This window comes from Pseudonocardia nigra (genome assembly GCF_019396355.1).
Taxonomy (GTDB): Bacteria; Actinomycetota; Actinomycetes; order Mycobacteriales; family Pseudonocardiaceae; genus Pseudonocardia; species Pseudonocardia nigra.
Window position 1 is genome coordinate 1 of the sequence record NZ_JAHKRK010000021.1, and the last position, 55,375, is coordinate 55,375.

Sequence of the window (55,375 nt, forward strand, 5' to 3'; positions counted from 1 at the left end):
CACTGTCCACCGCAGCCCTTGTGTTGATCTTCTTCCTTGGACAGAAGCATGATCAACCAAGGGCTGCACTCATGATCAACCGGGGTCTCCGAGCTGGTGTCGCACCCCGGAGGTTAAAGATCAAGCTAGTGTCGGGTATCGGAACAGCCGTCGACGGACGTGGTGGTGGCGGCGGCGATCAGCCCGGGCGGCCACCCGATGCGTCGGACGCCTACCGTTCCCGCCCGTCCGTTCCGAGCGCGACGAGGACTGCGCTGGTGATGCGGTCGAGGTCGCCGCGCTCGGCGGGTGGCAGGGGCGCGCCCACGGCGTCCCGGGTGGCTGCGGCCTCGGCGAGCAACCGGGCGGCGTGCTCGCCCTCCCCGGCGATCGCGTGCGCGCCGGCCAGGCCTTCGAGCGCGAGGGCGACCGCGCGGAGGTCACCGGTGTTCCGCGCGGCCGTCAGCCCTTCGGTGTGGATCGCCTGTGCCGATTCGGCGTGGCCGCGCAGCTCCGCGATGAAGCCGAGCTCGGCCAGGATGAGCGCAGCGCCGGTGTCGGAGTCCATCGCTCGGTCCCATTCCAGCCATTTGCGGAGCAGTGACTCGGCGCGATCGAGGTCGCCTCGCCTGCGGGCGCCGAGGGCGATGCCGATCTCGGCGAACTCCTCGCCGACGGTGTAGCCCTGCTCGGCGGCGAGCTGCCGTGCCCGGTCGTGGAGCTGCTCGGCGCGGGCGTGGTCGCCGGTCAGCAGCGCGAGGCGGCCGAGCTGGCACAGGTGGTCCGAGGCGTCGGTCCACATCCCGAGCTCCTCGGCCGTGCGGACACCGCTCCGGTGCAGGCGGGCGGCTCGCGTGTAGTCACCCGTGATCTGCGCGAGCACGCCGAGCACGAAGCCGGCTTGCATCTCTCCCCAGGCATCGCCGAGCTCCCGGAAGAGGGTTCGGCTGTGTTCGCCGTCGGCGCGCAGTGCAACGAGGTCGCCGCGGCCGAGCGCCTGCCGGGCGCGCGCACAGAGCGCCGCGGCGATCCCCCAGCGGTCGCCGAGCTCACGGAACACCGCCAGCGCCCGGTCAACCGGCTCCGCGCCGTCCGCAGCAGTGCCGAAACCGGTGTGGGCGTGTCCGAGAAACCACAGCGCAGTGGCCAGCGCGGATCGCTCCTCCGAGCTGCTCCCGGCCTGCGGGGCGGGGACGTCGGCACGCCCCTTCTCGTCGCCGAGCCGCAATGCGACCGCGGCCCGCCAGGTCGCCGCGGTCCCTCGAGCGATGGCGGGGGCGGGACCCGTGGTGCCGAGGGCGGCGGTGAGGGAACGGCGGGCCTCGCCGAGCCTGCCCCTCAGCACCCAATACCAGGCCAGCGCGTTCACCAGCCGCAGTGCCTCCTCGGCCGCGTCGCCGCGCACCGTGCGGTCGAGGGCCGTCCGCAGGTTCGCGGTGTCGGCGTCGAGCAGCCGCAGCCCCTGCCGCTGGTCGGAGCCGCGTAGCTGCGGCGCGACACGTTCGGCGAGCGCGATGTAGTGGCGGCGGTGCCGCTCGTGCACCTGCCCGGTCTCTGCGGCTCGTGCAGCCGCTCCAGGCAGTAGGCGGTGACTGATTCCAGCAGGCGGTAGCGCGGCCCGTCCGGGCCGTCGACGACCGAGACCAGCGATCGGTCGACGAGGCGGACCAGCAGGCCCGCCACCAGATCGGCGGGCACGTCCTCGTCGGCGCTGACCGCCTCGGCGGCCTCCAGCGTGCAGCCGTCGACGTTGACCGCGAGCCGGCGCAGTACGACGCGCTCGTCGTGGGTCAGCAGCTCCCAACTCCAGTCGATCACGGCGCGGAGGGACTGCTGGCGGGTCGGGCCGCCGCGGCGGCCGTCGGCGAGCAGCTGGAACCGCTGGTCCAGGCGCCGGGCGAGCTCGTGTACGCCGAACGCGCGGACCCGGGTGGCGGCCAGTTCCAGTGCCAGTGGGAGGCCGTCGAGGCGACGGCAGATCACGGTGACGGCCGGAGCGTTGTGCTGGTCGAGCACGAAACCGGGGTCGGCGGCCGCGGTCCTGGTCACGAACAGCCGGACCGCGCTGAACGCGAGCAGCGACTCCGGACGCCGGCCGTGCTCGGAATCCGGCAGTTCGAGCGCCGGCACCGGGAACAGCTGCTCGCCTGCCAGCCTGAGCGGTTCCCGGCTGGTCGCGAGGACGCGCAGCCCGGGTGCGCCGCGCAGGAGCTCGTCGAGCAGCTGGGCCAGCGGCTCGACGACATGCTCACAGTTGTCGAGCACCAGGAGCGTCCGCCGGTTGCGCATCGCCTCGACGAGCCGCGCGAGCGGCTCCGTGCCCGGAGGAGCCGCGGCGTCGTGCACACCCAGCCCGGCCGCGACCGTCTCCACCAGCGAGCACGTCGGGTCCTCGCCGGCAGGCCGTCCCGCCAGCTCGACGATCCGGACATCGGGCGGGCCCACGGCTTGCCCGATGGCGATCTCGAGCGCGAGGCGCGTCTTCCCGATCCCGCCCGGCCCGACGAGTGTCACGAGGCGCCCGCCGTCGACCATGGCGTGCACTCGGGCGACCGCGTCCTCCCGCCCGATCAGCTCGGTGAGCGGGACGGGCAGGGCGGGATCGGGAACCGCAGCGGGGGTCAACGCCGGATCCTGCCGCAGGAGTGCCTGGTGCAGCGCGGCCAGCTCGGGCCCGGGGCTCGCGCCCAGCTCGTCGGCGAGGCGCCTGCGCAGCTCCTCGTAACCGGCCAGGGCATCGCCCTGCCGGCCCGCCCGGTAGAGCGCCCGCAGGTGCACGGCCCGCAGCCGTTCCCGCAGCGGGTGACGGGCCACGACGTCGGACAGCTCGGCGGCGAGCGCGTGGTGCTCGCCGAGTGCGAGCCGCGCCTCGGCCTGGTCCTCCACGGCCGCGAGGCGCTGCTCCTCCATCCGGACCACGGCGGCGCGGGCGAACGGCTCGTCCGCGACGTCGGCGAAGGCCGGTCCACGCCAGAGCGCGAGCGCCTCGGTGAACAGGTCGGTGCGGGCCCGCGCGTCGTCGAGCTCGCGGGCCCGCCGGACCAGTGCCTCGAACCGGGTGACGTCGACCGCGTCGGGGTCGACCCGGAGCAGGTACCCGGCCGCGCCGTGCACCACGACCTCCCGGCCGACCGCCCGGCGCAGCTGGGAGACCCGGGTGCGCAGGGCAGCGAGCGGGTCCGCGGGAGGGGCGGCGCCCCACAGGTGCTCGATCAACGCGTCGGTCGACACCGGTCGCCCGGCGTCGACCAGCAGGTGCGCGAGCAGCGCCCGCACCTTCGTCTCGGGGATGCGCACCGGCATCCCGCCCGCCGTCCACACCGCGAGCGGGCCGAGCACACCGAAACGCACGCTCACAAACGTATCGGCCGGATCCGTACCCGATCTGGACCGGATCCGAACCCGGCGGGCGCACGGTCAGGACCATGAACGAATCGAACGGCAAGTACGCCGGGATGAAGGCCGTCGTCACGGGCGGGACGCACGGCATGGGACTGGGGATCGTCACCGCGCTCCTCGACGGTGGCGCGGAGGTCGTGCTCACCGGACGCAGCGAGAAGGCCCTCGAGGAGGCCCGGGTCGCGCTCGCCGGCCGGGCGGCGCACGTCGTCCGCGCCGACGCGGCGGACCCGGCCGACGTCGACGCACTCGGTGTGCTCGTCGGCGAGACGCTGGGCCAGGTCGACGCGGTGTTCGTCAACCACGGGATCGCGGAGGTCGACCAGCCGCTGGAGGACGTGACCGCAGCAGCCTTCGACCGGCAGTTCGGGGTGAACACCAGGGGCGTGTTCTTCACGGTGCAGCGCCTGGCGCCGCTGGTGCGCGACGGCGGGGCGTTCGTCTTCACGACGGTCGCGAACGGGAGGGTCTTCCCGGGGATGAGCGTCTACTCCGGGTCGAAGGACGCGGTGCGCGCGTTCGCCAAGGTGTTCGCCGCCGAGTTCCTGCCGCGCCGGATCCGGGTGAACTCGGTGGCGCCCGGCTTCATCAAGACCCCGACCATGGGCGTCGCCGGGATGACCGACGCGGAGCGAGCGGCGTTCGAGGAACAGGGGAGCGTGCTGACGCCGCTGCAGCGGATGGGGACCGTCGAGGAGGTCGCGCGGGCCGCCCTGTTCCTGGCGTTCGACGCGACGTTCACGACCGCGGCCGAGCTCCCCTTCGACGGCGGCGGGTGGGGCCAGGGCATCACCCCGCCCGAGCAGGGCTGACGACATGACGACGGATCCGTGGGACGACCCGGCCAGAGTGACCGACAGCCCCGACCGCTCGGTCGCCGAGCACGTCGAGCGGTATCTCGCGTCCGAAGGACGCGACGGCTACCTCGAAGGCGGCGTCCCCAACCTCGTCCTCACCACCCTGGGCCGCCGCACCGGCGCACCGCGGCGGACCGCGTTGTTCTTCGGCATGGACGGCGACCGCTACGTCCTGGTGGCGTCGGGCTCTGCCGTGACCGCCCACCACCCGCAGTGGTACCTCAACGTGGAGGCCCACCCCGAGGTGCAGGTGCAGGTGCAGGCCGAGAGGTTCCTCGCCCGAGCCGACACCGCCACCGGCCCGGAACGCGAGCGGCTCTGGAGCATGATGACCGCGCTCGCACCGATCTACCACCGCTACGAGGCGCTGACGCCTCGCGAGATCCCCGTGGTGGTGCTGACCCGGCTGCCACAGCAGCCGGGATGACCGAGCCCGAACCGGCCGAGTCCGAGGCCCCCGGCTACGCGCCGGGGGCCTCGCGGGCGGAGGGCTACGCCACGAGCACGTGGTCGCCCGGACGGACCTTCCTGGTCCGGCGCCGGAAGGCGAACGTGTAGTCCGGCCACAGCGTGCGGTTCTTGCCGTGTTCGTCGAGGTACCAGCTGGCGCAGCCGCCGTGGGTCCACACCGAGCCCTCGAGCTTGCCCTGCACCTGCGCGTTGAAGTCGTCCTGACGGTCCCGGCGCGTGTCGATCGCCCTGGCACCGGTCCTGTCGAGCACGCGCAGCGCGTCGAGGAGGTAGTTCAGCTGCGACTCGATCATGTAGACCATCGAGCTGTGCCCCAGTCCGGTGTTCGGGCCGGTGAGCACGAACAGGTTGGGGAAACCGGCGATCGTGGTGCCGAGGAACGCCTCGGTGCCGTCGCGCCAGACGTCGGCCAGCTGCTCGCCGTCGCGGCCGACGATGGGCACCGAGAGCCCCAGCCCTTCCCCGACCTTGAACCCGGTGCCGAAGATGATCGTGTCGACCTCGTGCTCCACACCGTCGGCGGTCAGCACGCCGGTGGGCGTGACCCGGATGATCTTCTCCGTGACGACGTCGACGTTCGGCTGCTTCAGTGATCGGTAGTAGTCGTTGGACATCAGGATGCGCTTGCAGCCGATGCGGAAGTCGGGAGTGACCTTCGCTTTGAGGTCGGGCCGGTCGGCGAACGTCCGGTCCAGGTAGGCGCGGGCGTAGCGCTCCACGATCGCCATCCGGCTCGCCTTGCGGAAACCGAGGACGCGCGCCTCGTTGAACCCGTAGATCAGCGCGCGGTGCAGCTTCTGCAGGGGCGGCGCGGCGCGGTAGAGCGCGCGCATCCACCCGGGCACCGCGCGGTCGGGTTTGGGCAGCACCCACGGCGCGGTGCGCTGGAACAGGGTGAGCCCGGCGACGTCGGGCTGGATCGCCGGGACGAACTGGATCGCGCTCGCCCCGGTGCCGATCACGGCGACGCGCTCGCCCCGCAGGTCGTGGTCGTGGTCCCACTGCGCGGAGTGGAACGCGGTGCCGGTGAACTCGGTGAGGCCGTCGATGTCGGGGATCGACGGTTCGTGCAGTGCCCCGGTGCCCCACACGGCCACCCGGGCACTGACCGTCGTCCCGTCCGCCGTCCGCACGTTCCACCGCGCCCCGTCCCACTTCGCGGCGACGACGGCGGCGCCGAACCGGATGCGGTCGCGCAGCCGGTAGCGGTCGGCGATGCCCTCCAGGTAGGCGCGGATCTCCGGCTGCCGCGCGAAGAGGCGCGTCCAGTTCGGGTTGGGGGCGAAGGAGAACGAGTACAGGTGTGACTGCACGTCGCAGGCACAGCCCGGATAGGTGTTGTCGCGCCAGGTGCCGCCGAGGCTGTCGCCCTTCTCGAGGATCAGGAAGTCGGGCCGCCCCGCCTGCGTGAGCCGGACGGCGGCGCCGAGGCCGGCGAAGCCACTTCCCACGATCACGACGTCGACGGTGTGGTCGGTCATCTGCGCTCCTCCCGGTGTTACCGCCAGTAAGTTACCACGAGTAACTTCGCTGCGATAGGGTCGGGACGTGGACACCAGGACGCCCCGCCGCCGTGTCGGCCGGGCCGAGCGCGAGCGGCAGATCCTGGACGCCGCCCTCGCGGTGTTCGGCGAGCGCGGCTACCAGGCGGCGTCGATGGACGCGGTGGCCGAGCGGATCGGAGTGACCAAGCCCGTGCTCTACACGCACTTCGGCTCCAAGGACGGGCTGCTGCTCGCGTGCATCGCGCGGGCGCGCGCCGAGCTGCTGGAAGTCACGGCCACGGCGGCGTCCTCCGCCGAGGGACCGGAGGAGATGCTGCGGCGCGGCACGCTCGCGTTCTTCCGGTACCTGGAACGCAACGAGCCGGCCTGGACGATCCTCTACTCGGAGTCCCGGGTGGCCGGCGAGGCGCTTGAGGGCATCCGCGCCCAGCAGACCGACTTCATCGCCGCCCTGCTCGCCGCGCAGCAGCCCGACGCCGACCCCCAGCGGCTCACGGCGTGGGCGCACGTGATCGTCGGGGCGTGCGAGCGGCTGGCCCTGTGGCGCGGCGGCGCGCGGACGGTGACCAGCGAGCAGGCCACCGAGTACCTGATGGACCTGGTCTGGACCGGTCTCGCGACCGGCCACCCCCCGGACGCCAGAATGGGGTCGTGAGTACCACCGCACCCCGCCTGCTGCAGGTGCGCCGCAGCGAGCGCGTCACCCCCCGGATGATCCGGGTGACACTCGGCGGCAAGGAGCTTGCCGGTTTCGGCGGCGACGGCCCCGACCGCCGGATCAAGATGTTCTTCCCGGTGCCCGGCCAGGAGCGGCCCGCGGTGCCCCGCGCGGCGTCGGGGGGCCCGGTGTGGCCGACCGGCGAGCCGCGCCCGGCGATCCGGACCTACACGGTGCGCCGGTTCGACGCCGACGCGGGCGAGCTCGACGTCGACTTCGTGCTGCACGAGGGGCACGGGCCGGCCGCGGCGTGGGCCCGGGACGCCCGACCCGGGGCGTGGGTCGGGGTGTCGGAGCCGGGCGGCCGGTACGAGCCGGACCCGGGCGCCGACTTCCACGTGGTGATCGGCGACGAGACCGCGCTCCCCGCCGTCGCGACCGTGCTGGAGGCCCTGCCCGCCGGCGTGCCCGCCGTCGCGTTCCTCGAGGTGGCCGACGCGGGCGAGGAGCAGAAGCTGCCCGGCTCGGCCCGGATCCACTGGGTGCACCGTGGCGCGAGGGAGGCGGGCGGGCCGCTGGCCGAGGCCGTGCGCACCGCGGAGTTCCCGGCGGGCGCCGGGCAGGCGTGGCTCTCGGGCGAGTCGGGGTGCGTACGCGACCTGCGCAAGCACCTCCTGGACGACCGCGGCCTGGACCGTCGCAAGGTCTACGCCACGGGGTACTGGCGCGCCCGCTGACGGATGGTCGCCCTGCCCCGACGACCCGCCCGTCCCGACCGGACCCGCGAGTCGCCCGAAAGCCGCCCGTGAGTCGCCCACAATCGACAGGCGAGTCGGCCGAAATCGACAGGCGAGTCGCCCCGAATCCGCAGGCGAGTTGCCGAAAATCCGCCCACGAGTCGACGCTGATCGGCGGGGCGACTTATGTGTCGAGAACGGGCGCCTCACCTGCCAGGAACGGGCGACTCACCTGCCAGGAACGGGCGACTCGCGCATCAGAAGCGGGCGACTCACCTGTCAGGAACGGGCGACTCACGTGTCGAGAACGGGCGACTCGCGTGTCGGGAACGGGCGACTCACGCGTCCGGAACGGGCGACTCGCGCGTCAGGGATGGGGTTGGGCCGTCACCGCGGACGCCGCCGGAACGGTGACCGGTCGCGGCCGCGGCGGTTCCGGCTCGGCCGGGCCGACGTGCGCGTCCAGCCACGCCACGAGCGGTGCGGCCGCCCGCCAGGCCGCCCGCACCCGCTCCAGCGGCTCCCGGGTGCCGAGCCACGGCCCCACCGGCCACGACCGCTCGACCTGCAGCCCGCGGAGACGCAAGAGCCCGATCCGCGGATGGTCGGCCCGGTGGCCCCGCGGGCGACCGGTCAGGGCGCGCCCGGGATGGACCGTCCAGTCGACGAGTCCGTTCAACAGCGGGCCCAGGTCCTCCCCGGCCGGCCCGTCGACCGCCGCCCGGTACCGCCGCAGCTGCCCGCCGTCGAACGACCAGTGCCCCGCCGAGGCCGACAGTGCGGTGGCCGACAGGACGACCGCCAGCACCGAGCCACCCGCGGTGAGCGCCACGCCGCCGGTGTCGGTGCGGTACGGCGGCGCGTCCGGGCGGAACCGCCGGTTTCGGTACGGCCGGAACACTCGCAGCGTCCCGAACTCCGCCTCCAGATCGGCGGCGAGCGCCCGCATCGGCGCGTGCACGGCTGCGGTGTGCCGGTGCCGGTGCGCCGCCCAGAACTCGGCGGAGTTGTCGGCGGCGATCTCGGCCAGGAACGCCGTGGCGTCGGTCGGCCAGCCCTGGAATCCGTCCATGTCGGTGTCCTCCTCCATCGGGATGCGGACTTGGACGACGGCGGGTCCGAACCGGTTCCACAGGAAGCGCACAGGTTTCGCCCATCGAGGACACATGCACGCCCGCGACGCTGGCTAGCATGGCGACGATGAGGCAGGAGGCCCCGGAGTTGCGGCGAGCCGACGGCGGCGCGCTCCGAGTCCTGGTCGTCGACGACGAGGCGACGCTGGCCGAGTTGCTCACCATGGCCCTGCGCTACGAGGGCTGGGAGGTCAGGGCCGCCGCCGACGGCCACTCCGCCGTGCGCACGGCACGCGAGTTCCGCCCGGACGCCGTGGTGCTCGACGTCATGCTGCCCGACCTCGACGGGCTCGAGGTACTGCGCAGGCTGCGCGCCGACACCCCGGACGTGCCGGTGCTGTTCCTCACCGCCAAGGACGCGGTGGAGGACCGCGTCGCCGGGCTCACCGCGGGCGGCGACGACTACGTCACGAAGCCGTTCAGCCTCGAGGAGCTGGTCGCACGGCTGCGCGGGCTGCTGCGCCGGTCGGCGATCACGGCAGCGCGGCAGGCCTCGGAGCTGGTCGTCGGCGATCTCGTGCTCGACGAGGACAGCCGCGAGGTCCGCCGCGGCGATGTTCTCGTCGAGCTGACGGCGACCGAGTTCGAGCTGCTGCGCTACCTCATGCGCAACCCGAAGCGGGTGCTGTCGAAGGCCCAGATCCTCGACCGGGTGTGGAGCTACGACTTCGGTGGTCAGTCGAACGTGGTGGAGCTCTACATCTCGTACCTGCGCAAGAAGATCGACGCCGGGCGACCGCCGACGATCCACACTGTGCGGGGGGCCGGCTACGTGCTCAAGCCGGCGGCCACCGGGTGAGAGCCCGCTCGCTGCGGACCCGGCTCGTCGCCACCGTGCTGATCCTGCTGGCGGCGGCCTCGGTGGTGGTCGCACTGGTCACCACGGTGGCGCTGCGGGGGTTCCTCGTCGAGCGGCTCGACGAGGACCTCCGGACGTCCAACCGCGTGGTCGTCCGCATGGAGCCGGGCGCGCCCCCGGCCCTGGACCGGGCCGGGCCACGACCCTTCGACGGCCTCACGGCGATCGTCCGCGACGGCGAGGTCGTCGCAGCGGGCGTGCTCCCGCGCGGGGGTGGCACCCGCAAGGTGCCCGACGAGGAGCTCCCCGACCTGACCGCCGTGCCGCCCGGAGCGCCGCCACGCACCGTCGACCTCGGTCCGCTCGGCGACTACCGCGTGGTCGCGGGAACCACACCCACTGGTGACGTCGTCGTCACGGGGCTGCCGGAGCAGCAGGTGAACGACGTTGTCGCCCGGCTCGTCGCGATCGAGCTGGTCGTCGGCGGGGTGACCCTGCTCGGCGCGGGGGTCACGGGCGCGGTCGTCGTCCGGCGCGAGCTGCGGCCGCTGGAGCGGGTCGCCGCCACCGCCGCACGGGTCAGCGCCCTGGCGCTGGACCGCGGGGAGGTCTCGCTCGCCGACCGCGTTCCCGACGTCGATCCACGCACCGAGGTGGGTCAGGTCGGGAGCCCTCTGAACCGCATGCTCGACAACGTCGGGTCCGCGCTCGAGGCGCGGCACGAGAGCGAGACGCAGCTGCGCCAGTTCGTGGCGGACGCGAGCCACGAGCTGCGCACGCCGCTCGCTGCGATCAGCGGTTACACCGAGCTCAGCAGGCGGGCCGAGCTGCCCGCCGAGACGCAGCACTCGCTGGCCCGGATCGCCTCGCAGACCGAGCGGATGACCACGCTCGTCGAGGATCTGCTGTTGCTCGCGCGCCTCGACGCCGGCCGCCCGCTCGAACGCGGCGACGTCGACCTGACACGGCTCGTCGTCGACGCCGTGAGCGACGCCCACGCCGCGGGCCCGGACCACAACTGGCAGCTGGACGTGCCCGACCGTCCCGTCACCGTGCCCGGCGATGCCTCCCGGCTGGCCCAGGTGCTGGCCAACCTGCTGGCCAACGCCCGCACCCACACGCCGCCCGGCACCACCGTCGAGGTCACGCTGCGGCCCGAGCACGGCGGCGTCGGGCTGGGCGTGGTGGACAGCGGGCCCGGGATCGCCCCGGATCTGCTGCCGCACGTGTTCGAGCGCTTCGCGCGCGGTTCGGCATCCCGGTCGCGCGCCACCGGCAGCACCGGGTTGGGGCTCGCGATCGTGCACGCCGTGGTCGCCGCGCACGGCGGCACCGTGGATGTGACCAGCCGCCCCGGTCGGACGGAGTTCACGGTCCGTCTCCCGCGCTGACCCCGCGAGTCGACAGGGGTCACAGCTCGTCCACATGATCGACCCACCGGGACCACAGCGGCCGCCGCCACGGTCGTGGGCATGAGCGTCGACACCGCGCTGCAGTCCACCCGCACGGGGCGATCCGAGCGGATCGTGCTCGACGTCGTCGTCCCGGTCTTCGACGAGGAGGACGACCTCGAGCCGTCGGTCCGGCGGCTGCACGCCCACCTGGCCGTGCAGTTCCCGTACCGCTTCCGGATCACGATCGCCGACAACGCCAGTACCGACGCGACGCCCGCGATCGCCGCCCGGCTGGCCGCCGAGCTGCCCGCGGTCACGTCCGTGCGGCTGGAGCAGAAGGGCCGTGGCCGCGCCCTGCGGGCGACCTGGGCGGCCTCGGACGCACAGGTGCTGGCCTATTGCGACGTCGACCTGTCCACCGACCTCGCCGCGCTGCTCCCGCTCGTCGCGCCGCTGATCAGCGGGCATTCCGACATCGCGATCGGCACCCGCCTCGGCCGCGGCTCCCGGGTGGTGCGCGGCCCGAAGCGCGAGCTCGTCTCCCGCGCCTACAACCTGCTGCTGCGCGGCGCACTCGCCGCCCGGTTCACCGACGCGCAGTGCGGCTTCAAGGCGATCCGCGCGGACGTCGCGCGCCGCCTGCTCCCGCTCGTCGAGGACACCGGATGGTTCTTCGACACCGAGTTGCTGGTGCTCGCCGAGCGCTGCGGGCTGCGCATCCACGAGGTGGCGGTCGACTGGGTGGACGACCCGCACAGCAGCGTCGACATCCTCGCCACCGCCGTGGCCGACCTCAAAGGCATCGCCCGGCTCGGCCACGCACTCACCACCGGTCGCCTGCCCCTGCACGAGCTGCGCGGCAGCCTCGGCCGCGGCGCCCTCCCGGTACCGGACGTCGCGGGCGTGCCGAGGGGCCTGCCGGGTCAGCTGGTGCGGTTCGCCGCCATCGGCGTCGTCAGCACCCTGGCCTACCTGGTGCTGTACGCGCTGCTCCGCGGCGCCGCCGGCCCGTACGGCGCCAACGTCGGCGCGCTCGTCGTCACCGCCGTCGCCAACACCGCCGCCAACCGCAGGCTCACCTTCGGCGTGCGCGGAGTCACCGGCGCCGGCACCCACCACGTCCAAGGACTGATCGTCTTCGCGCTCGGGCTGGCCCTCACCACCGGCGCGCTCACCGCGCTCCACGCGTGGGCGCCCGACGCCGGCCGCTCCGTGGAGCTGACCGTGCTCGTCGCGGCGAACGCGCTGGCCACCGTGCTGCGGTTCGTCGCGTACCGCTCGTGGATTTTCCGCCGGCAGCGCGCCGGCGACGCACCCCGTCAGGAGACCCCGGCATGACCGCCACCCTCGTCCCGATCGGCTCCCCCGCTTCCCGTCCGGCCGTGCGCCGGACCGGCGGTGAGCGGATCGCACTCGCTGCGCTGCTGCTCGGCACCGCGGCGCTGCTCCTGTGGAACCTCGGCGCCGGGGGCTGGGCCAACACCTACTACGCGGGCGCCGTGCAGGCGATGACCAAGGACTGGACCGCGTTCTTCTTCGGCTCGGTCGACGCCGGCAACGTCGTCACCGTCGACAAGCCACCCGCCGCGCTGTGGGTCATGGCGCTGTCGGGAAGGGTGTTCGGCTTCTCCTCCTGGAGCATGCTGGTGCCGCAGGCGCTGATAGGCGTCGGCGCGGTCGCCCTGCTGTACGCCGCGGTGCGGCGGGTGGCGGGCCCGGTCGCCGGGCTCCTCGCGGGGGCGGTGCTGGCGCTGACCCCGGTGGTCGTGGAGATGTTCCGCTACAACAACCCGGATGCGCTGCTCGTGCTCCTGCTGGTGGCCGCCGCGTACGCCAGCGTCCGCGCGATCGAGGCGGCGTCGACGACGTGGCTGCTGCTCGCCGGGACACTGGTCGGGCTCGCGTTCCTGACCAAGATGGCACCGGCGTTCGTCCCGCTCCCGGCGCTCGCGCTCGCCTACCTGGTCGCCGCGCCCACGGGCCTGTGGCGCCGCGTCCGCCAGCTGCTGGCCGCCGGGGTGGCGATCGTCTTGTCCGCCGGATGGTGGTTCGCCGTCGTCGAGGTGTGGCCCACCGGCAGCCGCCCCTACATCGGTGGCTCCGAGACCGACAGCGCGCTCGAGCTCGCCCTGGGCTACAACGGCCTCGGCCGGATCTTCGGTGGCGGCGGCGGGGCCACCACCGGCGGAATGATCATCTCGGCGGGCGGCAGCGTCACCACCACCACCGGCCCCGGGTTCGGCAGCGAGGCAGGCCCCCTGCGGATGTTCGACGCGCAGGTCGGGCCCGCGGTGTCGTGGCTGCTGCCGGCCGCGCTGGCGTTGCTCGTGGTGGGGCTGTGGCTCACCCGCCGCGCCCCGCGGACCGACCGGGTCCGCGCCTCCCTGGTCCTGTGGGGGGCCTGGACGGCGGTCACCGCGCTGGTGTTCAGCCTGGCGCAAGGGATCTTCCACTCCTACTACACCGTTGCGCTGGCGCCGGGGATCGCGGCCCTGGTCGGAATCGGCGGGGCCGCGCTCTGGCCGCACCACCGCTCGTGGCCGGGCCGTGCCGCGCTCGTGCTGGTCGTGGCCGGCACCGCGGCGTGGGCGTGGGTGCTGCTCACCCGCTCCCCCGACGTCCTGCCGTGGCTGCGCTGGGTCGTCGCGGCCGCGGCGGCGGTCGGCTGTCTCGGGCTGCTCGCGCCCCCGCGGCGGTGGACGGCAGCGCTGGCGCTGGCGCTGGTCCTCACCGGTGCAGCGGCCCCCGCGGCGTACGCCGCGCAGGCGGCGGCGTCGAACGGTCGCGGCGTCATCGCGCCCGGCCCGATGCCCGGCTCACCGGCCGGGGCGGACCAGGGCGCAGCACCCACGCTCGGCCCACCCGGACGGGACACGGTCGACCCGGAGCTCGTGGCGCTCCTGCAGGCCGCGGGCACGACCTGGGCCGCGGCGACGGTGGGCGCCCAGGGCGCCGCGACGCTCGCGCTCGCCGGCGACGTGACCGTGATGGGGATCGGCGGGTTCTCCGGCGGTGACCCCGCTCCGACGCTCGAGGAGTTCCAGGCGTACGTCGCCGCGGGCGAGGTGCGGTACTTCGTCCCGGATGCGGGCGGGATGCGCCGCACTCCCCCGCCCGGTACCACGCCGCAGCAGGGCGGCCCGACGCTGCAGGGCCCGGGCGGCGGCCGGAACTCCGCGATCACGACGTGGGTGCAGGAGAACTTCGCCTCGTTCACCGTCGGGGACCGGACGATCTACGACCTGACCCAGCCACTGCGTTGAGGAGCGCACCGCCTTGCAGCAAAGCCACTTTCATGCCATCGGGTTGCGTGAAAGTGGCTTTGCTGCAATCTCGAAGCCCGACCCGCACGACCTGCGCGCCGGACGCGACAAGGCAAGACTGGTGGACGTGATCGGGGCGTTCGGACGGGTGCTCGACGTGGTGCGGGCGGGGGCGGAGCAGACGGTCGGATCGGCGCGGGCCGTGGTTGCGCTGACCCGGTCAGGGGTGGTCCGCCCGGTCCGGCCGGACCGGCTGCTCGGGATGGCCGGAAGCCTCGCCCGCTACGGGCTGACGGTCACCGCGGGCTACGCGGCGGGGGCGGCGCGCCACCCGGACCGCCCGGCGATCGTCGACGACGAGGGCTCGCTCACGTTCGCCCAGCTGGACCGGCACTCCGACGCCGTGGCGCGGGCGTTCGCAGCCTCCGGCGTCGAGCCCGGGGTGCGGGTCGGCGTGCTGTGCCGCAACCACCGCGGCGCGGTCGTGGCGCAGGTCGCGGCGGGCAAGCTCGGCGCGGACGCGGTGCTGCTCAACACCGGCCTGTCGGCGGGGCAGCTCGGGGACGTCGCCCGCGAGCTGGCCCTGCACACCGTCGTCGCCGACGAGGAGTTCGCGCCCGCGCTGGCCGGGCTGCCGGACGGCTGCCGGGTCGTCGCCGACCTCGATGCGCTCGACGGTCCCGGTCCGCTGCCGCTGCGCCCGCCCGAGGGCCGCACGATCGTGCTCACCTCCGGCACCACGGGACCGCCGAAGGGCGCCCGCAGGCCGGCCCTGCACAGCATCTCCCCTGCGGCGGCGATCCTCTCGGCGATCCCGCTGCGGGCCGGCGAGCCCGCGCTGATCGCGGCACCGCTGCTGCACACGTGGGGCCTCGCGGCGCTGCAGCTCGCGGTGCTGCACGGATCGCCCGTCGTGCTGACCCGCCGGTTCGACCCGGCCGGGCTCCTGGAACTGGCCGAGACGCACCGGTGCGCCGCCGTGTTCGCCGTGCCGGTGATGCTGCAGCGGGTGCTGGAGCTGCCGGACGCGCAGCTCGCCGCCGCGTGGTCGGCCCACCGGCCGCGGATCGTGGCCGTCAGCGGGTCGGCACTGCCCGCGGAGCTCGCCACGGCGTTCCTCGACCGCTTCGGCGACGTCCTCTACAACCTCTACGGCTCCACCGAGGTCTCCTGGGTCAGCATCGCCTCGCCCACCGATCTGCGCGCCGCACCCGGGACCGCGGGCCGCGCCCCGGCAGGCACCCGCCTCGTCGTGCTGGGCGACGACGACCGCCCGGTGCCACCCGGTGTCGAGGGCCGGATCTTCGTGCACAACGACATGCCGTTCGAGGGCTACACCCGCGCAGGTGCGGACGTGCCGCGGTCCGGCGGGCTGCTCGGCACCGGCGACGTCGGCCACCTCGACGAGAACGGCCTGCTGCACCTCACCGGACGCGCCGACGACATGATCGTCTCCGGTGGGGAGAACGTGCACCCCGGTCCGGTGGAGGAGCTGCTCGCCGCGCGCCCCGAGGTGCGCGAGGTGGCCGTCACGGGGGTGCCGGACGAGCGGTTCGGGCAGCGGCTCGCGGCCTACGTGGTGCTGGTGCCGGGTGCGCAGGTCGAGCCCGACGACGTGCGCGGCTGGGTGCGCGCTGAGCTGAGCCGCTTCGCCGTGCCGCGCGACGTGGAGTTCGTCGACGCGCTGCCGCGCAACGCCACCGGCAAGGTGGTGCACCGCGAGCTCCCCGGCGCGGCGCATCGCTGAGCGTCGCCCGCTCGGGTGAGGGAAGCCTCAGCTATCGTGCCGTGATGGACGGACGCTGCGCCGTGCTCGCCCGTGTCGCCGACGAGCCGCTCGCCGGCACGGCACCGGTCGCGCCGCGCTGGGTGTGCCTGGAGCACCGCGGCGCGTGGCCGCGGGAGGTCGCCGAGCACCCGGACCCTGCGGTCCGCGCCTTCGTCGCACGGGCGGGCGCTGCCGGGTGGCGGGTGCTGCTGATCCGGCGCCCGGGACGCCGCGGGGACGGGGCGAGCGGCCCCACCCGCGTGTACCTCACCCACACCGCACCACAGGTCGCCCGCACCGCGCGGCTGACGATCGCCGGGCCGTCCGAGCTCGCGGACGTCCCGCTCCCGGAGCGCGGCGCGCCGTTGCCCGGGGCGCCGGTCCGCGACCCGCTGCTGCTGGTGTGCACCCACGGGAGACGGGACCGCTGCTGCGCCCTCGACGGCCGCGCGCTCGCCGTCGCGCTGGCCGGGACGGGCGAGCCCGACGTCTGGGAGTGCAGTCACCTCGGCGGGCACCGGTTCGCGCCGACCGCGCTCGTGCTGCCCACCGGATACGTCTACGGGCGGCTCGACGCGGCCACGGCGGTCGCCGTCCGGAAGGCGGCAGGTGCGGGCGAGGTCGAGACGGCGCTGTGCCGCGGCCGGTCCACCTGGTCCCCGGCGGGGCAGGTGGCCGAGCTCGCGGTGCGGGCGGCGACCGGGCTGCGGGACGCCGACGCGCTCGAGGTCGCCGACACCGCCGGCGGCGCGGTGGTCGACAGCCGGGACGGCAGGCGCTGGGCCGTCGAGGTCCACAGCGACGAGGTGCCCGCCCAGCGCCCGCCTCCTGTGGTGGGGCGCCGCTACCGGTCGCGGCGCTGCGCGCCGCCGCCGTCCGTCCGTTGACCTGACGCAACGGCGCCCGGCCCGGCGGAACGATGTGTACGATCTCAAGGAGACATACACATCGGAGGCGGCATGCGCACCAATATCGACGTCGATGACGAGCTGCTGGCCGAAGCGATGAAGGCCTTGGGAACCCGCACCAAGAAGGAGACCGTCGAGGCGGGCCTGCGTGAGGTGGTGCGGCAGTACCGGACGCGCCAGGTGCTCGAGCTGCGCGGGGCGGTCCGGTGGGAAGGCGACCTCGACGAGATGCGTTCGGGCCGGCCCGGCTGGACCGCGTGAAGCCTGACTTCGCTGTCGACACGAGCGTCTGGATCGACTTCCTCGCCGACCGTTCCACGCCTCAGGTGGAGTACCTGGACAAGGCGCTGCGCGATGCGAGACAGATCGCGATGACCGACATCGTTCTCACGGAGATCCTGCAGGGCTTGCGGGAGTCCGCCGTGAAGCGCGTGGAGTTCCGGCTCGCGGTCTTCCCCGTTCTCCAGCTCCGCGGCCTCGGCGACTTCCGCCGCTCGGCGTCGATCTACCGTGCGAGCCGGGCCCGCGGCGTCACCATCCGACGCACCACCGACTGCCTCATCGCGGCCGTCTGCATCCGGGAGGGCGTGCCGCTGCTGCACGACGACCGGGGCTTCGACGCGATCGCCGCGGTGAGCGAGCTGTCGGTCGTTCCCGTGTCGTGATCACCCGAGACGCTGCCGATCACGGCACACTCGGGGCATGGCCACCGCCACGCCCGCGCTCCCGCTCCGCCCGCCTGCCCACCAGGCCGACCCGCGCGCCGTGCGGTGGTGGCAGCTGCGTGCACTGTTGACGTTGCTGGTCCTGGTCGTGCCACAGGTCGTGGTGCTGATCGTGCTGTCCTCCGACGCTCCGACCTGGCTCGTCGTCACCGCGGTGGCCACGGCGCTCGCCGTGATGGGCTACGGGATCGTCGTGCCGCCGCTGCTGTACCGGATCCACCGGTGGGAGGTCACCGACGAGGCCGTCTACACGCTGTCGGGCTGGCTCGTGCGGGAGTGGCGGATCGCGCCGATCTCGCGCGTGCAGACCGTCGACACCGAGCACGGCCCGCTGGAACAGCTGCTCAGGCTGGCGAGCGTCACGGTCACCACGGCGTCCGCGCGCGGGCCGGTGAAGATCCGCGGCCTGGACGCCACGGCCGCGGCCGAGCTGGCCCGCACCCTCACCGAGACCACGCAGGCCACCCCGGGGGACGCCACGTGACCGAGCAGGCGCCGTTCCCGCAGCAGGCGAGCATGACGGACGCCGCCCCGCCGGCGGTCCAAACGCCGTGGCGCAGGCTCGACAAGCGGATGCTCGTGGTGAGCCCGCTGGGCAGCGCGGTGCGGCTGCTGCCGGTCGCCGTGATCCTGCTGTTCACCGGGCAGGGCGACGTCACGACCCGGCTGTGGATCCCGCTCGTCTTCGCCGTGCTCGTGGTGATCGCGGGCGTGGCCCGGTGGCGCACCACCCGCTACCGGATCACGGCCGAACGCGTCGAGCTGCACAGCGGCTGGCTGCGCAAGCAGCGCCGGTCCGTGCCGCGCGACCGGATCCGCTCGGTCGACCTGACCGCCCGGCTGCTGCACCGTGCCTTCGGACTGAGCGTGGTGCAGGTCAGCGCGGGGTCGGGGGCGGTGCTCGAGCAGTCCGGACTGAGCCTCGACGCCGTCAGCAAGGCCGAGGCCGAGCGGCTGCGGCGGGAGCTGCTGGACCACCGCTCCCCCGTCGCGCCGGACCCGGCGCAGCAGACCCCACAGGCGCCGCCCGCCGAGGAGCTGGCCGGGTTGCAGTGGTCCTGGCTGCGCTTCGCGCCGCTGACGTTCTCCTCACTCGCGGGCGTCGGCGCCGTCGGGGCCGCTGTGTTCAACCTCGTCGACGACCTCGGCGTCGACCCCCGCGACATCGGCGTGATCGAGGACGCCACCGACCGCCTCGCCACCGCCCCGATCTGGCTGGGCGTCGCCGTGGTGGGCGTCGGGCTGCTGGTGACGGCGGTGGTCGGCGCGCTGATCCTGTTCGCCGAGCGCTGGTACGACTACCGGCTCACGCGGGAGCCGAGCCGGGACGGCGCACTGCCTGCCGCCGGCACGCCCGTCGTCGGGACCGGGACCCTGCGGGTGAAGCGCGGTCTGCTGACCCGCCGCTCGCTGTCGGTTGCGGAGCAGCGCCTGCGGGGCACGGAGATCGTCGAGCCGCTGCTGCTGCGGGCCGGACGGGGCGCGCAGTGCCGCGCGCTGTCCACCGGACTGGCCCGCGACGGCCAGGGTGGAGCGCTGCAGCCACCCGCGCCGCGCGCCGAGGCGCACCGGGTGGCGTCGGCGGTGCTGCGGGAGCACCCGGCGCAGATCACCGGTGCGCCGCTGCGCGCCCACCCCCGCGCGGCGCTGGTGCGGCGGATGAGCCGGGCGCTGGTCCCGGTGGTGGTGCTGGTGGCCGGGGCGTTCCTGCTCGGCTGGGCGGTGCCCGCCGTGGCGTGGCTGGGGCCGGCGAGCCTCGTGCTGCTCCCGCTCGCCGCGCTCCTCGGCCTGGACCGCTACCGCAACCTCGGCCACGAGCTCACCGCCCGGTACCTGGTGGCCCGGCAGGGCTCCCTGCAGCGGCAGACGGTCGCGCTGCAGCGGGCAGGCGTGATCGGCTGGACGTTCCGGCAGAGCATCTTCCAACGCCGCTCGGGGCTCGTGGCGGTTGAAGCGATCACCGCGGCCGGGGCGGGCGGCTACACGGTGCTCGACGTGGCCGCACCCGACGGGGTGGCGCTGGCCGACGCGGCCACACCCCACCTGCTCACCCCGTTCCTGGCGCGGCCGAATGCCGAGCACCGGGCGGGGTGAGCCGCGGCAGCGGGTCCGCCACCGGCGGTCTCCCGCTCCCGTCTGCCCCCCGCGAACGATCCACTGCCGCATCGTGACCGGATCGTGCCCGTGACCGGCGCCAACACGCCCGGTACTGCGTCCGCCGCGAACCCTGCGGGCCTAGTGTGACCGGGTGACCGATCGTCTGGTGTGGATCGACTGCGAGATGACCGGGCTGGACCTCCGGCGCGACGCGCTCATCGAGATCGCCTGCCTGGTGACCGACGGCGACCTCCGGGTCCTCGGTGACGGGGTCGACATCGTGATCTCCGCCGATGAGTCGGCGCTCGCCGGCATGCCCGAGATCGTGCGGGAGATGCACGCCCGGTCCGGGCTCACCGAGGAGGTCCGCCGGTCCACGGTGACCCTGGCCGAGGCGGAGGAGGCGGTGCTGGCCTACGTCCGCCGCCACGTACCCGAGCCGCGCACGGCCCCGCTCGCCGGCAACTCCATCGCCACCGACCGCGCGTTCCTCGCCCGGGACATGCCCGACCTGGACGGGCACCTGCACTACCGGATGGTCGACGTCAGCTCGGTCAAGGAGCTGTGCAGGCGCTGGTTCCCCCGGGTCTTCTACGCGAAGCCGGAGAAGGGTCTGGCGCACCGGGCGCTGGCCGACATCGAGGAGTCGATCCGCGAGCTCGACTACTACCGCCACACCCTGTTCGTGCCCCCGCCCGGACCGACATCCGAGCAGGCCCAGGCGGTCGCGGCACGGTTGACGGGAACCCCTTTCGAGACGCCGCAGGGGCCACGCTAAGCTGATGACGTTCCCGGTTCCGACCGGGTCGCGATGGTGGGTGTAGCTCAGCTGGTAGAGCACCTGGTTGTGGTCCAGGAAGTCGCGGGTTCAAGTCCCGTCACTCACCCCATGCCGCGGCACCCCGCCGCACGGCCCCTGGAACAGGGTGTGTTAGCGTTCCAGGGCGCCGGGCGGGAGGGCGCAACGGCAGGCGCCGCTAGCTCAATCGGCAGAGCAGCTGACTCTTAATCAGCGGGTTGGGGGTTCGATTCCCTCGCGGCGCACCACCTGACCTGGTGTTCTTCGGAGCATCAGGTCTTGCTGTTTCCGAGTGTGTGCGCGGTGTGTGCACGCCAGTCCCGACGGCCATCCTCGGCACCATCGCCGCGGCGGCCTCCGCAGCCTCCGCAGCGACTGCCGGGAACACGCTCATGTACGTGTCGCTCGTCAGCGTTGAGCTCGAATGGCCGAGCACTTCCTGCACCACTTTCAACGGCACTCCGGCTGCGAGCATCAGACTCGCCGCGCCGTGGCGGAGGTCGTGCAGCCGGATCGGCGGCAGCCCGGCCGCGGCGGCGATGGCGTGGAACCGGTCCGTGATCGTCTCCGGGTGCAGCGGCGACCCGTCCTGCCGGGCGAACACCTTCCCCGACTCCACCCACGCCGACGCCCACTCCATCCGCTCGGCCAGCTGCCGACGCCGGTGCGCCCGCAACACCTCGACCGTGCCGCCGTCGAGCGCCACCGTGCGGTTCCCGGCGTCCGACTTCGGCGGCCCCTCGACCACCTGCCACCCGACCTGCACGAGCTGACGGCGCACCGTCAACGTGCCGGCTGCCAGGTCGACGTCCTGCCATTCGAGCCCGGCCGCCTCACCGCGGCGCAGGCCGAGGTGCGCGACCGTGTGCCACAGCCCGTACAGCCGGTCGGCGTGGGCGTGGTCGAGGAACTCCCCCAGCTGCGCCGGCGTCCACACCATAACCGGCGATGGCGGCTGCGCGGCCACCTCGAGCTGCGCCCGCTCCGGCGCGTCCGGGTCGCACTCGGCGAGCCGGTCGACCGCGGTACGCCACCGGTCGACTCGCTCCGCCGTCCACACCAGCGCCTTCGGGCGCTTTCCCGCGGGGAGCTTCACCAGCGCGGCCGGGTTCACGAGGATGAGGCCCTCGCGCAGCGCATCGTTCAGCGCGGCCCGCAGCGACGCCCGGACCCGCTGCCTGGTCGCGTCCGAGCCCGGCACCTCGGCGAGCATCTCGGCGACGTGCGCGACCCGCAGGTCGTCGAGGCTCAGGTGCCCGAGGTGGGGCAGGTGGTAGTTCCGGATCTGGCCGGCGTAGGAGCGGCGGGTGCTTGGCCCGATGTCGGTCTTGCCGGCGATCCACTCGGTGAGGAACACGCCGACTGTGACATCGCTGACGACCACGCCGCGGCGGGCCTTGTCCCGCACCAGGTCGAGGGCGGTCTGCGCGTCCGTCTGCGAGTCGAAGCCGGCCTTGCGGATCTGCTGCGGCTTCCCGCCCTTGCCCGGGACGGTCGCGGTGAACGCCCACGTCCCGTGTCGCGGGTTCCATGTGCCGTCCTTACGGCGCAGCTTCGGGCAGCGGGCGCCGAGCTGACGGCGCCGACCGTTGACGATCTCGGTGCAGCCGCAGCGCTTCGACACCGCTCCGCGGGCGCTCATGGCTGTGGGTCCTCCTCACCGAGTTGACGCCGGAGCGCCGTAGGCAGCGAGAGGTACTGGTACGGCGGGATCGGAACGTTGGTCTGGCGGAACACCTCGTGCATCCGCTGCAGCCCGAGCACAGCCTCGTCCTCCCGCTGTGAGCAGCGCCGCAGCTCGTGCTCCAGGTCCCGCCGATCCTCACCACGCTGCCGCAGGGCCTCATCGGACTCGTCGAGAAGCTCGGTCACCCGCCGGGCGTCGAGCCGGGCCTCCTGCCACTGCACGAAGAGAGCTGAGTACTCGCGGTAGTTGGCGAGCAGGGCAGCGTCCTCGGCGGAAGGTGGCTCGACGCCCCGACCGATGTGCCCGGTCTCGCACCAGTCCAGCGCGGACAGCGGGGACACTTCCACGTCGGGTAGGGGTTCCACCGTCTCGACCCGCCCCAGCGGGAACAGCAAGAGCAGCGGGGGCACGCGAAGAGCAGCGGATAGGACGAGCCACTCGGGCACGGAGATCGTCTCCCTGCGCCCCGACTCCAGGTTCGCCAGGACCGACCGTGGGATCGCGTAGCCAAGCTCCTCGCACCGGTCGGCCAGACGTTGGGCGCTCATCCGGCCCCGGCGGCGCTTCATCTCGCCCGCGATCATCGCCGCCACCCCCCGGGCCCACTCGTTTTGGTTCATCACGACACAACTTAGCACGAAGTTGCGTGGCTGCGGCACCCCGTGGCAGAGTGTCGTCACGACACCCAGACCGAAAGGGTTGTGTTGTGACGACTCAAACTGCGATGACGGCGGCCGAGCTGCGGGCCCTGCCCGCCGCCGTTCCGCTCTGGCCCACGGCCGCGCGAGCACTGGGGCTCGGGCGGACCACCGCCTACAAGATGGTCCAGGCGGGCGAGTGGCCGACCCGGCTCCTACGGCTCGGCAACGCCTACCGCGTGCCCACCGCTGAGCTGCTCGCCCTGCTGGGGGTCGACGAGCAGCGCAGCGGCGACGAGCCGCAGGGCGCGGCCTGATGAACCCCCGAAACAGAGACGGCGGCCCGGGCCAGCCACAGCCCGGAACCGCCGCCACGAAGATCGCCGCCGCCGCCAAGCCGCAGGATCGGCGCCAGTCTACGGCCAGCACCGACAACGTGGTCGAGTTCGGCACCGAGCACCTGCCGTCGGGGGATGCTCAGTTCCCGCGCGTCGAGGTCGTCTGCAGGCGTTGCGGGTTCACGCACTTCCACATCAAATACGAGGTCGGCGCCTCGACGATCGTCCGCTCACCCGCGTGCGCCCGGCACACCAAGTACACCGTCGTGATCGTCAACGTGAAGCCCACTGCGGTCGAGCGCAGACGGGGGGCGGCGTGATGGCCACCTCGCTGCCCCGGACGCGGTTCCGGCTCCGCAACCCCGGCCGGCCCGGTGACCCCTGCCAGTACGAGGACACGGGCGGCTGCGGCTGCGAGCACCCCGACTGCGGCGGCTACACCTGCCACCGGCACGACGACTACGGGTGCGAGTGCGGGCGGCACGACCCCTGCCCGCTCTGCGGCGGCCTCACCGAGCTGGCCGCCATCTGCGGCGAGTGCGGCATCTGGTCCACCCGCCAGCAGTTCGAGGACCGCGGCGGCTGCTGCTCCCGCAGCGCCGTCGAGCACGGCAACCGGTGGCCCGGCGAGGGGCTCCGCCCCCACCCCGAGTACGGAGGGGTCGAGTGGGTGTGTGCGGCCCGCTGCGACGCCCAGGGTGACACGGCCGAGGTGCAGACCAGCCGCTACCTCGACGTCGTCCTCGGCGACCGCGAGGGCAAGGCCGCCATCGTGTTCGGCCGGAAGCCGTACCGCAACGGGGACAGCTACGCGCACCGCGACTGGCAGGAGCGGCTGTACGCCTGGCCGGCCGATCGGCAGAAGCTCACCGATGACGTGGCGCGCGAGCTCGCAGCCGGCAAGCCGGTCGACGTCCACATCTGCCCCGCGGTCCGCCAGCGCAACGCGAAAAGCCGCCGCAAGGGCGACGCCATCCCACCGCTGGTGCTGTGGGCCGACGGGGACGACGAGCCCCGCAACATCGGGCTGTACCGCCAGCTCGTTGCAGGAGGGTCCCTCGTCGTGTCCTCGGGCAGCGGGCGGCACTGGCACCTCTACCTGCCACTGACACGGCCGGTCGGCCTCGGCACGTTCGACCGGCTGAACGCCGCGCTCGCCAAGCAGCTCGGCGCCGACTCCAAGTGGGCCGACAACAGCCTGCTCCGCCTGCCGGGCACCTCGAACTGGAAGTCAACCGTGCCCGTCGAGGGCAAAGAGGCGGCGCCGGCCGCACCCGTCAGGATCATCAGCCACACGGCGGGTGTCCACGACCCCGACGTGCTCGCCGAGATCCTCGGCGTCGCCCGCACGGAGCCGGCCGCCGGCTCGACGGCGCCGGCTGTCGAGTACGAGCCGATCACCGCCGAGGACCCGCCCCAGGTCCTGCCCCAGCATGTCCAGTGGGCGCTGGCGCATGAGGACACCGCCGACCGGTCGGCGGCGTGCTGGCGGGTGCTCACCGCGTGCATCGACTCCGGGCTCACCAGCGGGCAGGCCGTGGCGGTGCTCGCCAAGTACCGGCCGGCCCGGCGGTACAAGACCCGCGAGCACCTGGAGGCCGACGTCGCCCGCGCCTACAGCAAGGTCACCCGGTCGGTGGCGGTCGACGAAGAGACGTGGCAAGCATTCCTCGCCACGTTCACCGAGGACCCATGCCCGTGGATGGCGACCAACCGGGCGCTGTGGCTGTCCCAGGCCATGCAGACCGACCGGCGCAAGGGATTCGCCCGGCACGCGATTCAGGCCTTCCTCGACGTGATCAGGGGCCGCTACAGCGCCCAGCGGGCCGTAGCGCTGCTGACCGCCGCCGCGCCGGCCGCAGGTGCCAGCGACGCCGACACCGTCCTGCGCTGGGCCCTGTCCAAAGCGATGACCAGGGCGGCGGAGGTGCAGGAGTGACCGCAGCCGAAGACCTGTTCGCGCAGCTCAAAGCTGCCAACGAGCAGGTCAGCGCAGCGCAGAACGACGAGGCGGAGGACGCCTCATCGTGGGAGCCGATCGACCTCGGCCCCTACCTGCGCGGCGAGATCACACGTCCCACACCGTCCCTGGGGGCCCACCGGATGAACGGACAACGGCTCCTCTACCCCGGGCTCGAACACTCGATCATCGGGGAGATGGAGGCCGGCAAGAGCTGGCTCGCGCTGATGTGCGTCGCCGAGGTCCTCAACGCCGGGAACCCGGTGCTCTACGTCCACTTCGAGGAGAGCGACCCCGCCGACACCGTCGAGCGGCTCCTCGCCATGGGGGTGGCGGCGTCCCGGATCTCCGCCAGCCTGTCGTTCGTCGGCCCGGCCGCGAGGATCACCCCCGACGTGATCTCCCGGCTGACGGAGGTGCCCCCCGTCCTCGTCGTCCTCGACGGCGTGAACGAGGCGATGTCGCTGCACGGGCAAGGCATCCGCGAGGAGGACGGCGCGGCGGCGTTCCGGCGCCGTCTGGTTAAGCCGTTCACCGCCGTCGGCGCCGCGGTGGTGTCGCTCGACCACGTCGTCAAGGACCCCGACCGCAACGGCCAGGGATACGCACTCGGGTCGATCCACAAGGGGAACGGTCTCAACGGGGCCCTGTTCCTACTGGAGAGCCGGGAGGCGTTCGGCGAAGGCCGCAAGGGCGCCTCCGACTTGTTCGTGACGAAGGACCGGCCCGGTCGGCTCCGCAAGGCGGGCAAGCCAACGAAGATCCCGCGCAAGTTCTACATGGGCACGATCATCCTCGACGCCTCCGAGGAGAGCCACTTCCCGCGCGTGATCAACGGCCGGGACTGGCAGCGGATCTCCTGCCTGTGGACCACACCCAAGGACGACGTCGCCGAGACGCAGGAGGAGCGCGACGACGAAGCGGCGGCGAAGGTCCGGACGAAGGTGCTCACGGCCGTGGCTCAGCTGGTGAGCGACGAGATCGCGGCGTCCCGAAACAAGATCGAAGCGAAGGTCAAGGGCCACCGGGCCGCAGACGTCCGCCGGGCGATTGACGCCCTCGTAGGCGACAGGCAGCTCGTCGAGGAGCGGACCGGCCGCGGGTGCGTCTACAGCATTCCACAGGAGGAAGGCACGGCGGATGAATGATCTTCTCGACCTCGTCCCACGACCTCGTCCCATGATCATTGTTGAAGATCGTCCACGACCTCGTCCCGCGACTTCGTCCCGGACCTCGTCCCCCTTAGGGAAGGGGGACGTGGGACGAGGTCCGTCCCGGGAGGCAACCACCTCGTCCGGGACGAGGTGGGACGAGGTCGGACGAGGTCGACAGATTCGACCCCCGCCGAGCGATCCAGGCCGCCTCCCCAGCCCGCCACGTCAGCCCCCCGGCTGTGGCCCATGCCCACCGGAGGACCCGGCGCCGCACCCGCCCCGCCCCATCGCCGCAGTCGGAAGGAACCCATGAGCACCGTCACCCAACAGCACATCGACCAGGCCGCCGACTACATCCGCCGCAACGGCCACGTCTCCTTCCCCGAGTTGCAGCGCTACGCCGAATCCGCCCTCGGCATGACCGCCAGCGGCGACTACAGCCTCGAAGCCGGGCCCAACCTGCTGCTGTGGCTCGGGATGAGCCAGGAGTTCGTCGACCTCATCCACGGCATCCAGGCCACCCGGCAGTTCGACCTCAACCCGACGTCACTGCTCGTCTACATGGTCGACGGCGGCGTGATGGATCTTCCGCTCGCCAAGCGGCCACCGCGAACCGGATACAAGACACCGCACTGGGCCCCGACTGTCCTGCACCCGAAGGCCGCCAGCAAAGCGTCGCGACGATGACCACCGCCGTCCGCCCCGACCTGCGGCTCGTCCCCGCCGCCCTCGCCCCGGCCCTCGACCGGCTCGACCTCGACGACGCAGCCTGCGCCGGCCAAGCACCCCTGCACGACGGCGAGATCGACGGCGAACTACCCACCACCCGCAACCAACGCCACCAAGCCGCCGCGCACCTGTGCGCCAACTGCCCCGCGCTCACCCGCTGCCGCGACCTGATCGCCACACTGCCGCGCGCCACCACCGGTGTGTGGGCCGGGCTGCTCCTCGACGGCCGCGGCACTCCACAACCCATCTCCCCAGGGCCGGAGGGGGTGAGGGTGTGACGGCCAGCAGGGGCCTGGTGACCCTCGCAGCCGCCCGCGAAAACTCTCCCCGAAGCCGAGGGGGCGATCTGCGACGCAAGGTCGGACGAACGCTGACCCCGCAGCCAGGGCCGCTTCTACACACGGCCCATCAGGAGAAAGTGGATCATGACCGACCCGCGTCTGCTCCTCGTCCAGATCGACGAGCCGTTGCGCCGATACCTGCTCACCGCGCTCGTCGCCGGGCGGCGTGAGCTGCGCCGCAACGGGGTGCACCCGCCGGTGGGGTTCGACCGGTTGACGGCCGCCCTGGCGGCCCGCACCGGCCAGGGGCAGCCGGAATTCGGTGATGGTGCCGCGGACGTCGAGGCTGCTCTCATGGATTACGACACCGCCGCCGCACGGCTGGCCGTCAGCCCACGCACCGTGCGCAGGCTCGTCGCGTCCGGGCGGTTGGAGGCCGTGCCGATCGGCCGCCGAAGGCTCATCCGCGCCTGCGACGTCGACCTGATGGCGGGGGCGCGCCGTGCCGGGTGATGAGCACAAGAGCCTGAGCCACGTCGAGATCAAGAACCAGGACCGCGGCGAAGTACAGGCAGTGGTGGCGACGCTAGGCGTGGTCGATAGCGACCAGGACGTGATTCTTCCGGGGGCCTTCACCGAGGGCGAGCCCGTCGTCGTATCTGCCTACGGGCATCAGAGCTGGAGTGGCGCGCTCCCCGTAGGCGCCGGAGAGATCCACACCCGGGGGGACGAGGCAATCTTCACCGGCCGGTTCTTCCTCGACACCACCGCGGGCAAGGACACCTTCGCCGTCGTCAAGGCGCTCGGCGCCGCGCAGGCTTGGTCGTTCGGGTTTGACGTGGTCGACGAGCAGCACGGCGAGCACTCCGGCCAGCGGGTGCGCTTCCTCAAGCGGCTCCGCACCTACGAAGTGTCACCTGTGCTCCGCGGGGCCGGAGTCGGGGTGCGCACCCTCGCCGTCAAGGCAGCCGAGGACCCGGTCGAGGCCGTGGTCCGGGAGTTCGCCCGGTTCGTCGAGATCGGTCTCGCCCAGGACCTCGCGCGGGAGTTGGCCGAGATCAAGCACCGGGTCGAACTGGCCGACCAGCGCGACCGCGACCGCCGCGACCTGCTCGATATTCGCAACCACCTGCACCGGAGGAACTGATGGACGACCACAACGACATGCTCGACGAGCTCATGGACGCCACCGAGCTGGCCGAACTGAACGCGGAGATCGCCGACGTACTCACGCAGGTGTCCGCGGTCGTCGACCGCGCCCAGGCGGTCAAGAAACTGAACCGGAACCACCGGATCGGCCGCCGACCCGCCGAGCTCATGCGGTGGATGCTCGAGGACCTGGAGGCCACGGCCGCCGTGCTCGAAGGCAAGGCCGCCTGATGCCGACACGCCGCAAGCCGCCCGCGACGGTGGCCGCCGACTCACCGTGCGTCCACTGGTGCCCGGCCTGCCGTGCCCGCGCAGCCGGCGTCGGCCCCGGCCCCTACACCCCCAGCGAGTTCCAGGTCCTCGCGGTCGAGCAGCCACCCAACCCGGTCGCCACGCACCCCGACGTGATCGCTACCGCAGCCGCACGCGACGAGGCACGAGCCGTGTTCGACGTGGTTGATGTGGTGTGGCAGGACGCGCTGCGCGCGCACCGCCAGGCGGACGAGCAGGCCGAGCGGCGACGGCTGTCCGAGGCCGAGGCACAGGCCGCCGAGCGCCGTGCCGCAGCGTGGCAGCGCGTCGTGGACGCCAACGTCGCCCACCACGCCGCCGCGAGACGCGCCGCCACCGAACTGGAACCGAGCACCCGCCCATGAACTCGACCCCGCCGCGACCGGTAAGCACCCCCGCCTGCCCCCGCTCTCCGTGGCAGAGCCGGTGCGCACCTCGCGGCGGGGTCGACCCCACCCCGGGGTGGTCAGGCGACGTGGCCGAGGACCCTAGGTGACCCCGCCCTGTCCTCAGATCCGTCCGCGCGACCCGAACCGATCGAGAGGTGATCATGAACCGGGATGACCCGCCGCCTGGCCTGCAGGACGCGGGCCGGGCCCTGTGGCGCGACCTGCTCGACGCGTTCCAGCTCGCCGAGCACGAGCGCCGCATCCTCCTCGAGTGCTGCCGCACCGCCGACAGTCTCGACCAGCTCGCCGAGGTCGTGGCGAGCGAGGGGGTGATGGAACCGGGTACGGGGCGCGTGCACCCTGCCCTGGTCGAGCAGCGGCAGCAGCGGGCGATCCTGGCGAAGCTCGTCGCGTCCTTGCGTGTCCCTGACGATTCCGACGAGCGGCCCCAGCGGCGCGGCGCGGCGCGCCCCCCTCAGGTCGTCGCCATGAGGCGCCGCCCCGCCGACGCGGACACGGCGCCCATCCCCGTGGTGACCGCGCTGCGTGCCGCGGTGCAGGAGCGGATGCGGTCGCTCGGCGGGGCGCCGCCCAAGCCGGTGGTGCCCGCCGTGGTGGTCGAGCGGGCGCGCCAGCAGCGCCCGGACCTGTTCCGGCCGGCGGCGCCCCGGTAGGGGCCCGTCTGGCGCGCAGCGTCAACGCCGGCTCCGCGGGCCTTCGGCTGGCCGGCGGGGCAGCTAAGGGCGGCACCGCTGTCTGGCAGCTCCTCTTCCTGCTGGGCGCCGTACCTGCGTGAGCGCGTCGGACATGACGAAGCCCCCGCCCTGATCCAGGGTGGGGGGCTTCGTTGTCGGGGCTGTCAGGCGGCGGGGGCCTTCCTGCTGCGATGTGCGCGTAGCCGGCAGTCGGGGCCGCAGTATCGGGCGTCTGCTCGGCCGGCGACGGGTCGTGTGCAGTCCTCGCGGGCGCAGACGCGATCCAGCCCGCTTTGCAACGCCTCTAGCCGTTGCCGGAGCTTGCGGATCGCCGCCTCCCCCTTGCGAAGCTCGCCGATCAGCGGTGCCAGCTGCCGCGGGGTGAGGGTCCGCAGCTGTTCGCTGTGCAGCCCTTGCGCAGCGATGTCCGCGGCCTGGGCGCTGTGGGCGATCGATCGGATGCCGGTCTCGACGGCGCCGGGCTGCCTCTTAGCCATGAAACGACTGTACCCGTTGCAATTGCCGGTGGTCGATCAGCGCCGGCGGCGGCCGTCGACCAGCGGGTGAACTACGCCCCCGCCCCCCTCGTGCGGATCGGCCCTCGACAGCACAACGCCCCGCAGGCAAGGGGATGCCTGCGGGGCGTTCGTTCGTGCTTGGGGCGGTCAGCGACGTCTGCGGCCGCCGAAGGTCACGCCGCCCGGCCCGGGGGTGTCGAGGGTGTGACGGCCGGTCTTGGCGTTCCAAGTCCAGGAGCCGAGCTTGAGCCCCCAGCTGGAGAACCCGCGCTGAGTGAAGTGGAAGCGCAGCGGGCCGAGTCGGATGGTCTTGCGGGCGCGGAAGGTGGGCATCAGGGGGGTCTCCTATCGGTCTTCGGTCAGGGCCCGCTCGACGTCGTCGAGGCTGAGGCCGTAGCCGGCTTGGTGATCGCCTACGGCGATGGTGTTGGCGGCGGGGTCCACGAGCATGTAGGTGCCGTAGTCGATCGCTCGGGGGTCGCGGCGGCGGCTCTTCTCCAGCCGCAGTCTCTGCCGGGCGGCCATGCGGCGGAGGCGGTTCTCTCGGACCTTGTCGGACTCGGCGGGCTTCTGCTGCTCGCGGATCACCTTCTCTCGCACCTCGGGGTCCTTCCACGCTTCACGGATTGCTTTGACCTTGCGGCTCTGACTCATGCTGGAAACTATACCCGAAGAGATGCCACAAGTGATTCTGGAAGAAATGTTGGGCGTCGGGGACCTGAGCCAGCGGCGCCGGCTCCCCCGGGGTGCGCGGGCCCGACCTGCGGGAACAGGTGTCGGTGCACCGGCGGCCACCCAGCTCAGGTTGTGGTGTTTGTGCTGGTCAGAGACTTGATCGGGTACCTGTGTGGCGGCTCAGGTCTGGCGGCGCTCGCTCAGGTCGATCACCTCGCCGTCCGGGTCCTCGTCGGCGGTCGCGGCCACGTCGATCCACTCGCGCTTGATGCCGTAGCCCTCACGCTTGAGCGTGGTCGAGTAGACCGTGCCGCGCTTCACCCCGGCCGTCTTGAGCATCGCGCCCAGGGCGGCGTTGTCGAGGTGCGCCCAGGTCTCGGACCGCAGCCCGGCGAGCGCCTCGCGGAGTTCGTCGAGCAGCATCGCCCTCGAGGTGCCGAACACCTGGCGGCAGTCGTCGAGGAGGTCGACCTGCGCGGCTTCCTCGGCGGCCTCCTCGCCCGCAGCCTGCCCGGTGAGCCGTCCGGCGGCTTCCCGGATCGCGCGCGCGGCCGCGGCGATGCTCTCGGACTTCACGTTGTCCAGGCCGGCGACGCTGCGCACGATCTGCGGCCGGTCACCGTCGGCGCGGAGCCACATCAGGCCCTTGTCGTCGATGTCGAATGCGGTGGCGTCGATCCCGCGGGAGTAGGCGCCGGTGCCGAGCACCTGGTCATTTGTCGTGTGGTCGAACAGTTTCAGCGCGGCCCGGATGGCGGCGTTGGTGCCGATCTGGCGCGGGATCGTCTCCTCGCACACGTTCTGTGTGGCCAGGACGGTGATGAACCCGAGCGCCGGCCCGCGCTTGGCGAGGTCGGTGACGATGGCGACGATCTCGTCGCGGATCGCCTTGTGCGCCTTGCTGGCCTTCTCGCCGTACCCAAAATAGGCCTGCGTCTCGTCCATGCCGATCACCCACGGCGCGAGGTCGCGGTACTTGTCGGCCAACGCCGAGGTGACCTTCGACTCGGGGCACTCCTCGCGGGGCAGCTCCCGGATGAACTTGGCGCGACGGCGCATCTCCGCGCGCAGTTCTCGCAGGAACGGCAGCACCCGCTCCTCAACCTCCTCGGGCTCGTCCCCGACGGAGTAGAAGTGCGCGAACAGCCTGGTCGGGGCGAGGTCCCCGGTGCCCTTGCCGTCGAGGCTGACGACCTTGGTGCGCGGGTCCAGGCCGCCGACGAGCAGCAGCTGACGCAGCAGGAACGTCTTGCCCATGCGCGGCTGCGCACCGATCACGACGGCGGAGTAGGCGAGCGTGAAGCTGACCCATTCGCCGCGCTGATCGGTGGCCTGCGGCTGCGCCCGGAAGATGTCGACCTCGCGGCCCTCGGCGAGCGGCCACGGCTTCTGCCGCTGCGCCACGAGCGGCTCGTCGCAGACGTAGAGCGACAGGTGCGCGGCGTGGCGCCGCCCGACCGAGGGCCAAACGCACCCGAGCTCGCGCTTCAACGCGGCAGCGAGACGTTCCCGGCGTTCCACGATCGACGCCGCGGTCACCCCGCCGGGCAGCTCGAGGTCGACCTGCACGCCGGGGCCGTGCCGGTGCACGTCGTTGAGCATGCGGATGGTGTCGGGGTCGCGCAGCCCACCGATCCCGAGCGAGCACAGCGCCTCGCGCACCATCGGCGCCCGCAGCGGGATCACGATGCCGGGGCCGACGGCCTCGGGTCGGGTGGCGAGTGGCTTCCCACGGGTGCGCCCCACCCACCCGAGCGTGAGCACGAGCGCCGCGCCGGCCACCCACACCGCCCACACCGGCGGGTGCGGGATGCGCTCGAGCAGCAGGGGCAGGAACCGCCACACGGCGACGCCCACGCCGACGGCGGCGACGATCTCCCACGGGCTCTTACCGGGGATCACCTTGATCGTCCAGAGCATGACGGCGGCCCCGACGATGGCGGACAGCGCGTAGGGGTAGGTCCAGGCCAGGATCGGGCCGACCACGGCCAGCGCGCCGGTGGCGAACACGAGGCCGCGGGCGTGCAGGTTCGCCTTGCGCACCGCGTGCACTCGGGTGTACTCGGGTGTCTCGGTGTTCGCGGCGTGCTGGTGGCGGACCTGCGCCGAATCCTGGTCGTACACCCACCGGGCGAGCGCTGCAGTCACCCTCGCCAGGCCGCGGGGGGAGTAGAGCACCAGCAGCCCCAGCAGTCCGGGCAGGTAGAAGACCCACTTGATTGCGCGGTAGGCGTTGCGCCGGGCGAGGTTGCGCGAGGTGCTGCGGAAGGTCTCGCGGTCGCGCAGCCATTCGGGCCGGATCGGGGCGGAAGTGTCGACCACCGGCGTCGGTGGCTGGTCGGGCTTCACCAGCGACAGCGGTGTCTTGGGGGGCGCCTCGACGGGCGCCGGGTCGTGCGGTTCGATCGTCACGGATTCCACTCCTTGCTAGTGGGATCAAGGCCCCGGCCGGTCGTGAGGTGACCGCGTCGGGGCCGCCAACATCAGCGGTGGGTGTGACCGAGGTGGTCGCGCCAGTCCGGCGAGTGCTCGACGCGCTGGCGGCACTCGGGGCAGCGCCGTGGTGGGGCGGATGCCCGCCGTCGCGCCCGCCGCACCGTCGTCCGCCCACCGGAGCGGACGTGCCGGAACGCGTCGAACAACTCGCGGATGAACTCGATCACCTTGTGAATCACTTGACCCTCCTCACGGGTCGGGGAACGGGGACTTGCGCCCGCAGCCGGTCCGCCCGCGACGACCCGACCGACCAGGCGCGCATCACGGCCGCCCGGCTGGGCACCTTGCGCTCGTCGGCGGCCCGCTCGCGTAGCCACGCGACCACCTCGTCGTCGGTGGGGCTGGACCGGTCCGCGCCCCGCGCGGCCTGCGGGTTCTCGTCGGGCGTGTGCCCGTGGATTAGCCCTACAGCAACAGGAGGGCTATTCGGCGCTGGCCCGGTCGGACCGGTGGGCGTAGCGACCGTCTCAACGGGCCCTGTGGTGACGTCTGCGGCCCGTTCGTCGGCGGCTGGGGTGACCGGTACCCCACGCGCGGGCAGGGCGGGCGCCGGGCCGGGCCGCTCGACCACCTCGACCGGGCGGGACCGGGTCACGAGCACGAGCAGATGCACGGTCGCCCCGACCACCGCCGGCGGGATGGTGCCCACCGCCACGGCCACCCACCACGGCGGCACCACCGCGTGGGCGTGCATGCCGAGCTGGCCGGCGTTCCCGGCGACGGTGACCGCGATCAGGCACCACGTCATGCCGGCGGCGAACCGGGCCGCCTCCCGCGCCACCCCGCGCCCACCCAGCCACGTCGCGCACGACACGGCCGCCCCCGCGTCGACGGCGATCGGCAGGAGCCACGCGAAGTGCCCAGGGATCCGCACGGCGAGCGCGAGGCCGCGGAGCGCGTCAAACGACAGCACCGCGGCCGCGGCCAGGACAACGGCCAGACCGCCGAGGGTCAAGTACCGGTTCATCCCCGGCACCCCCCGCAGTGCAAGCCGGCGCACGTGGCCGCCCCACCGCCGAGGAACAGCAGCCCGACGAGCGCGAGCGGCCACCAGGTGGCGACCCACGCCGTGACCGCGGCGACCGCACCGGTCAGCCGCAGGCTGACGGCGGCGACGATGGCCAGGGCGATCAGCACGACGGCGGCGACGACGGCGAGCACTCCGGCGGCCGGGCCGGCCACCCGCGGGCGCGCCTGCCGCGCCTCGTCGGCCCGCACCCGGGCAGCAATGCCCCGTACCTCGTCGCAGGTGAACCCGCCGTGCGCGGCCGCGTCCCGCTTCCCACACCGGCACCACGCGGGCGAGCGCGGAACCCGGGCCGGCGGGTGCGCGAGCGGGCGCGGCATCGGGAGACCGTCGACGTGGACGACGTCACCGTCGACGACGAGTACCGGCTCGTGTTCGGTGGTGGTCATCGCGCACCGCCCCGGGCCAGCCGGCGCACGGCCCGCACCAGCGCCACCGACGCCAGCACGGCGCCCGGTACGGCCAGCACGAACGGCTCCGGCGCGGTGAACGCCGCCAGCGCGAGCACCAGCCCGACGGAGGCCAGCGTGAAGGTGGTGAGGTCGGCGGAGTGGTGCTCACACATCAGGAGCGCTCCTCGTCGTCGAGGACGGCGCGCAGGCTCGCCTCGAGCAGGTCGGTGGTGGTGTTGGCGACGATGTGCCGCTGCAGGCCGGCCACCAGCTCGGCGCGGGGCAGGTCCATCGCCTCGGCGACCTGGCCGAGCGTGGCGCCGTAGCGCACCGCGTCGGCCGCGTTGGTCCACTGCCCGTCACGCAGCTGTCGGATGAGCGCGACCGAGAGCTCCAGCGCGTCCAGTGCGGCTGCCCGCAGCACGTCGTGTGACCGAGGCTCCCCGATCCCGTGCTCGGCGTTGACCAGCAGCGCGACCGCGTACTCGTGGCCGGCCAGCAGCTCGCGCGCCGGGGTGAAGGTGTAGTCGCTCATCGGGCCGGTCCTCTCGTCGTCGTGGGTCGGGTGCACGTACCGGGCCCACCGGCAGCGGTCGCACCACGGCAGGTCAGCGTGGGTGTCGGGGTCGAAGTCGGGGTCGAACTCGCCGCACGGTTCCGCCGACGCGGTGCCGCAGCCGCAGGCGACGCCGAAGGGGCAGTGGTTGTAGCCGTAGCGGGCAGCGGGGGTGTGCTCGATGCCGTTCACCGGGTCACCTGCTCGAGCTGCTCCGCGACGGTGACGAGCGCGGCCGCCAACAACCTGGCGTCGGTTGCGGTCAAGTCGGTGCCGAGGGTGCGGCGGCTGCCGTCGAGGTTGTCCGATGCCAGGTCCAGCAGGTCCAGCCGGGCCAGGGTGCGTCCCGTGTGCGGGAAGGGGCCGCCGCCGTCGAGCCGGGCGAGGCCGGTGGTGACGAGGTAGTCGTCGGCGGCGACCTTCCAGCTCATGGGCGAGGAGCGGTGGTCGACGTTGTCGCGGTCTGTGGTGCAACACCGCGGGTCGCAGAAACCGGGGTGGTGCAGGTTGTGGTTGATACTCACGGGACGATCAGCTCCTTGGTAGCTGGTCTAGGGCCCGGCCGGCGCTTCCATCGCCGCGTCCGGGCCCGCCTACTTCATGGCGCGATGAGGTAGTTCGATCAGCCGGGAGGACCGCGTGCATGTGCGCGGTGTGTGCACGCACGGACAGCGCCCCGCCGGATCGGGGCGTCACCGACCGGCATCCGATAGCGCGTCTGAGCTGCGGAAACCCGCTGCGGCGACATCACTCGTCACCGCCCGACACGTTCTCGGGGGAACTCTTAGTCAGCGGGTTGGGGGTTCGATTCCCTCGCGGCGCACCACCTGCCAACTGGCGGTTCTCCGGGTCACGGGGAGCCGCCAGTTGTGTTTTCCGGACTTCTGACGAAAGCGCGCCCGGGCCGGGGAACTCGCCCGCGCCACCGCCCGTCGTCGACGGCCGAGATCGACCTCAGCGGGGTCCTGGCCGCTCTGCAACCCGCCTCACGTCGACCTCGCCCGCACCCGGCTGATCCGCGGCTGCCACGCGGACCGGCCTCGCGCCGAGCCGCCGGTGTCAGGGAGTATCGACATGTCACCCGGGGGGAGATCAATGGTTGCCGTCGAGGTCGCGCCGTCGGCCCGTCAGGTCCCCGCGGATCGCCGGGCGCGGGTCCACGCGCTGGCGCCCGCGGTGGTCTACCTGGCCGTGCGGGCGATCGGGCTGGTGGTGCTCGCCTGGATGGCCGGCTCCGACCTGATCCATGAGCTGAGCAGCTGGGACGGAGCGTGGCTGCTCGCCATCGCCGGATCGGGCTACGCCGGGGTGCCCGCCGACATGCTGGACGCCTTCGGGTCGCGCACGCCGGAGACCCCGCTCGGCTTCTTCCCCGGCTATCCGTGGCTGGTCGGCGCGATCGGCCTGCTCACCGGCGCGAACCTCGTTGCGGCCGGGCTCGTCGTGTCGGCGGCCGCGGGCGTCGCCGCCGCCTACGGGCTCACCCGGATCGGCGAGCTCGTGCCCGGTGGCTCCCGGCGGGCCGGGCTGCTGCTCACCGCGCTGTTCGCGGCCACGCCGATGGGCGTCGTGCTGTCGATGACCTACACCGAAGCCCTCTTCTGCGCCCTCGCCGCGTGGGCGCTGGTCGGCGTGCTGCGGTCGCAGTGGCTGCTGGCCGGCGCCTGTGCCGCCGGTGCGGGCCTGGTGCGCCCCACCGCCACCGCGCTCGTCGCCGCGGTGGGGCTCGCCGCGCTGACCGCGGTGGTCTCCCGCCGGGACGGCTGGCGGCCCTGGGCCGGTGGCCTGCTCGCCGCGGGCGGCGTCCTGGGGTACCTGGGCTACGTCGCGCTCCGCACCGGCGCGCTCGACGGCTGGTTCCGCATCCAGCGCGAAGGCTGGGGCTGGTACTTCGACGGCGGGGCGGCGACCACCCGCTACGCCACCACCGTGCTCAGCTCCGGCGAACGCGTCTTCGACGTCCTCACCGTCCTCTCGCTCGTCGCGAGCCTCGCGCTCCTGGGCGTCGCCGTGTCCATGCGCCTGCCGTGGCCGCTGCTCGTGTACGGCGCGGTCACGCTGCTCACCGTCCTGGGCACCGAGGGGCTCATGAACGCGAAGCCGCGACTGCTGGTGCCCGCGTTCGTGCTCCTGCTGCCCGTCGCGCTGGGGCTCGCCCGGCGCCGCACCGGCACCGCCGTGGTCGTCACCGCCGGAGCCGCCCTCGCCTCCGCCTGGTTCGGCGGCTACGCGCTCACGATCTGGCCCTACGGCATCTGACGGCACCACCCACGCCGTGACGGCCGCGCCGAGCAGGGCGAGCAGCGCGGCCGCGTTGACGGCCACTGCGAGGCCCGCCAGCTGCGCCACCACCGGGCCGAGCACGGCTCCGGCCAGCGTCACGGCCGCCTCGACGATCCCGAACACCGCCGCGACCCGGCCGAGCGCCGCGCCGGGCACGGTGCGTTGCACCACGGTCAGCGGCGCGCCGATCACCACGGAGCCGAACACGCCGACGCGACCGCCGCCACGAGCGCCAGGGGCATCACGACGGCGTTGACCAGCACCGCGAACGCCGCTGCCGTCGCGGCCTGGGCGCAGGCCAGCAGGGGACGCACCGCGACCCGGTCGACGAGGACGCGCAGCAGCGGCGCCCCGAGCAGGAACCCCACGCCGAGCGCGGACAGGAGCGTGCCGACCGCGGTGGGCCCGCCGAGGTTCCGCACCCCGAGCGGCACGAGCAGCGCGGTGAGCGCGGCGTTGGCGAGCAGGAAGCCCGCGGTGGCCGGGACCAGGGCACGAACCACGGGGTGGCCGCGCAGGACCCGCAGCCCGTCGGCGAACCCCGGGCGGGCTGGCCCGCCCGGCGGACGTCCGCGTCTCGCTGTGAGCGCAACGGCGAGCGCTGCGAGCAGGTAGGACCCCACGTCCACGGCGACCAGGACGGGAAAGCCGGCGAGCGTGAGAAGCACGGCCCCGAGCGGGCCGCCGACCAGCTGCACGACGCCGCCGGTCACGGCGCCGAGTGCGTTGGCGCTGCTGAGCAGCGCGCCGGTGCCGACCACGGCCGGGATGTGTGCCTGCATCGCGGGCCGCGCCACCACCGTGGCGGCGCTCTCCACCAGTACCGCGACGTGGACGACCCACGGTGCGGCGTCTGCGGCGAAGAGCACCGCGACGGCGGCCGCGCGCGCCAGGTCGGTGCCGATCAGCAGCGTGCGGCGGTCGAAGCGGTCGGCCAGCGTCCCCGCGACCGGTCCGAGCAGCAGGAACGGCAGGTACTCCGCCGCGAGCACGAGCCCGGTGGCGAGGAGCGACCCGGTCGTCGCCAGCACGTGCGCCGGCACCGCCACCACGAGCAACGACGACCCGAGCGCGCTCACCGTCCGCGCGATCCACAGCAGGCGGAAGTCGGGCACCTGCATCGCCAGGAACGTCGGTTCTCCCCGAACTTATCCTCACAGAACACATTCTGATGAGACATAGCTACCAGAAGAGTTCCTGTGGAGATAGAGTGCGCGGGTGCAGACACTCGGCCCCCGCCTGCGCGCCCTCCGCGCCGCCGCCGGGCGGACCGTCGCGTCGGTCGCTGCCGACGCCGGCCTCTCCGTGCCCTACATCGCGAATCTCGAGAACGGGCGCGGCAACCCCACACTCGGCGCGCTCGACCGGCTCGCGCGTGCACTCGGCACCGAGCTGTCGATCGCCCTGGGCCCGCACGACGGGGAACGGGCGAGCGAGCCGCCGTCGTCCCTGGTGCGCCTGGCCCGCACCGAGCGCTTCCGCCGCCTGACGGCCGAGCTCGCAGGCCCGGACCGGGATGCGGGCGAGGTCTCCGTCGCGCTGGTGGACCTGCTGGGGCGCGTGGGACCGGCGCTGGGTCGTGAGCCCGCGGACGCCGACTGGTGGCGCCTGCTCGACGCCTTGCTCCTCGTCGCCCTGCACCCGGCCCGGCCCACCGGTGATGATCCGGCTACGGTCGAGCGATGACACCCGAGGGGGACACCGGACGCATCGGGCGGTACGTGCGCATGGTCGCGCAGCCCGGGCAGGGCGCAGCGCTGGCCGACATCCTCCTGCGGGTGGCCGCGGGCCTGCGGGACGCGCCGGGCTGCGAGATGTACGTCATCAACGCGTCGGCCGACGAGCCCGACACGGTGTGGGTCACCGAGATCTGGACGGACGCGGCCGCGGCGGACCAGGCGCTGTCCAGCGACCTCGGCGACGTCGGCATCGGCGAGGTCCTGGCCCTGCTCGCCGGCCCGCCCGAGCTGGTGGAACTGCGCCCGCTCGGCGGCGCGGGCCTGCCCACCCCCTGAACCCGAGCGCAAACGGGCGACTCGCGTGTCAGGAACGGGCGACTCGCGCACGTTCCCGCGAGTCGCCGGTTTTGCGCCCCTGAGTTGCCCCGTTCCGGACGGGGTCAGCCCTCGCGCGACTCCTCGGCCGCCGGCTTGTGCGCCTTGAGCGATCCGGCGTGCGCCTTGGCGCTCGGGTCGTTGCGGGTCTTGATCAGGCTGGCCACGGTGACCACGACCAGCACCACGATGATCACACCGAGGCTGACCGGGGTGGAGATCTCCGGGACGCTCTCGCTGATGTCCACGTGCAGCCAGTGCAGCACGAGCTTGACGCCGATGAAGCCGAGGATGATCGCCAGGCCGGTGGACAGGTAGACCAGCCGGTCCAGCAGGCCCTTGACCAGGAAGAACAGCGCCCGCAGGCCGAGCAGGGCGAACGCGTTGGCCACGAAGACGATGTAGGGCTCGTCGGTGACCCCGAACACCGCGGGGATCGAGTCGAGCGCGAACAGCAGGTCGATCCCGCCGATCGCGATGAGGACGATGAGCAGCGGGGTGACCATCCGGCGGCTGTCGACGCGGGTGAAGAGCTTGCCGCCCACGTACTCGTCGGTGACGGGCAGGACGCGCCGCGCGGTGCGCACGACGGGGTTGTCCTCGACGTCCGGGTCCTCGTCGCGGTGGCGGAACAGCTGCACGGCCGTGTAGAGCAGCAGCAGCCCGAAGATCAGGAACATGAACGAGAACAGCGACAGCAGTGTGGCGCCGACGGCGATGAAGATCGCGCGCATGATCAGCGCCAGGATGATGCCGAACGTCAGCACCTTGTGCTGGTGTTCCTCGGGTACCGCGAACGTCGTCATGATGATCACGAAGACGAACAGGTTGTCGACCGAGAGGCTCTTCTCGACGATGTAACCGGCGAAGTACTGGGTGCCGAAGTCGCCACCGTAGGCGATCCCGAACCAGATGCCGAAGGCCACCGCGACGAGGATGTAGAAGACCGACCACGCCGTGGCCTCGCGGAACCCGACCCGATGTGGGCGCACGGCCCCAAACACGAGGTCCAGCGCGAGCAGGGCGATGATCAGCCCGATCGTCACGACCCAGGTGAGCCCGCTGATCTCCAGCACTCCGACCTCCGCACCCTCACACCGTCATTACCAACCCTTTACCCAACGACGGTTCCGATCACCCGGTTCCCATCAGCGCGTGACGGCGAACACACCGCTCGACGGGAAGCACGCGGCAGTCAGCAGGGCGCGCACAAGCGTCCCGCCCAGTTCACCCAGCCGGGCTGCCGCCTCCGCGCCGAGGTGGGCCCACGGGTCCGCACCCAGCCGGTCGGTGTCGTGCTCGATCTGCTTCCGCAGGCCCGCCCCCTCGACGGTGAGGGCGCCGTCCGCGTCGAGCACGCCGCGGTCGCGCAGCGCCGCGACGGCCCCGTCCCACTGCTCCCGTGACCAGCCGCGGCTCGCCATCGCGAACTCCGGGAGGAAGGCACGCCCCGTCGCCGTGGCGGTGACCAGCGCCTCCAGCCCGCTGAGCCCGGCACCGAGCAGCAGCGCGACGTGTCCGTCGCCCCGGTGCTCGCGAAGGATCGACAGCGCGTGCCACAGCACGAGGTGCGGGGCATCGGGCCACTTCACCTCGGCGTGCGCGGCCGCCAGCGGCCTGCCCTCGCAGGCGCACGCCTCGGCGGCCCGGCGAGCGAGCCCGGCGGCCTCGGCCACCTCCGGGGACGCGACGACGTCGTCGCCGAGCATCCGGCGCAGGGTCGCGTCGACCGCGACGAACCGCGCCGCGACGAGCGTGGCCGGGTCGACGAGCGTCCAGGCGGCCGGGATGTGGCGCGCCACGAGATCGGGGTTGAAGTTGTAGAACGTGGCGGCCACGACGGGCGCGCCCACCGCTCCCATCGGCGCCGAGCGGCCCGCGAAGTAGCTCATCCGGCCGGGCTTCAACCCGGCGGCCGTGAGGTGTTCCTCCGTCTCGGGCGCGAAGTAGGTCATGGCGTGCAGGGGTTCGAGGCCGCGGGCGAGGCGTCCGGAGTCGCAAGGGTCCATGGTCGGCGACGCTATCGCGTAGGGCGCCGCGGTTGGGGGTAGTCCCGCCGGCAACGACTCCCCGATCAGCGAAGGAGCACGACCCATGGCACTCGACGACGACGACATGACGACCACCGCGGGCGGCGGCAACGAGGGCCCGGCCGACTCCGGCGCGGGCGGCGGCACCCCCGGCACCTCCGACGGCGGCGCCGACGGCGGCGCGGAGGGCCCCGCGGACGCGGGTGCGGGCTCGGGCAGCCCCGGTGTCTCCGACGGCGGGGCCGACGGCGGCGCCGAGGGCCCGGCCGACTCCGGCGCGGGCGGCGGCACCCCCGGCACCTCCGACGGCGGAGCGGACGGCGGCGCCGACAGCGGCGCGGAAGGCCCGGCCGACGCGGGCGCGAGCGGCACGCCCGGCGTCTCCGACGGCGGAGCGGACGGGGGCGCGGACAGCGGTGCCCGCTGAGGGCACCCGGTCGCCGAGCCGGACGGGTGACACGCTCGCCCGGCTCACCGGTACCGACGCCGCGACGTTCGCCGCGCGGCACTGGGGACGGGAGCCGCTGCTCGTCCGCGGTGCCGACACCGACGCCTTCCGCGACCTGCTCGACCTCGACGGGGTCGACGAGCTCTTGTCCCGCAGAGGGCTGCGCACGCCGTTCCTCCGGCTCGCTTGCAAGGGGACGGTGCTGGACTCCGGCGCGTTCACCGGTCCCGGCGGGGTCGGCGCGGAGATCGGCGACCAGGTCCGGGACGACCGCGTCGGCGCGCTGTTCGCCGACGGCACCACGGTGGTGCTGCAGGCGCTGCACCGCACCTGGCCCTCCGTGGCCGACCTCGCGGCGCGGCTCGGCGAGGAGCTCGGCCATCCGGTCCAGGCGAACGCGTACGTGACGCCGCCGTCGTCGCAGGGGTTCTCGGCGCACTACGACGTGCACGACGTGTTCGTGCTACAGCTCGCCGGGCGCAAGCACTGGACCGTGCACACGCCGGTGCACCCCGATCCCCTGCGCGACCAGCCGTGGAACGCCCACGCGGCCGCCGTGGCCGCGCGGGCCAGGGACGAGGCGCCCGCGATCAACGCGGTCCTCGAACCGGGCGACGCGATGTACCTGCCGCGCGGCTGGCTGCACGCCGCCACCGCGCTGGGTGAGGTGTCGGCGCACCTGACCGTCGGCGTCCACGTGGTCAGCAGATTCGCGCTCGTGGAGGCCATGACCGCGATCGTGGCGCACGACGAGCGGCTGCGCGCGTCTCTGCCATTGGGGATCGACGTGGCCGACCCCGACCAGCTCGCCCCGCACGTCGATGCCGTGCGAGGGGCTCTGGTCGACGCCGTGCAGCACCTGTCCCCCGTCGACGTCGCACGCCGGGTGCGCGCCCGGGTGTGGACCGGCGGGCGGCCCGAGCCGGTGGGCCCGGTGGCGCTGGCCGCGTTCGTCGACGGCCTCGCCGCAGGCGACGGGGTGCGGCGCCGCGCGGGCCTGCGGCACCGCCTGTCCCGTCGCGGCGAGCAGGTGCTGCTGGAGCTGCCCGACCGGCAGATCACATTGCCCCCGTCCACCGAGCCCGCCCTGCGAGCGCTGCTCGACGGCGCCCCGCGTGCCGTGGGCGACCTCCCCGGCCTGGACGAGGCCGACCAGCTGGTGCTCGTGCGCCGCCTGCTGCGCGAGGGCGTGCTGGCACCGGCAGCGCGATCGTGACGGCGGGCCGGCCGCGCTGCTCGCTCGTCGCCGAGGCGGCGGGTGACCCCCTCGAGGGCACGGCGCCGCCGGCGGCGCGGTGGTTCCTCGTCGAGCATCCAGGGCCGTGGGGTCGCGTGCCGCTCGCGCAGTCGGGCATCGACGGGGCGGCCGTCGACGCGCTCTCGGCGTGGGCGGTCGCGCAGGGCGGGCGGGTGGTCCTCGTCCGCCGCCCCGGCCGCCCGGCCGGCGCCGGCGGCACCCGCCGCTGGTTCCGCGTCGACTCCCGCCCCGGTCACGAGACGATCAGCAGCGGCCGGTTCACCGACGAGGCGGAGCTGGTGGAGGCCGTGGATGCGCCGGGAGAGCCCCATCCCGGGCCGCTGCACCTGGTGTGCACCCACGGCAGGCACGACACGTGCTGTGCGGTGCGTGGCCGCCCGCTCGCCGCCGCGCTGGCCGCGGCCGACCGCGGCGCCGTGTGGGAATGCAGTCACATCGGCGGCTGCCGGTTCGCCCCCGCGCTCGTCCTGCTCCCCCACGGTTACACGCTCGGCGGGGTCCCGCCCGCCGCCGCCGCGACCGTCGCCCAGGACTACCGCGCCGGCCTGCTCGACGCACGCTGGCTGCGCGGGCGCTCCTCGCTGCCGCCCGCCGTCCAGGCCGCGCAGCACCACGCGCGGGCCGCCACGGGTGCGCTCGGCGTCGACGCACTGCAGCTGGTCGACCTCAAGCCCGACGAGCAGCCCGACGGCTCGCCCGGCTGGCGCGTCGAGCTGGGCCACCCGGACTGCTCCGTGGTGCTGCACGAACGCACCGTCGCGACCGGGCGCCCGCTGACTTGCGCGGCCACCGCCCCCGGCCGGATGCGCGTCTTCGACCTCGTCGAGCTCACGATCGCGACCGACGCCTGGCGTTCTCCCGGCTGATCGTCTGCGCCGACTCTGCCAGCACCGCGAGCCGGCACGGCCAGATCGGGGCCGGACGGGTGGCCCAGACACACCCGGCGCACCGCCCGTCCGGGCCCTCGACGTGGTCGACGAGCAACGCCGTCCAGGTCCGGGGCCATCCGGCGAGGATCGCGGCGGCATCCGAGCGCCGGTTCTGTTCCGAGGTGGTCACGTCCCCGTACGTTCCTCACGCGAGCCACCAAGGATCGGCGCTCATCTGCAATCCCAGATGCCGCCTTCCGGATGTCACCATTCGTCCACCGACGGATACGGAGAGCGGCGTGGGCGTGCGGAACGGATCGGTCGTCCTGCGTCGGATACTGGGCCGGGAGCTGCGGCTGCTGCGCGAGGAGGCCGGGCTCACGCTGGAGCGCGCCGCCCCCGACCTCGACTGGTCCGCGAGCAAGCTCAGCCGCATCGAGACCGGCCAGCAGAAGGTCGACGTGCACGGCGTGCGCAGCATGCTCGACCTGTACGGGGCGGCGGAACGCTGGGACGAGCTCATCAGCCTGTGCCGGGAGGCGCAGCAGAAGGGCTGGTGGCAGGCGTACGGGCTCGGGGAGCGCGACTTCTACATCGGCTACGAGACCGAAGCGTGCCTCGTTCAGGATTTCACGATCGACTACGTACCCGGCCTGCTACAGGTTGCCGCCTACAGCCGCGCGCTGTTCACCTCATCGTTTGTGGACCGAACCCAGGAGGAGCTCGCAAACGCGATCAAGGTTCGGATGATCCGCCAGGAACGGCTGACCTCGGAGGATGATCCGCTGGAACTCGTCGCGGTGATCGACGAGTCTGTGCTGTACCGGGAGATCGGCGGCCCGGATGTACTGGCGGAGCAGCTGGCGCACCTTGTGGCCGCGGCCCAGCTCCCGTCGGTGACGCTGCAGGTGCTGCCCACCGTCGCATGCCAACGCGCCGCGATGGGCTCCGGGTTCACGGTCCTGAACTTCGGCGATCTCGGCGAACCGGATATGGCCTACGTCGAGCATGCGCTCGGGGCGATGCGAATGGAGAAGGAGGCCGACGTCGTCAGGGCTAGACTCATGCTCGGCCGGCTGCGGTCGGACGCCCTGAGCCCCGCCGACTCGCTGGCGCTGATCCGGCAGGTCGCTGCCAGCGCCTGATGCGAGAAAGTGGAATGCCGTGGACCTCACCGACCTGCAGTGGTTCAAGAGCAGTTTCAGCGGCGGCAACAGCAACGGCTGCGTCGAGGTGGCCTTCCTCCCCGACGGCGGCGTGGCCGTCCGCGACACCAAGGACCGCTCCCTGCCCCCGCACCGCTACACCGCCGCAGAGTGGGACGCGTTCGTGTCCGGCGTCCGCGCGGGCGAGTTCGACCGTCCCTGACTGGGGCCGGATCCTCTGCACCGCCCGTCTCACCGCGCCGACGAACCCGCCGATCAAGGCACAAACGTCGCTCCTGAACCGATTCCGAGAGGCATCAGCGCCTTGATCAGCGCCTTCCACACCCGGCCCGCCGGGGCCACGGGGTGCAGGGCATCCGCCCGTTGCCACAGCCGCCGTCGTCCCCGATGCTCCGCGCCGCCCGTGTCACCGCGCCGACGAACCCGCCGATCAAGGCACAAACGTCCCTGCTGAACCGATCCCGAGCGACATCAGCGCCTTGATCAGTGGGTTCCGCACCGAGCCACCGGCGCCACCGGTGCCAGGGGCGCCGCGGCTGTGCCTCGCCGGCGAAGCGGCGGTCGCTGCCTGTCATCCGTGGTCCGGGCGGTGCCGCAGCCCCCGTCGCTCACCCGGCCCGGATCTCCGCCACCGCCGCCGCGTCGAGGAGCCCCAGCTCGGCGGCGTGGGCGGCGATCTGCAGGCTGTCGTCCACGGCGAGCATCGGCACGCCCGCCGCGCTGACCTCGGCGGCGAGCGCGTCCACCTCCGCGATCCGGCCGGCGGCGGAGTGGCGGGTGCGGCGGATGTAGACCGCGCGGATGCGGTCCGGGTGCTCGCGCGCGAGCGTTGCGTAGATCTCCGGGTCGGCCTGGCCGCTGTCGCCGACCAGCACCAGCCCGAGTTGGGGGTGCTCGGTGAGCATCCGCCGCACCAGCCCCAGCTTGTGCTCCTGCGCGCCGATCCGGAAGAGCCCGCTGCGCGAGGGTCCCCAGTCGGTGAGCAGCAGTGGCCCGAGCGGGAACCGGCGCAGCGCGATGAACTCGAGCAGCATCTCGTGGAGGTTCCACGGGCTGGTCGAGACGTAGAAGACGGGGCTGTTCCCCGCGACCAGCGCCCGGTACAGCGCCGCCGCGCCCGGCAGCGGCGAGCGTTCGCGCACCGGGGTGAGCAGGGTGGCGCGCAGGAACTCGACACCGCGGGTCAGGCCGGTCTCGAGGATCGTGTCGTCCACGTCGCTCACCAGGCCGACCCGCGCGGCGGGGTCGACCACGAGCACCTGCGCCACGGCGGCCGTCCCGTCGGCCAGCGCCAGGCGGAACTCGTGCCAGCCGGGAGCGATGCCGTCCGGTACGTCGACGATCGCGTCGAGGTAGCCGTCGCGGTCGGCGCGCACCTGGGCCGACACGCCCGGACCGGTGATCGCGACTGCCGCCGCCGGCACCTCGACGGTCAGGAAGCGCGCGAGGCTCGCCCGCAGCACCGCGCGGCGGGACCGGCGGGTCGGCGCGGGCGCCTCCGGCACCCCCACCGCAGGAGCGGCCGCCTCCGGGCGGCCGAGCACCACGCGCCCGCCGATCCGCACCCGCGTGGTGGTGCCGTGCCCGATGAAGGGCACGATCATCGGCAGGTGCCTGCCACGGACGCGCAGCACGAGCAGCACGGCCGCCTGCACGAGGTCCTCGACGACCATCGCGAGCCGAACCGTCACCATGCGGCTGGCCGCCCGCCACCCCGAGTCGCGCATCCCGACGTCTACTCCGCCCCGTATGCCAGCAAGGTGGCAATACTGCCATCAGACGGCAGCATGGCCACCTTGCTGGCACCCGGCGGCGACCACCGCGGCGCACCCGTGCGGCCGTCCGGGCGGACATTGTCCGTACAATGCCGGTAGTGCGCACCGTCCTGCTCGACCTCGACGGCACCCTCGTCGACTCCGCGGCCACCATCACCGAGCACCTCGCGGCTGCCCTGACCGAGGTCGACTTCCCGGTGCCCGGCCAGGACCGGCTGCGCCGGCTGGTCGGGCCCCCGTTCGAGACCGCACTCCCCGAGCTCGGCCTCACCGACGAGCAGACGGCCGCGGCGATCACGGTCTACCGCAGCTCCTACGACGCCGTCGCCGCCACCATCACCCCGACGTTCCCCGGCATCCCCGCGCTCCTGGAGCGGCTGCGCGAGGACGAGCTGCGCCTGGCCGTCGCGACCTCCAAGCCCGAGGAGCTCGCCCGCAAGATCGTGTCCGGGGTCGGGATCGAGGGGCACTTCGAGCTGGTCGGGGGTGCCGACCACGTCGGAGGCCGGGTCGGGAAGGCGGCAGTCGTCCGCTCGGTCCTCGACCGCCTCGGCGTCGACCCGGCCCGCGAGCCCGTGGTGATGGTCGGCGACCGGCACCACGACGTCGACGGCGCGGCCGAGCACGGCGTACCCACGATCGCGGTGGAATGGGGGTACGCCGAACCCGGCGAGCTCCACGGCGCCCGCCTCGTCGTCGCCGACCTCGACGAGCTGGCCGCCGCGCTGCGGGGCGACGAGGTGTGGTCCACCGTCGCAGCGCTCCGCGGTTGACCGGCGGTCACTCCTCGTCGACGACGACCGTGTTCTGGGCGGCGGTCAGCATCCATCGCCCGTCTTCCTTGGTCATCACGTACATGGGGCTGCCCACGTAGCCTTCGCCGGCCGACCGGGAGACCTGACGTACCTTGACGGCGGCGACGTCCGGCCGCAGGAACAGCACGTGCTCCACCTCGAACGTGACCGTCGATTCGCGCATCGCGCCGGGCAGCACCTGTTGTGTGAACGCCGCGATCGCGTCCCGGCCGAACAGCCGCCTGCCGTGCCCCGTCGTCCAGATCGCGTCCTCGCGGAACAGCCCGACGAACTCCTCGACCAGCTCGTTGTTCTGTGAGTGCTCGACGGTGGCGACCACCTCCTTGATCGCCGCGATCTCGGCCTCACGCGTCCGCTCGTCAACCCCATCACTGATCATGCAAGTGATCCTAATACTTGCAGTTGAGTCCAGGTCCAGCGATCGGCGATGTGGCGGGCACCCGACAGCACAGATCCGCTGAGCTGCGTGCACCGACGACCCGGTCGCGCTAGTCCCCCGCGGGCGTCTGCACCCACCCGTAGCTGCGGTTCACCGCCCGTCCCCAGTTCTCGCGCTCGCGGGCGCGCAGTGCGGCGTCCATCGCCGGTTCCCACGCCGCCGCGCGGTGCCAGTTGGCGCGCAGCACCTCCACGTCCGACCAGTGGCCCACCGCCAGCCCGGCTGCGTAGGCCGCGCCGAGCGACACCGCCTCCGACCCGAGCGGCCGCTCGACCCGCACGTCGAGCACGTCGGCGACGAACTGCATGAGCAGGTGGTTGGCCGTCATCCCGCCGTCGACCTTGAGCCGGGTGACGGGCACGCCCGAGTCGGCGTTCATCGCGTCGACGACCTCACGGGTCTGCCAGCCGGTGGCCTCCAGCACCGCGCGGGCGAGATGCCCGCGGTTGATGAACGACGTCAGGCCCACCATCACGCCGCGGGCGTCCGGGTGCCAACGCGGCGAGTACAACCCGGAGAACGCGGGGACGATGTAGCAGCCCCCGTTGTCCGGCACGGTGCTCGCGAGCGTCTCGATCTGCGCGGCGGTGGGGATCATCCCCAGCGAGTCGCGGAACCACTGCACCAGTGAGCCCGTCATCGCGATGGCGCCTTCCAGCGCGTAGACCGGCGCGTCGCCGAGCAGGTACCCGACCGTCGGGATCAGCCCGTGCGTCGACTCCGCCAACGTGCTCCCGGTGTTCATCAGCAGGAACGCGCCGGTACCGTAGGTGCACTTCACCTCGCCCGGTGAGAAGCAGGCCTGGCCCACGAGCGCGGCCTGCTGGTCGCCCAGCGCGCCCGCCACCGGCACCCCGGGCAGCACCGTGGTGCACGTGCCGTAGACCTCGGCGTTGGGCCGAATCTCCGGCAGCATCCGCCGCGGCACGGCCAGCACGTCGAGCAGCTTCTCCGACCACTCGAGCGTGCGGACGTCCATCAGCATCGTGCGGCTCGCGTTCGTCACGTCGGTGACGTGGCGGCCGGTGAGGCGCCAGATCAGCCAGGTCTCGATCGTCCCGAACAGCACGTCGCCCGCCTCGGCGCCCTCGCGGGCGCCGGGGACGTGGTCGAGCAGCCAGCGCAGCCGCGGACCGGCGAAGTAGGTGGCGGGCGGCAGGCCGCATATCTCCTTGATCAGCGGGGCGTGGCCGTCCTCGGCCAGGCGCGCGACGATGCCGTCGGTGCGCGTGTCCTGCCAGGTGATCGCCCTGGCCAGCGGCACGCCCGTGTGTCGGTTCCAGATCACGGTGGTCTCGCGCTGGTTGGCGATGCCGAGGCCGACGAGGTTGTCCGGGCTGAGCCCGGCGTTGCGCAGCGCCGCGGGGACGACCCGCGTGACGTTGCGCCAGATCTCGGCGGCGTCGTGCTCCACGAGCCCGGGGCGCGGGTAGTGCTGGCGGTGCTCGCGCTGGGCGACGGCGAGCATCCGCCCGGACCGGTTGAACAGCAGGCACCGGGTGGACGTGGTGCCCTGGTCGATCGCCGCGACGACCCGCTCAGTCATGCCGTCCCCCCGCGAGTCGCCCGAAAACGACACGCGAGTCGCCCCGAATCGACACGCGAGTCGCGCTGAATCGACACGCGATTCGCTCGAAAACGACGGTCGAGTTGTCCCGGACGAGGCGCGAGCGCCCGAGGGCGACTCGCGTGGCCAAACCGGGCGACTCGGCGGGCAGGAACAGGCGACTCGGCTGGCCAAAGCGGGCGACTCGGCTGGCCAAAGCGGCCGACTCGGCTGGCGGGAGCTGGCGACTCGCGCGGCCAAAGCGGGCGACTCGTGTGGCGGGGACGGGCGACTCGCGGGGTCACGGCGTCACCGTCAGGGACGCCGAGATCTCCCGGGCGGCCCCGACGAGCTGCTCGGCCAGCCACGGGCGCAGCTCCCCGCCCAGCCCGAACAGGTCCTCCACCGGCCCCACGACGCCCAGCGCGCCGACCACCATCCCGCCGCTGGCCCGCACCGGGGCCGCCGCACCGCCCACGCCCGTCTCGTACTCGCCGACGTCGCTCGCCCACCCGCGCCGCCGCGCCACTCCGAGGTGCCCCTCGAGCGCCGCGACGGTGACGCAGGTGCGCCCGGTCCAGCGCTGCAGGTCGAGGTCACGGGCGGGCGGCGTGGCCACCGGGGCGAACGCGAGCAGGCACTTGCCGAGCGCCGTCGCGTGCAGCGGCTGCTCCTCCCCCGTCCGGATCCGCTGCGCCGAGCCGTCGGGCCGGAACACGTGGTGCACGAGCCGCACGGCGCGACCGGTGGCCACCCCGAGCACGACGGCGAGCCCGGAGCTGCCGGCCAGCGAGTCGGCCCAGTTCATGGCGCGGGCCCGCAGGTCGTGGGGGTCCCACCCGCCCCTGCCGAGCTCGCGGAGCCCGGCGCCGAGCACGTAGCGGGAGGTCTCCACGTCCTGGTCGACGAACCCCACGTCGCGCAGCGTCCGGACGATGCCGTGTGCGGTGGGCCGGGGCAGGTCCAGCGCGGCCGCGAGCTCGTTCAGCCCGAGCGGACGCTCCGTGCTGCCCAGCAGCCGCAGTACCGCTGCGGCCCGCTCGATGGACTGGATGGAGCCCGGCATGGGCGGGACTCTACGCAGCGCGCCGGAGGCCCCGGATCAGCAGTGTGATGTTCGCCCGACCGGGGGTTCGACAATGCCGAACAGTAACTATTGACCCGCCTCCCGCCGCTTTCTAGCGTCCCCCGCACCCGCCACCGGGGCGGGATCTCTCAGGGAGGGCTTCGATGGCGAAGAACTCGTACATCGGGGAGCTATTTGCCGAGTTCCTCGGCACCATGATCCTCATCCTGTTCGGCGTCGGCGTCGTCGCCCAGGTGGTGACGACGCCCGACGGGAGCCTCGGCGACCACGACTCGATCGCCTGGGCCTGGGGCTTCGGCGTGATGTTCGGCGTGTACGTGGCGGGCCGGATCAGCGGCGCGCACATCAACCCGGCGGTGACGATCGCGTTGGCCGCGTTCCAGGGCTTCCCCTGGCGCAAGGTCCTGCCGTACTCGCTCGCCCAGACCGCCGGGGCGTTCGTGGCGGCCCTCATCGTCCGCTTCGTGTACGCCGACCTGATCGCCAAGGTCGACCCCGAGCACACCATCGCCAGCCAGGGCATCTTCTCCACGCTGCCGGGCAACGGGGTGGACGGCGTCGGCATCCCGACCGCCTTCTTCGACCAGATCGTCGGCACCGCGATCCTCGTCTTCGTGATCTTCGCGCTGGTCAACGCCCGGAACAACCCGCCGCTGGCGAACACCGCCCCGTTCATGATCGGCCTGCTCGTGGTCGGGATCGGCATGGCGTGGGGCGCGAACGCGGGCTACGCGATCAACCCCGCCAGGGACTTCGGGCCGCGTCTCGCGTCGTTCATCACGGGCTATGAGACCGCCTGGCTCGACCAGAACGGCGTCGTCTACTTCTGGCTACCGATCGTGGCGCCGATCATCGGCGGGCTCATCGGCGGCGGGCTGTTCCAGCTGCTCGTGAACCGCTACATCCCGTCCGAGGACGTGGCCACCCCCGTGGGCCGCGACGTCCCCCAGTAACGAGCGAGGAGACAACTCATGGCCGAGTTCGTCGGTGCCGTCGACCAGGGCACGACCAGCACCCGCTTCATGATCTTCGACCACTCCGGCAACGAGGTGGGCCGCCACCAGCTGGAGCACGAGCAGATCCTCCCGCAGGCGGGCTGGGTCGAGCACAACCCGGTCGAGATCCTGGAACGCACGTCCGCGGTGCTGCAGACCGCGCTGAACAAGACCAAGCTGTCCGCTTCCGACCTCGTCGCGCTGGGCATCACCAACCAGCGCGAGACGGCCGTGGTGTGGGACAAGCGCACCGGGCGTCCGCTCTACAACGCGATCGTCTGGCAGGACACCCGCACCGACCGCATCGCCTCCGCTCTGGAGCGCGACGGCCGCGGCGACGTGATCCGGCAGAAGGCGGGCCTGCCTCCTGCCACGTACTTCTCCGGCGGCAAGATCCAGTGGATCCTCGAGAACGTCGACGGCGCACGGGAGGCGGCCGAGCGCGGCGACGCGATCTTCGGCAACACCGACACCTGGCTGCTGTGGAACCTCACCGGCGGCAAGGACGGCGGCGTGCACGTCACCGACGTCACCAACGCCAGCCGCACGATGTTGATGAACCTCGAGACGCTCGACTGGGACGACGAGCTGCTCGGCTTCTTCGGCATCCCGCGGTCGATGCTGCCGGAGATCCAGCCCAGCTCGAAGCCCGGCGGCTACGGCAGCACCCTCGCCCGCGGCCCGCTCGGCGGCGAGGTCCTGATCACCGGGGACCTCGGCGACCAGCAGGCGGCCACCGTCGGCCAGGTCTGCTTCGCCCCCGGCGAGGCGAAGAACACCTACGGCACCGGCAACTTCATGCTGCTCAACACCGGTACCGAGCTGGTGCGCTCGCAGGCCGGGCTGCTGTCCACCGTCTGCTACAAGTTCGGGGACGAGCCGGTGGTGTACGCCCTGGAGGGCTCCATCGCCGTCACCGGGTCGGCCGTGCAGTGGCTGCGCGACCAGCTCGGGATCATCTCGGGGGCGTCGCAGAGCGAGTCGCTGGCCCGCCAGGTGGAGGACAACGGCGGGGTGTACTTCGTCCCGGCGTTCTCCGGGCTGTTCGCGCCGTACTGGCGCTCCGACGCCCGCGGCGCGATCGTCGGGCTCTCCCGGTACAACACCAACGCGCACCTCGCCCGGGCCACTCTCGAGTCGATCTGCTATCAGAGCCGCGACGTCGCCGAGGCGATGGAAAAGGACTCCGGGGTCACCCTCGACGTGCTCAAGGTCGACGGCGGCGTCACCGCCAACGAGCTGTGCATGCAGATCCAGGCCGACGTGCTCGGCGTGCCGGTGAGCCGGCCCGTCGTCGCGGAGACCACGGCACTCGGTGCGGCGTACGCGGCCGGGCTCGCCGTCGGGTTCTGGAAGAACACCGACGAGCTGCGCGCCAACTGGAACGAGTCGCGGCGCTGGCAGCCGCAGTGGTCCGAGGAGCAGCGCTCGAACGGGTACGAGCGCTGGAAGAAGGCCGTCACCAGGACGTTGGACTGGGTGGACGTGGACTGATCCGGGAAGTCCGTCCCCGGTCCACGCACGCGAGAAGGGAACCACCATGAGATCGGTCGCGCTCTCCCCACAGGCCCGCGAGGCCGCGTTGGACGCCATGAGCTCGACCGAACTCGACGTGTTGGTCGTCGGCGGCGGTGTCGTGGGCAGCGGGGCTGCCCTCGACGCCGCCACCCGCGGCCTCACCGTCGGGCTCGTCGAGGCCCGCGACTTCGCCTCCGGCACGTCGAGCCGATCGAGCAAGCTCATCCACGGCGGCCTGCGCTACCTCGAGATGCTCGACTTCCGGCTGGTGGCGGAGGCCCTGCAGGAACGCGGGCTGCTCATCGACACGCTGGCGCCGCACCTGATCCGGCCGGTGCCGTTCATCTACCCGCTCACCCACCACGTGTGGGAGCGGTTCTACGCGGGCGCGGGAGTGGCGCTCTACGACACGCTCGGGCTGCTGTCGGGTAGGGCCCGAGGGGTGCCCCACCACCGGCACCTCACCCGCCGCGGGGCGCGCAGGATCGTGCCGTCCCTGCGCAAGGACGCCCTGGTCGGGGCGCTGCAGTACTACGACGCGCAGGTCGACGACGCCCGGCACACCATGTTCCTCGCGCGCACGGCCGCCGCCTACGGCGCGCACGTCGCGTCCCGGGCCCGCGTCGTCGGGCTGCTGCGTGAGGGCGAGCGGGTCACCGGCGCCGAGGTGCACGACCTGGAGTCCGGCCGCACGATCCAGGTGCGTGCGAAGCAGATCGTCAACGCCACCGGCGTGTGGACCGACGAGACGCAGGGCCTGGTGGGCGAGCGCGGGCAGTTCCACGTGCGAGCCAGCAAGGGCATCCACCTCGTCGTCCCGCGCGACCGCATCCGCGGCGACTCCGGGCTGATCCTGCGCACCGAGAAGTCCGTGTTGTTCGTCATCCCGTGGGGCCGGCACTGGATCATCGGCACCACCGACACGGACTGGAAGCTCGGCCTCGCCCACCCGGCCGCCAGTGCCGCCGACATCGACTACCTGCTCGACCACGTCAACTCCGTGCTGGAGCAGCCGCTCACCCACGAGGACGTCGAGGGCGTGTACGCCGGGCTGCGGCCGCTGCTGTCGGGCGAGTCGGAGTCGACGTCGAAGCTGTCGCGCGAGCACGCCGTGGCGCACACGGTGCCCGGGCTCGTCGTCGTGGCCGGCGGGAAGTACACGACCTACCGGGTCATGGCGAAGGACGCCATCGACGCAGCGGTGCACGGGCTCCACACGAAGGTGCCGCCGTCGGTCACCGAGAACGTGCCGCTGCTGGGCGCGGAGGGATTCGCCGCGCTGAAGAACTCCGCGCACGTGCTCGCGGAGCAGTACGGGCTGCACGTGGCGCGGATCGAGAACCTGCTCGGCCGCTACGGCTCGCTGATCCACGAGGTGCTGGCGCTGGTCGTCGACGACCCGAGCCTCGGCGAGCCGCTCACCGGCGCGCCCGACCACCTGCGCGCCGAGATCGTCTACGCGGCGTCGCACGAGGGCGCCCGGCACCTGGACGACGTGCTCGCCCGGCGCACCCGGATCTCCATCGAGACCTTCGACCGGGGCCTCGGCGCCGTCGAGGAGGCCGCCCGGCTCGTCGCGCCCGTGCTGGGCTGGAGCGACGAGCAGATCGAGCGCGAGGTGGAGC

At 73.0% G+C, this 55,375-nt stretch carries 59 protein-coding genes, 2 tRNA genes and 1 pseudogene (1 of these 62 cut by a window edge); 40 read left to right on the top strand and 22 right to left on the bottom strand.

What is annotated here, in order from left to right:
• Positions 1–1,344 precede the first annotated feature (1,344 nt).
• Entirely contained in the window at positions 1,345–3,330 is a 1,986-nt protein-coding gene (locus KME75_RS42840) for an AfsR/SARP family transcriptional regulator (protein ID WP_308282642.1), read from the bottom strand.
• Between the two features lie 74 nt (positions 3,331–3,404).
• Between KME75_RS42840 and KME75_RS08075 the strand changes: the two genes are divergently transcribed.
• Complete coding sequence (locus KME75_RS08075; RefSeq protein WP_219413908.1) at positions 3,405–4,190, top strand: SDR family oxidoreductase; 786 nt, start codon at positions 3,405–3,407, stop codon at positions 4,188–4,190.
• A 4-nt stretch (positions 4,191–4,194) separates the two neighbouring features.
• A complete protein-coding gene (locus KME75_RS08080; protein ID WP_219413909.1) occupies positions 4,195–4,662 on the top strand; it encodes a nitroreductase family deazaflavin-dependent oxidoreductase in 468 nt (155 codons plus the stop codon).
• A 64-nt stretch (positions 4,663–4,726) separates the two neighbouring features.
• Here the strand turns inward: KME75_RS08080 and KME75_RS08085 are convergent, their stop codons facing one another.
• The gene (locus KME75_RS08085) at positions 4,727–6,187 is read right to left on the bottom strand and encodes a flavin-containing monooxygenase (protein WP_219413910.1); all 1,461 of its coding nucleotides are present in this window, start codon (positions 6,185–6,187) and stop codon (positions 4,727–4,729) included.
• Positions 6,188–6,254: 67 nt separating this feature from the next.
• Here KME75_RS08085 and KME75_RS08090 point away from each other — a divergent pair, with 67 nt between their 5' ends.
• Together KME75_RS08090 and KME75_RS08095 are read left to right on the top strand one after the other, a co-directional pair.
• Positions 6,255–6,866 carry a TetR/AcrR family transcriptional regulator gene (locus KME75_RS08090; RefSeq protein ID WP_219413911.1) on the top strand — a complete coding sequence of 204 codons (612 nt, stop codon included), beginning with the start codon at positions 6,255–6,257 and terminating at the stop codon, positions 6,864–6,866.
• Positions 6,863–7,606 (top strand): siderophore-interacting protein, encoded by a 744-nt coding sequence (locus KME75_RS08095; protein WP_219413912.1) that lies wholly within the window; start codon positions 6,863–6,865, stop codon positions 7,604–7,606. Before KME75_RS08090 ends, KME75_RS08095 begins: the two co-directional genes overlap by 4 nt.
• Before the next feature lie 367 nt (positions 7,607–7,973).
• Here the strand turns inward: KME75_RS08095 and KME75_RS08100 are convergent, their stop codons facing one another.
• Positions 7,974–8,678, bottom strand: a complete 705-nt coding sequence (locus tag KME75_RS08100; protein WP_219413913.1) for a DUF2461 family protein — start codon at positions 8,676–8,678, stop codon at positions 7,974–7,976.
• 128 nt (positions 8,679–8,806) lie between these two features.
• Between KME75_RS08100 and KME75_RS08105 the strand changes: the two genes are divergently transcribed.
• The 13 genes from KME75_RS08105 to KME75_RS08165 all read left to right on the top strand — a co-directional run bounded on the left by KME75_RS08105 (position 8,807) and on the right by KME75_RS08165 (position 20,740).
• Positions 8,807–9,538 (top strand): response regulator transcription factor, encoded by a 732-nt coding sequence (locus KME75_RS08105; protein WP_219413915.1) that lies wholly within the window; start codon positions 8,807–8,809, stop codon positions 9,536–9,538.
• Positions 9,535–10,929: a sensor histidine kinase gene (locus KME75_RS08110; protein WP_219413916.1), complete on the top strand. Its 1,395-nt coding sequence runs from the start codon at positions 9,535–9,537 to the stop codon at positions 10,927–10,929. The genes KME75_RS08105 and KME75_RS08110 overlap by 4 nt, the downstream gene beginning before the upstream one ends.
• A gap of 81 nt (positions 10,930–11,010) precedes the next feature.
• Positions 11,011–12,270, top strand: a complete 1,260-nt coding sequence (locus tag KME75_RS08115; RefSeq protein ID WP_219413917.1) for a bifunctional glycosyltransferase family 2/GtrA family protein — start codon at positions 11,011–11,013, stop codon at positions 12,268–12,270.
• A complete protein-coding gene (locus KME75_RS08120; protein ID WP_219413918.1) occupies positions 12,267–14,195 on the top strand; it encodes a glycosyltransferase family 39 protein in 1,929 nt (642 codons plus the stop codon). Before KME75_RS08115 ends, KME75_RS08120 begins: the two co-directional genes overlap by 4 nt.
• A gap of 121 nt (positions 14,196–14,316) precedes the next feature.
• Positions 14,317–15,942, top strand: a complete 1,626-nt coding sequence (locus KME75_RS08125; RefSeq protein ID WP_308282644.1) for an AMP-binding protein — start codon at positions 14,317–14,319, stop codon at positions 15,940–15,942.
• Between the two features lie 44 nt (positions 15,943–15,986).
• Complete coding sequence (locus KME75_RS08130) at positions 15,987–16,850, top strand: ferredoxin family protein (protein ID WP_219413919.1); 864 nt, start codon at positions 15,987–15,989, stop codon at positions 16,848–16,850.
• A gap of 72 nt (positions 16,851–16,922) precedes the next feature.
• Positions 16,923–17,132 carry a type II toxin-antitoxin system VapB family antitoxin gene (locus KME75_RS08135; RefSeq protein WP_219413920.1) on the top strand — a complete coding sequence of 70 codons (210 nt, stop codon included), beginning with the start codon at positions 16,923–16,925 and terminating at the stop codon, positions 17,130–17,132.
• Entirely contained in the window at positions 17,129–17,536 is a 408-nt protein-coding gene (vapC, locus tag KME75_RS08140; RefSeq protein ID WP_219413921.1) for a type II toxin-antitoxin system VapC family toxin, read from the top strand. Before KME75_RS08135 ends, vapC begins: the two co-directional genes overlap by 4 nt.
• Positions 17,537–17,573: 37 nt before the next feature.
• On the top strand, positions 17,574–18,080 hold the full coding sequence (locus tag KME75_RS08145) for a PH domain-containing protein (protein WP_219413922.1): 507 nt from the start codon (positions 17,574–17,576) through the stop codon (positions 18,078–18,080).
• Complete coding sequence (locus KME75_RS08150; RefSeq protein WP_219413923.1) at positions 18,077–19,690, top strand: PH domain-containing protein; 1,614 nt, start codon at positions 18,077–18,079, stop codon at positions 19,688–19,690. Before KME75_RS08145 ends, KME75_RS08150 begins: the two co-directional genes overlap by 4 nt.
• A gap of 154 nt (positions 19,691–19,844) precedes the next feature.
• A complete protein-coding gene (orn, locus tag KME75_RS08155) occupies positions 19,845–20,471 on the top strand; it encodes an oligoribonuclease (protein WP_219413924.1) in 627 nt (208 codons plus the stop codon).
• 36 nt (positions 20,472–20,507) lie between these two features.
• Positions 20,508–20,583: transfer RNA gene (locus KME75_RS08160), tRNA-His, on the top strand.
• Between the two features lie 81 nt (positions 20,584–20,664).
• Positions 20,665–20,740: transfer RNA gene (locus KME75_RS08165), tRNA-Lys, on the top strand.
• A gap of 197 nt (positions 20,741–20,937) precedes the next feature.
• Here the strand turns inward: KME75_RS08165 and KME75_RS46635 are convergent.
• A pseudogene (locus KME75_RS46635) lies at positions 20,938–22,134 on the bottom strand (tyrosine-type recombinase/integrase); the annotation flags it as partial.
• Complete coding sequence (locus KME75_RS08180; RefSeq protein WP_219413925.1) at positions 22,131–22,799, bottom strand: hypothetical protein; 669 nt, start codon at positions 22,797–22,799, stop codon at positions 22,131–22,133. The gene KME75_RS08180 and the pseudogene KME75_RS46635, both read right to left, overlap by 4 nt.
• A 104-nt stretch (positions 22,800–22,903) precedes the next feature.
• On the opposite strand from KME75_RS08180, the gene KME75_RS08185 reads away from it, so the two are divergent.
• The 11 genes from KME75_RS08185 (at position 22,904) to KME75_RS08235 (ending at position 29,782) form a co-directional block, all read left to right on the top strand.
• Complete coding sequence (locus KME75_RS08185; protein ID WP_219413926.1) at positions 22,904–23,134, top strand: helix-turn-helix domain-containing protein; 231 nt, start codon at positions 22,904–22,906, stop codon at positions 23,132–23,134.
• Positions 23,134–23,475, top strand: coding sequence for a hypothetical protein (locus KME75_RS08190; protein ID WP_219413927.1), 342 nt, complete (start codon positions 23,134–23,136; stop codon positions 23,473–23,475). Before KME75_RS08185 ends, KME75_RS08190 begins: the two co-directional genes overlap by 1 nt.
• Entirely contained in the window at positions 23,475–25,094 is a 1,620-nt protein-coding gene (locus KME75_RS08195; protein ID WP_219413928.1) for a hypothetical protein, read from the top strand. The genes KME75_RS08190 and KME75_RS08195 overlap by 1 nt, the downstream gene beginning before the upstream one ends.
• Positions 25,091–26,263 (top strand): AAA family ATPase, encoded by a 1,173-nt coding sequence (locus tag KME75_RS08200; protein WP_219413929.1) that lies wholly within the window; start codon positions 25,091–25,093, stop codon positions 26,261–26,263. Before KME75_RS08195 ends, KME75_RS08200 begins: the two co-directional genes overlap by 4 nt.
• A 315-nt stretch (positions 26,264–26,578) precedes the next feature.
• Positions 26,579–26,956 carry a hypothetical protein gene (locus KME75_RS08205; RefSeq protein WP_219413930.1) on the top strand — a complete coding sequence of 126 codons (378 nt, stop codon included), beginning with the start codon at positions 26,579–26,581 and terminating at the stop codon, positions 26,954–26,956.
• Entirely contained in the window at positions 26,953–27,276 is a 324-nt protein-coding gene (locus tag KME75_RS08210) for a WhiB family transcriptional regulator (RefSeq protein WP_219413931.1), read from the top strand. The genes KME75_RS08205 and KME75_RS08210 overlap by 4 nt, the downstream gene beginning before the upstream one ends.
• A gap of 147 nt (positions 27,277–27,423) precedes the next feature.
• Positions 27,424–27,792, top strand: a complete 369-nt coding sequence (locus KME75_RS08215) for an excisionase family DNA-binding protein (RefSeq protein ID WP_219413934.1) — start codon at positions 27,424–27,426, stop codon at positions 27,790–27,792.
• Positions 27,793–27,856: 64 nt separating this feature from the next.
• Complete coding sequence (locus KME75_RS08220; RefSeq protein ID WP_308282648.1) at positions 27,857–28,426, top strand: HK97 family phage prohead protease; 570 nt, start codon at positions 27,857–27,859, stop codon at positions 28,424–28,426.
• Positions 28,426–28,659, top strand: a complete 234-nt coding sequence (locus KME75_RS08225) for a hypothetical protein (protein WP_219413936.1) — start codon at positions 28,426–28,428, stop codon at positions 28,657–28,659. Before KME75_RS08220 ends, KME75_RS08225 begins: the two co-directional genes overlap by 1 nt.
• Positions 28,659–29,084, top strand: a complete 426-nt coding sequence (locus KME75_RS08230; RefSeq protein WP_219413937.1) for a hypothetical protein — start codon at positions 28,659–28,661, stop codon at positions 29,082–29,084. Before KME75_RS08225 ends, KME75_RS08230 begins: the two co-directional genes overlap by 1 nt.
• Positions 29,085–29,269: 185 nt before the next feature.
• Positions 29,270–29,782, top strand: coding sequence for a hypothetical protein (locus KME75_RS08235; protein WP_219413938.1), 513 nt, complete (start codon positions 29,270–29,272; stop codon positions 29,780–29,782).
• A gap of 185 nt (positions 29,783–29,967) precedes the next feature.
• Here the strand turns inward: KME75_RS08235 and KME75_RS08240 are convergent, their stop codons facing one another.
• The 10 genes from KME75_RS08240 to KME75_RS08285 form a co-directional block, all read right to left on the bottom strand.
• Positions 29,968–30,300, bottom strand: a complete 333-nt coding sequence (locus KME75_RS08240) for a hypothetical protein (RefSeq protein ID WP_219413939.1) — start codon at positions 30,298–30,300, stop codon at positions 29,968–29,970.
• A gap of 168 nt (positions 30,301–30,468) precedes the next feature.
• Positions 30,469–30,654 (bottom strand): DUF4236 domain-containing protein, encoded by a 186-nt coding sequence (locus KME75_RS08245; protein ID WP_219413940.1) that lies wholly within the window; start codon positions 30,652–30,654, stop codon positions 30,469–30,471.
• Positions 30,655–30,666: 12 nt separating this feature from the next.
• Positions 30,667–30,975 (bottom strand): hypothetical protein, encoded by a 309-nt coding sequence (locus KME75_RS08250; protein WP_219413941.1) that lies wholly within the window; start codon positions 30,973–30,975, stop codon positions 30,667–30,669.
• A gap of 201 nt (positions 30,976–31,176) precedes the next feature.
• On the bottom strand, positions 31,177–33,408 hold the full coding sequence (locus KME75_RS45720; protein WP_219413942.1) for an FtsK/SpoIIIE domain-containing protein: 2,232 nt from the start codon (positions 33,406–33,408) through the stop codon (positions 31,177–31,179).
• A 71-nt stretch (positions 33,409–33,479) separates the two neighbouring features.
• Complete coding sequence (locus tag KME75_RS08260; RefSeq protein WP_219413943.1) at positions 33,480–33,671, bottom strand: hypothetical protein; 192 nt, start codon at positions 33,669–33,671, stop codon at positions 33,480–33,482.
• Positions 33,668–34,459 (bottom strand): DUF2637 domain-containing protein, encoded by a 792-nt coding sequence (locus KME75_RS08265; protein ID WP_219413944.1) that lies wholly within the window; start codon positions 34,457–34,459, stop codon positions 33,668–33,670. Before KME75_RS08265 ends, KME75_RS08260 begins: the two co-directional genes overlap by 4 nt.
• Positions 34,456–34,908: a hypothetical protein gene (locus tag KME75_RS08270; protein WP_219413945.1), complete on the bottom strand. Its 453-nt coding sequence runs from the start codon at positions 34,906–34,908 to the stop codon at positions 34,456–34,458. Before KME75_RS08270 ends, KME75_RS08265 begins: the two co-directional genes overlap by 4 nt.
• Positions 34,905–35,084: a hypothetical protein gene (locus KME75_RS08275; RefSeq protein ID WP_219413946.1), complete on the bottom strand. Its 180-nt coding sequence runs from the start codon at positions 35,082–35,084 to the stop codon at positions 34,905–34,907. Before KME75_RS08275 ends, KME75_RS08270 begins: the two co-directional genes overlap by 4 nt.
• A complete protein-coding gene (locus KME75_RS08280) occupies positions 35,084–35,659 on the bottom strand; it encodes a hypothetical protein (protein ID WP_219413947.1) in 576 nt (191 codons plus the stop codon). Before KME75_RS08280 ends, KME75_RS08275 begins: the two co-directional genes overlap by 1 nt.
• Entirely contained in the window at positions 35,656–35,991 is a 336-nt protein-coding gene (locus KME75_RS08285; RefSeq protein WP_219413948.1) for a hypothetical protein, read from the bottom strand. The genes KME75_RS08280 and KME75_RS08285 overlap by 4 nt, the downstream gene beginning before the upstream one ends.
• A gap of 571 nt (positions 35,992–36,562) precedes the next feature.
• Between KME75_RS08285 and KME75_RS08290 the strand changes: the two genes are divergently transcribed.
• Positions 36,563–37,726 carry a hypothetical protein gene (locus KME75_RS08290; protein ID WP_246631707.1) on the top strand — a complete coding sequence of 388 codons (1,164 nt, stop codon included), beginning with the start codon at positions 36,563–36,565 and terminating at the stop codon, positions 37,724–37,726.
• Positions 37,727–37,938: 212 nt separating this feature from the next.
• Here the strand turns inward: KME75_RS08290 and KME75_RS08295 are convergent, their stop codons facing one another.
• Positions 37,939–38,871 carry an MFS transporter gene (locus tag KME75_RS08295; RefSeq protein ID WP_219413949.1) on the bottom strand — a complete coding sequence of 311 codons (933 nt, stop codon included), beginning with the start codon at positions 38,869–38,871 and terminating at the stop codon, positions 37,939–37,941.
• 97 nt (positions 38,872–38,968) lie between these two features.
• On the opposite strand from KME75_RS08295, the gene KME75_RS08300 reads away from it, so the two are divergent.
• Together KME75_RS08300 and KME75_RS08305 are read left to right on the top strand one after the other, a co-directional pair.
• Positions 38,969–39,436 (top strand): helix-turn-helix domain-containing protein, encoded by a 468-nt coding sequence (locus tag KME75_RS08300; protein WP_219413950.1) that lies wholly within the window; start codon positions 38,969–38,971, stop codon positions 39,434–39,436.
• A complete protein-coding gene (locus KME75_RS08305; RefSeq protein ID WP_219413952.1) occupies positions 39,433–39,765 on the top strand; it encodes a putative quinol monooxygenase in 333 nt (110 codons plus the stop codon). Before KME75_RS08300 ends, KME75_RS08305 begins: the two co-directional genes overlap by 4 nt.
• A 104-nt stretch (positions 39,766–39,869) precedes the next feature.
• On the opposite strand, the gene KME75_RS08310 is transcribed toward KME75_RS08305, so the two are convergent.
• A complete protein-coding gene (locus tag KME75_RS08310) occupies positions 39,870–40,880 on the bottom strand; it encodes a TerC family protein (RefSeq protein ID WP_219413953.1) in 1,011 nt (336 codons plus the stop codon).
• Between the two features lie 72 nt (positions 40,881–40,952).
• The gene (locus tag KME75_RS08315) at positions 40,953–41,813 is read right to left on the bottom strand and encodes an SCO6745 family protein (protein WP_219413954.1); all 861 of its coding nucleotides are present in this window, start codon (positions 41,811–41,813) and stop codon (positions 40,953–40,955) included.
• Positions 41,814–41,898: 85 nt separating this feature from the next.
• Here KME75_RS08315 and KME75_RS08320 point away from each other — a divergent pair, with 85 nt between their 5' ends.
• The 5 genes from KME75_RS08320 (at position 41,899) to KME75_RS08340 (ending at position 45,777) form a co-directional block, all read left to right on the top strand.
• Positions 41,899–42,261 (top strand): BatC protein, encoded by a 363-nt coding sequence (locus tag KME75_RS08320; RefSeq protein WP_219413955.1) that lies wholly within the window; start codon positions 41,899–41,901, stop codon positions 42,259–42,261.
• Complete coding sequence (locus tag KME75_RS08325) at positions 42,251–43,498, top strand: cupin domain-containing protein (protein ID WP_219413956.1); 1,248 nt, start codon at positions 42,251–42,253, stop codon at positions 43,496–43,498. The genes KME75_RS08320 and KME75_RS08325 overlap by 11 nt, the downstream gene beginning before the upstream one ends.
• Positions 43,495–44,406: a sucrase ferredoxin gene (locus KME75_RS45725; protein WP_308282645.1), complete on the top strand. Its 912-nt coding sequence runs from the start codon at positions 43,495–43,497 to the stop codon at positions 44,404–44,406. Before KME75_RS08325 ends, KME75_RS45725 begins: the two co-directional genes overlap by 4 nt.
• A gap of 185 nt (positions 44,407–44,591) precedes the next feature.
• On the top strand, positions 44,592–45,554 hold the full coding sequence (locus KME75_RS08335; RefSeq protein ID WP_219413957.1) for a helix-turn-helix domain-containing protein: 963 nt from the start codon (positions 44,592–44,594) through the stop codon (positions 45,552–45,554).
• Between the two features lie 19 nt (positions 45,555–45,573).
• Positions 45,574–45,777 carry a DUF397 domain-containing protein gene (locus KME75_RS08340; RefSeq protein WP_219413958.1) on the top strand — a complete coding sequence of 68 codons (204 nt, stop codon included), beginning with the start codon at positions 45,574–45,576 and terminating at the stop codon, positions 45,775–45,777.
• 406 nt (positions 45,778–46,183) lie between these two features.
• On the opposite strand, the gene KME75_RS08345 is transcribed toward KME75_RS08340, so the two are convergent.
• On the bottom strand, positions 46,184–47,302 hold the full coding sequence (locus tag KME75_RS08345) for an App1 family protein phosphatidate phosphatase (RefSeq protein ID WP_219413959.1): 1,119 nt from the start codon (positions 47,300–47,302) through the stop codon (positions 46,184–46,186).
• Between the two features lie 146 nt (positions 47,303–47,448).
• Between KME75_RS08345 and KME75_RS08350 the strand changes: the two genes are divergently transcribed.
• On the top strand, positions 47,449–48,123 hold the full coding sequence (locus tag KME75_RS08350; RefSeq protein ID WP_219413960.1) for an HAD hydrolase-like protein: 675 nt from the start codon (positions 47,449–47,451) through the stop codon (positions 48,121–48,123).
• 7 nt (positions 48,124–48,130) lie between these two features.
• Here the strand turns inward: KME75_RS08350 and KME75_RS08355 are convergent, their stop codons facing one another.
• The 3 genes from KME75_RS08355 to KME75_RS08365 form a co-directional block, all read right to left on the bottom strand.
• Positions 48,131–48,544, bottom strand: a complete 414-nt coding sequence (locus tag KME75_RS08355) for an SgcJ/EcaC family oxidoreductase (protein ID WP_219413962.1) — start codon at positions 48,542–48,544, stop codon at positions 48,131–48,133.
• 109 nt (positions 48,545–48,653) lie between these two features.
• On the bottom strand, positions 48,654–50,150 hold the full coding sequence (gene glpK, locus KME75_RS08360; RefSeq protein WP_219413964.1) for a glycerol kinase GlpK: 1,497 nt from the start codon (positions 50,148–50,150) through the stop codon (positions 48,654–48,656).
• 301 nt (positions 50,151–50,451) lie between these two features.
• Positions 50,452–51,216, bottom strand: a complete 765-nt coding sequence (locus KME75_RS08365) for an IclR family transcriptional regulator (RefSeq protein ID WP_219413965.1) — start codon at positions 51,214–51,216, stop codon at positions 50,452–50,454.
• 164 nt (positions 51,217–51,380) lie between these two features.
• Here KME75_RS08365 and KME75_RS08370 point away from each other — a divergent pair, with 164 nt between their 5' ends.
• The 3 genes in view from KME75_RS08370 to KME75_RS08380 are tightly spaced (at most 46 nt apart) and all read left to right on the top strand, a layout consistent with a single transcriptional unit that may run on beyond the window.
• Positions 51,381–52,190 carry an MIP/aquaporin family protein gene (locus KME75_RS08370; RefSeq protein ID WP_219413966.1) on the top strand — a complete coding sequence of 270 codons (810 nt, stop codon included), beginning with the start codon at positions 51,381–51,383 and terminating at the stop codon, positions 52,188–52,190.
• A gap of 18 nt (positions 52,191–52,208) precedes the next feature.
• Entirely contained in the window at positions 52,209–53,726 is a 1,518-nt protein-coding gene (gene glpK, locus KME75_RS08375; protein ID WP_219413967.1) for a glycerol kinase GlpK, read from the top strand.
• 46 nt (positions 53,727–53,772) lie between these two features.
• Positions 53,773–55,375 carry the 5' portion of a glycerol-3-phosphate dehydrogenase/oxidase gene (locus KME75_RS08380; RefSeq protein ID WP_219413968.1) on the top strand. The gene runs 107 nt beyond the window's last position, so 1,603 of the gene's 1,710 nt are visible here — the first part of the coding sequence; its start codon is at positions 53,773–53,775; its stop codon lies beyond the right edge, outside the window.

Coding starts and splice junctions, on each gene's coding strand:
- KME75_RS08320 (WP_219413955.1), top strand. CDS start 41,899: ATGGCACTCGACGACGACGACATGACGACCACCGCGGGCGGCGGCAAC.
- KME75_RS08080 (WP_219413909.1), top strand. CDS start 4,195: ATGACGACGGATCCGTGGGACGACCCGGCCAGAGTGACCGACAGCCCC.
- KME75_RS08235 (WP_219413938.1), top strand. CDS start 29,270: ATGAACCGGGATGACCCGCCGCCTGGCCTGCAGGACGCGGGCCGGGCC.
- KME75_RS08250 (WP_219413941.1), bottom strand. CDS start 30,975: ATGAGTCAGAGCCGCAAGGTCAAAGCAATCCGTGAAGCGTGGAAGGAC.
- KME75_RS08100 (WP_219413913.1), bottom strand. CDS start 8,678: ATGGACGGATTCCAGGGCTGGCCGACCGACGCCACGGCGTTCCTGGCC.
- KME75_RS08270 (WP_219413945.1), bottom strand. CDS start 34,908: ATGACCACCACCGAACACGAGCCGGTACTCGTCGTCGACGGTGACGTC.
- KME75_RS08210 (WP_219413931.1), top strand. CDS start 26,953: ATGACCACCGCCGTCCGCCCCGACCTGCGGCTCGTCCCCGCCGCCCTC.
- KME75_RS08185 (WP_219413926.1), top strand. CDS start 22,904: ATGACGGCGGCCGAGCTGCGGGCCCTGCCCGCCGCCGTTCCGCTCTGG.
- KME75_RS08315 (WP_219413954.1), bottom strand. CDS start 41,813: ATGGACCCTTGCGACTCCGGACGCCTCGCCCGCGGCCTCGAACCCCTG.
- glpK (WP_219413967.1), top strand. CDS start 52,209: ATGGCCGAGTTCGTCGGTGCCGTCGACCAGGGCACGACCAGCACCCGC.
- KME75_RS08370 (WP_219413966.1), top strand. CDS start 51,381: ATGGCGAAGAACTCGTACATCGGGGAGCTATTTGCCGAGTTCCTCGGC.
- KME75_RS08130 (WP_219413919.1), top strand. CDS start 15,987: ATGGACGGACGCTGCGCCGTGCTCGCCCGTGTCGCCGACGAGCCGCTC.
- KME75_RS08205 (WP_219413930.1), top strand. CDS start 26,579: ATGAGCACCGTCACCCAACAGCACATCGACCAGGCCGCCGACTACATC.
- KME75_RS08265 (WP_219413944.1), bottom strand. CDS start 34,459: ATGAACCGGTACTTGACCCTCGGCGGTCTGGCCGTTGTCCTGGCCGCG.
- KME75_RS08345 (WP_219413959.1), bottom strand. CDS start 47,302: ATGCGCGACTCGGGGTGGCGGGCGGCCAGCCGCATGGTGACGGTTCGG.
- KME75_RS08195 (WP_219413928.1), top strand. CDS start 23,475: ATGGCCACCTCGCTGCCCCGGACGCGGTTCCGGCTCCGCAACCCCGGC.
- KME75_RS08230 (WP_219413937.1), top strand. CDS start 28,659: ATGCCGACACGCCGCAAGCCGCCCGCGACGGTGGCCGCCGACTCACCG.
- KME75_RS08145 (WP_219413922.1), top strand. CDS start 17,574: ATGGCCACCGCCACGCCCGCGCTCCCGCTCCGCCCGCCTGCCCACCAG.
- KME75_RS08355 (WP_219413962.1), bottom strand. CDS start 48,544: ATGATCAGTGATGGGGTTGACGAGCGGACGCGTGAGGCCGAGATCGCG.
- KME75_RS08225 (WP_219413936.1), top strand. CDS start 28,426: ATGGACGACCACAACGACATGCTCGACGAGCTCATGGACGCCACCGAG.
- KME75_RS08240 (WP_219413939.1), bottom strand. CDS start 30,300: ATGGCTAAGAGGCAGCCCGGCGCCGTCGAGACCGGCATCCGATCGATC.
- KME75_RS08135 (WP_219413920.1), top strand. CDS start 16,923: ATGCGCACCAATATCGACGTCGATGACGAGCTGCTGGCCGAAGCGATG.
- KME75_RS08245 (WP_219413940.1), bottom strand. CDS start 30,654: ATGCCCACCTTCCGCGCCCGCAAGACCATCCGACTCGGCCCGCTGCGC.
- KME75_RS08305 (WP_219413952.1), top strand. CDS start 39,433: ATGACACCCGAGGGGGACACCGGACGCATCGGGCGGTACGTGCGCATG.
- KME75_RS08215 (WP_219413934.1), top strand. CDS start 27,424: ATGACCGACCCGCGTCTGCTCCTCGTCCAGATCGACGAGCCGTTGCGC.
- KME75_RS08295 (WP_219413949.1), bottom strand. CDS start 38,871: ATGCAGGTGCCCGACTTCCGCCTGCTGTGGATCGCGCGGACGGTGAGC.
- KME75_RS08365 (WP_219413965.1), bottom strand. CDS start 51,216: ATGCCGGGCTCCATCCAGTCCATCGAGCGGGCCGCAGCGGTACTGCGG.
- KME75_RS08115 (WP_219413917.1), top strand. CDS start 11,011: ATGAGCGTCGACACCGCGCTGCAGTCCACCCGCACGGGGCGATCCGAG.
- KME75_RS08190 (WP_219413927.1), top strand. CDS start 23,134: ATGAACCCCCGAAACAGAGACGGCGGCCCGGGCCAGCCACAGCCCGGA.
- KME75_RS08120 (WP_219413918.1), top strand. CDS start 12,267: ATGACCGCCACCCTCGTCCCGATCGGCTCCCCCGCTTCCCGTCCGGCC.
- glpK (WP_219413964.1), bottom strand. CDS start 50,150: ATGACTGAGCGGGTCGTCGCGGCGATCGACCAGGGCACCACGTCCACC.
- KME75_RS08105 (WP_219413915.1), top strand. CDS start 8,807: ATGAGGCAGGAGGCCCCGGAGTTGCGGCGAGCCGACGGCGGCGCGCTC.
- KME75_RS08180 (WP_219413925.1), bottom strand. CDS start 22,799: ATGAACCAAAACGAGTGGGCCCGGGGGGTGGCGGCGATGATCGCGGGC.
- KME75_RS08075 (WP_219413908.1), top strand. CDS start 3,405: ATGAACGAATCGAACGGCAAGTACGCCGGGATGAAGGCCGTCGTCACG.
- KME75_RS08275 (WP_219413946.1), bottom strand. CDS start 35,084: ATGTGTGAGCACCACTCCGCCGACCTCACCACCTTCACGCTGGCCTCC.
- KME75_RS08290 (WP_246631707.1), top strand. CDS start 36,563: ATGGTTGCCGTCGAGGTCGCGCCGTCGGCCCGTCAGGTCCCCGCGGAT.
- KME75_RS08085 (WP_219413910.1), bottom strand. CDS start 6,187: ATGACCGACCACACCGTCGACGTCGTGATCGTGGGAAGTGGCTTCGCC.